The organism is Intrasporangium calvum, from assembly GCF_028446585.1.
Taxonomy (GTDB): Bacteria; Actinomycetota; Actinomycetes; order Actinomycetales; family Dermatophilaceae; genus Intrasporangium; species Intrasporangium calvum_A.
Genome location: NZ_JAPFQL010000033.1, coordinates 1 through 54,111, shown reverse-complemented (window position 1 = coordinate 54,111; position 54,111 = coordinate 1). Strand labels below are relative to the sequence as shown.

The following is a 54,111-nucleotide window of genomic DNA, read 5'->3' as shown; positions in this document are numbered from 1 at the left end:
CGACCCGCCCCACGGCCGCGGTGAGCCGCTCGCCGGCCCGGCCGTGGACGAAGGCTCCCCAGCTCGCCGCCTGCTCCGGGCTGGCGCCCCGCGCGAGGAGCCCGGCGACGGCTCCGGCCTTGACGTCGCCGGCTCCCGATGCCGCCATGCCGGGGGCGCCTGACTCGTTGCGCCAGACCGCCCCCTCAGGGGTCACGACGAACGAGGTGGCGGCCCCGCCCAGCACGACCGCCCGGCTGTCGGCCGCGAGCCGCGCCGCCATGTCGCGCAGGTCGTCGTCCCCGGGGTCGTCGTGCACCTCGCCGAGGGTCTCGGCGAGCTCGCGGGCATTGGGCGTCAACACCACCCGTCCCTCGAGGTGGCGCACTCCGTCCCGGTGCGCGGTCAGGTAGGCCATGCCGAGGGCATCGACGAGGACGGTGGTGTCGAGGTGCGGCACGACCCGTTCGAGCAAGGCCGTGGCAGCGCCCGGCCGCATGATGCCGGGACCGAGCAGCACGGCGTCCGCAGCGCCGGCCAGCTCGAGGATCCGCGGCGCCGCCTCCGGGCTGATGTCGCCGTCGCCCTCCTCGGGGAGGCCCTCGACGTAGGCCTCCGGCACAGCCGTCGACAGCAGCGGGGCCGTGCTGCGGACCGTGGCCATCTGGAGCTTGCCCGCCCCGACCCGGAGAGCGGCCTCCGCCGCGAGGAGCACCGCGCCGGGCGTCTGCACGCCCCCGCCGACGATCAGGATGTGGCCCTTGTCGTACTTGTCGCCCCCCGGGTCGGGCAGCGGCCAGTCGCGCAGCAGGCCGGGGGTGATGGTGCGGTCCGCGGCGGGGCTCTCAGGCATCGACGCCGTCCCGCTCCGAGGTGTGCGGCGGCTCGTGCGTCCTGGACACGGCCCTGGCCTCCAGGTGGTCGGTGCCGGCGAAGGCGGCGAGCTCCAGGGTGCCGTCCCGGTCGCGGTAGACCGTCATGGAGCAGTTCGCGAGCGGGACCTCGCGGTCGATCTCGAGCAGCTTCGCCTCGTCGAGGCCCTCGATGACGAGACGGAAGCTCATGATGACCGCCTGGTGGGTGAAGATCCAGACGCGCTTGCCCGCGTAGTCCTGCCGGATGTCCGACAGCACGCTGCGGATCCGCAGGGCCACGTCGGTCCAGCTCTCCCCACCCGGCGGGCGGTAGTAGAGCTTGCCCATCTGGGTGCGCCGCTGCGCCTCCTCGGGAAAGGCCTCGCGGATACCGAGCCCAGTCATCCCGTCGAACGCACCGAGGTCGCGCTCGCGCAGGCGCTCGTCACGCAGCACGTTCAGACCGTCGATCTTGGCGAGGGCGATCTCGGCCGTGGTGGCAGCCCGGGCATACGGCGAGGTCAGCACGACGTCCGGCTGCGCGCCCGACCGCAGGCCGGCCAGGTGGGCGCCCAGGGCCTCGGCCTGCTCCCGGCCGACGTCCGACAGGGGCGTGTCCGCGTCGCGCGTCGTCAGCTCGAGCCGGCTGAGGCCCTCCCTCCGGGCTGCCTCGTCAGCCAGGTTCCCGACGCTCTGGGCGTGGCGGACGAGGACGAGCTCGGCCGGCGCCGTGCCCCTCCCTGCGGCGATCGACTCGGTCGCGTTCACGTGGCCTCCCGTGACTCGGTGCGGCGGACCGGGCTCGTCTCCCGGACGCTCTCTACTCTCCTCTTCCCTGTGTCCTACCCGCGGCAGCGGCCCCCTACGCTGACGGCGTGACGTTCCTGCGGGCCCTGGTGATGCTGCTGCGCCTCGGCGGGTTCCGACGCCTGGTCGTGGCACGGGTGACCTCACAGGGCAGCGACGGCGTGTTCCAGGTCGCGTTGGCCAGTCACGTCCTGTTCAACCCGGAGCAGAACGCCGACCCGGCGGCCATCGCGTCCGCCTTCGCCGTGGTGCTCCTGCCCTACAGCTTCCTCGGTCCGTTCGTCGGGACGCTGCTCGACCGCTGGCCCCGGCGCCACGTGCTCGTCGTCGGTCAGCTGGTCCGTGCCGCGGTCATGGCCGCTGTCGCCGTGCTCGTGGTGCTCGGCGCGGCGGGAGCAGGCTTCTTCCTCGTCGTGCTGCTCGTCTTCTCGGTCAACCGCTTCGTCCTGGCCGGCTTCTCGGCCGGGCTCCCCCACGTCATCTCCCGTGAGCACCTCGTCAGCGGGAATGCCGTGGCCCCCACGTGCGGCTCGGTGGCGTACTTCCTCGGTGGGTTCGTCGGCGGCATCACCGGTGCCGTGAGCACCGACGCCGTGGTCGTCGCCGTGGCCGCCGTCGGCGTCCTCGGTGCCGCTTGGGCCGCGGCTCGGCTGCCCTTCCTCGGTCCGGACCGCACCGGCCGGGAGCTGCGGGCCGCGGAAGTGCTCGGCGAGGTCGGCCGCGGGCTCGTCGAGGCGGCCCGAGAGCTGCCCCAGCGGGCCCGCCTGCTCCTCGCCCTCGTCTTCGTCTCCCGGCTGCCCTTCGGTTTCGTGCTCCTTCAGACGCTGCTCCTCTTTCGGGGCCCGTTCGCCGACCCTGACCAGGGGGCGGGCAACGTCCTCGGCTTCGGCCTGGCTGCTGCGGCCGCCGCGGCGGGCTTCGGCCTTGCGGCGTTCATCACGCCGTGGCTGGCCCCCCGCTGGCAGCCGGTGCCGTTCGCGGCCCGGACGCTCGCGGTCTCGGCGGCGGCGACCCTTGCCCTCGCACCGTGGCTGGACCCGTGGACGATCTCGGCCGTGAACTTCGTCGTCGGCTTTGCCGCACAGGCCGTCAAGATCAGCATCGACAGCCTGTTGCAGGCCCACGTCCCGGACCTGCTGCTGGGTCGCACGTTCGCCCTGCACGACATGATGTACAACTCCGGCCTGGTCGCCGCGGCTGCCCTGGCGGCGTGGACCCTGCCGCGAAGCGGTGCCGTGACCTGGCCGGTGATCGGGGTCGCAGTGCTCTTCGCTGCCCTGGCGGCCGGGCTCCCGGCGGCGTGGCGGCGCGCCGCGCGAGCCGATCATCGCCCACTAGGCTGACCGCGTGCTGCCCCAGGTCACGGCGACTCGCTACGTCACCCCCCTCAAGGAGGGCGGCTCGCTGCCCGGCATCGTCGAGGCGAGCGACGAGGGCACCTACGTCATGAAGTTCCGCGGCGCGGGCCAGGGCCTCAAGGTTCTCGTCGCCGAGGTGGTCGTCGCCGGCCTGGCCCGGGCGATCGGCGTGCCGGTTCCCGACCTCGCCGTGATCGCCCTCGATGCGCGGATCGCGAAGTACGAGGCGGACGAGGAGGTGCAGGACCTGCTCTCCGCGTCGGTGGGCACGAACCTCGGAGTCGACTTCCTGCCCGGCTCACTCGGTTACGACGGCTCCCAGCCGCCCTCCGCCGACCTCGCGGAGCGCATCATCTGGCTTGATGCCCTGACTGCCAATGTGGACCGGACCTGGTCCAACCCGAACCTCCTCGTCTGGCACGGGCAGACCTACGCCATCGACCATGGAGCAGCGCTGTACTTCCACCACTCGTGGCCGAGTCGGGCGCCGTCGGCCGCGCGGTTCGCGGCGCAACCGTTCGATGCCGGCCGGCACGTGCTTCGCGACGTGGCGGGCGACCTCGTGCCTCGCCACGACGAGCTTCGCCGGTTGCTCACGGCCGAGGTCCTCGACGCCGCCCTCGCCGACGTGCCCGACGAGTGGCTTGAGCGGACGGACGACCTGCCAGATGTTGCCGCGGTCCGCGCGGCCTACCGGACGCTGCTCACTGCGCGCCTCGACAGCACCGCGTGGGTTCCCGGACGGGCGGCGGCATGAAGGCCTACCAGTACGTCGTGCTGCGCCTCGTCCCGCGCGTGGACCGCGAGGAGTTCCTCAACGTCGGCGTCGTGCTCTACTGCCAGGACGCCGACTTCCTCGACGCGGCTTGGGAGCTGGACGACGCGAGGGTGGGCTCGTTCGCTCCGATGTGCGACGTGGAGGGGGTCCGACGGATGCTGGAGCGGGTGCGCTCCGTGTGTCGCGGAGAGACCGGCCGCGGCCTGCCGACCCTCGACAAGCCCGGCCAGCGGTTCGGCTGGATCATCGCTCCGCGGTCGACCGTCGTCCAGCCCGGACCGGTCCACGGCGGCCTCACCGACGACCCGGCCGGCCGACTGGCCCACCTGCTCGAGCGCCTCGTGCGGGTGCAGCGCGACTGAGGCTCGGTCCGCCGGCCCACGGTGATCCGTGGGGGGCCGTCAGCGGTGCCGGTCCCGCAGCGCCCACATGGCCACGGCCGACGCTGCCGCGACGTTGAGCGAGTCCACGCCCCCCGCCATGGGAATCCGCACGACGAGGTCAGCGGCGGCGACCGTCCTCGCGCCGAGCCCGTCGCCCTCCGTGCCGAGCACGACCGCGACCTTCTCCGGCGGGTCCGCCTCGAGTGCGTCGAGAGGGACCGACTCGTCGGAGAGCGCCAGGGCGGCGACCGTGAAGCCGGCGGCCTGCAGCTGGGCGATGCCGCCGGGCCAGGGATCCATCCGCGTCCAGGGCACCTGGAAGACCGTCCCCATCGACACGCGGATCGAACGACGGTAGAGAGGATCCGCGCACCGCGGCGTCACGAGCACGGCATCCACTCCCAGGGCAGCGGCGGACCGGAAGATGGCGCCGACGTTGGTGTGGTCGACGATGTCCTCGAGGACCATGATGCGCCGCGCGTCGGCGACCAGCGACGCCACGTCCGAGAGGACCGGACGCTGCATGGACGCGAGCGCTCCGCGGTGCAGGTGGAAGCCGGTGAGCCGCTCGATGACCTGGTGGTCGCCGACGAAGACGGGCACCCCGTTGGCCTCGGCGTCCGCGACGACGTCCGCGAGGTCGGTGAGCCACCGCTCGGCCATCAGGAACGAGCGCGGGCGGTGGCCGGCGGCGAGGGCGCGCCGGATCACCTTCTCGCTCTCGGCGATGTAGAGCCCGCGTTCTGGCTCCGCGCGGCGTCGCAGCGCGACGTCGGTCAGGGCGACGAAGTCCTCGAGCCGCGGGTCGGAGTGGTCGGTGATGACAATCGGCACCGGGCAAGGGTAGAGCGATCAGACCACCAGGGCGCGCACGATCACACCGACGCCGGCGAGCACGCAGAACGTCAGCACCGCGGAGCGCAGGCGGTGGGCAGGCAGGAGACGCCGCACCGGTTGCGATGCGAGGTAGCCGAGAAGCGCGAACGGGACCCAGAGCAGCCCGACCTCCACGGCCAGGGACCGCCCCTGGCCGCCCAGCACCAGCCCGATCAGGCCCATCGCCGAGCCGACGAGGAAGAACCACGACAGGGTCGACCTGACCCGCACCGGAGTCTCGTGCTGCAGGGCCACGGCCAGGAAGGGGCCACCGATCGATGCCGCCGTGCCGGAGATCCCGGCCAGGCCGCCGGCGACCAGGGCGTTGGTGGAGGTGGCTGCCACGTGGATCCGGCTCACCGACACCCATACCGTCAGGAGCAGCAGGATGCCGACGAGAGTGGCGATCAGATCCGGGGAGAACGCGGCGACGAGCCACACCCCGACCGGAGTGAGCAACGCCCGGCCCACGAGCGCCCACGAGAGCGGCCGCCACAACACCTCACGGGGACCGTGCACCAGCTGGATGACGGGCAGCGCGAGGCTGGTGACGAGGATGGCGACGGGCATGACCTCCGGGGCCCAGACGACGACGAAGGGCGCGGCGACGACGGCGGTCCCGAAGCCGATCGACCCCTGGACCATCGCGCCGAGGGCAACGGCCAGCCCGAGGACGAGGTGGGTCGTGGTCACGGGAACCAGATCAGCTTGACGATGGCGATGACGCCGATGATCACGATCAGGGCGCGGAGCACACCGGGCGGGATGCGACGGCCGATCCGGGCGCCGAGCACGCCGCCGACGAAGCTGCCGGCCGCGATCAGCAGGACCACCAGCCAGTCGATGTGCTCCCGGGCGAAGACGACGAACAGGATCGCCGCGACGAAGTTGACGATGAGGGCGAGCACGTTCTTGTAGCCGTTGAGGCGCTGGAGCGACTCGGCGCTCAGGGCGCTGAAGAGGCCCATCAGGAGCACTCCCTGCGCAGCCCCGAAGTAGCCGCCGTACATGCCGGCCACGAGGACGCCGACCCCCATCGCCGGGCCGTGCCAGGCCGGCTGCACGTGCCGGTCCCGCGCGGCCCAGGCCTGGATCCGCGGGCCGAGCACGACGAGGATCAGGGCGAGCCCGATCAGCGCCGGCACGATGGCCCGGAAGGCACTCGGGGGCAGCACGAGGAGCAGCGCGGCACCGATCACCGACCCGACGAACGACAGCGGGATGAGCCGCCGCAGCGTGGGTGCCTGACCGGTCAGCTCGTGCCGGTAGCCCCACGCCCCGGTGACTCCCCCGGCCACGAGGCCCACGGTGTTGGACACGTTGGCCGCCAACGGGCTGACGCCGAAGAAGAGCAGGGTGGGAAAGGTGATGAGCGTGCCGGAGCCGACGATGGTGTTGATCATTCCGGCACCGGTGCCGGCCAGGGCGATGGCGACGGCTGACCAGAATGACATCCGGCCACCCTAGGGCAGGGTGGCCGGGTGTCGTGCGGTGCGTTCAGCGGGTGGTCGTGGTGTCTCCCGGGCCGCCGTCGCCGAGCGGCTCGCCCTGGTCGGCGACGGGTGCGTCCTCCTCCGTCGCCAACGGGTTCACGGGCGTCGACGGCGCCATCCCGGCCGGCGGGGTGGTCGGCGCCATCGGTGCGGCCGGCGGCACCTGGTCGGCAGGCGGCTGGATCGGCGGCTGCTGGCGCCCGACCGGAGCTGCGTGCTCGGTCGACTCCGCACTGGCCTGGGCCGCCTGCCCCCGGGCCTCGGCGAGCGCCTTGGCCGGGTCCTCGAGCACGGTCTCGGCGAAGGCGTCGTCGTCGGGCGTGCCCGGCTCGAACCAGTCCTCCTCGCCGAGGTCGGGCCGCTGGCCGTCCGCGCCACCGAGGGCGCTGCCGATCCCGCGCAGGGCATCGGTCAGCTCCGACGGGACGATCCACATCTTGTTGGAGTCGCCGCGGGCGATCTGCGGCAGAACCTGGAGGTACTGGTAGGCGAGCAGCTTCTGGGTCGGCTTGCCGCGGTGGATGGCCGAGAAGACCTGCTGGATGGCCCTGGCCTGGCCCTGCGCCTCGAGGATCCGGGCCTGAGCCGAGCCCTCGGCTCGCAGGATCTGGCTCTGCTTCTCACCCTCGGCGGTGAGGATCGCGGACTGCTTCACACCCTCGGCCGTCAGGATGGCCGCGCGACGGTTGCGCTCGGCGCGCATCTGCTGCTCCATGGAGTCCTGCACGGAGTGTGGCGGGTCGATCGCCTTGAGCTCCACGCGGTTGACGCGAATGCCCCACTTGCCGGTCGCCTCGTCGAGGACGCCACGCAGCTGGCCGTTGATCTGGTCGCGGCTGGTCAGGGTCTGCTCGAGGTCGAGCGAGCCGATGACGTTGCGCAGCGTGGTCACGGTGAGCTGCTCGATACCCTGGATGAAGTTGGCGATCTCGTAGACGGCCGCCTTGGCATCGATGACCGAGTAGTAGATGACGGTGTCGATGCTGACGACGAGGTTGTCGGAGGTGATCACCGGCTGCGGCGGGAACGTGACGACCTGCTCGCGCAGGTCGATGTTGGCGCGCACCTTGTCCACGAAGGGCACGAGGAAGTGGATCCCGGCCGTCAGTGTCTTGTTGTAGCTCCCGAGGCGCTCGACGATCTGCGCCGTCTGCTGGGGAACGATCCGCACCGTGCGCAGCACGATGACGAGTGCCACCGCGATGATCAACGCCGCGATGATGAGTACCGGCTCCACGACCTGCTCCCTGTCTCTGTGGTGAGTGTCTGCTCTGGGTTTCGAACTCTGTGGGTCGACTCAGCTGCCGAGGATGCGGGCTCGGCTGACGACGACCGTGGCGCCCTCGATGGCGTCGACGACGACCTCCTCGCCCGGCTCGATGCTGTCGCCGGTCGTGCGGGCGCTCCACGTCTCACCGGCCAGCTTGACCCGCCCGTTGGACGTGGTCACCCGGTCGAGGACGTAGGCCGACCGACCGAGGTTGGCCTCGGCGCCCATCGCCTGTCGCTGCTCGACGGTGAACCGCCGCTTCAGCCACGGCCGGACCGTGACGAGCAGGGCCACTGCGACCAGGGCGGCGACGAGCGCCTGCACGATGGGCGGGGCACCGAAGGCGGCGGCCGCGGACCCGCCGAGGGCCCCGCCGGCGAGCATCAGGAAGGTGAAGTCGACGGTGGCGGTCTCCACAGCCACGAGCACGAGCGCGGCACCGAGCCACACGATCCAGGCGTATCCCTCGAACACGTTGCACCGACCTTCTCCGGCCTCAGGCGGCCTTGCCCGGTCGCCCCCGCGGGGCGACGCCCCATACGTCACAGCTGTGACGTCTTCGATTCTGCCTCAGTTCCCTCGACCCTGCCGGTGCCGACCTAACGGATCGGTCACGACCTGGCCCGCGCCGACCAACGGTCCCCGTGCTGCTCGAGGACGAGCGGTAGCCCGAAGGTGCGCGAGAGGTTCTCCTCGGTCAGGGTGATCGGGATCGGGCCGGCCGCGACCACGCGACCGTCTCTCATCAGCAGGACGTCGGTGAACGACGGCGGGATCTCCTCGACGTGGTGGGTGACGACCACGAGAGCAGGTGCCTCCGTGTCGGCGGCGAGCTCGCCGAGGCGGCGGACGAGGTCCTCCCGCCCCCCGAGGTCGAGACCCGCGGCAGGCTCGTCGAGGAGCATCAGCTCCGGGTCGGTCATGAGGGCGCGAGCGATCTGGACCCGCTTGCGCTCGCCCTCGCTCAGGGTGCGGTAGTGCCGGTCGGCGAGGTGCTCGACCCCGAGCGTCTTGAGCAGCTCCATGGCCCGGACGTAGTCGAGGTGGTCGTAGTGCTCACGCCAGCGGCCCACGATGCCGTAGGAGGCGGTCACCACGACGTTGCCGACGAGCTCGTCGCCGGGGATGCGGTCGGCCATGGACGAGCTCGACAGGCCGATCCGAGGTCGCAGGTCGAAGACGTCGACCGCGCCGAGGACCTCGCCGAGCACGCCGGCCACGCCGCTCGTCGGGTGCATCCGGGCCGCCGCCACCTGCAGCAGGGTCGTCTTGCCGGCACCGTTGGGGCCGAGCACGACCCAGCGCTCCCCCTCCTCGACCTCCCACGTCACGTCGTCGAGGAGCGTGTTGGTGCCCCTCCTGACGGAGACGCCGGCAAAGGCGAGGACATCGCTCATGGCCCCGACCCTATGCCACCGCGCCGAGCCCCCGGCACCGGCTCGCCCGTCGAGCGGCCCGGGCGTGGCACCTACGATGGCGCCTGATGTCCGAGCTCCCCGTGTCCGTGCGCCTGGCCCTGTGGGTCACCGCAGCGTGGAACGACGAGGTCGCCCTCCGTGACGCGCTCGCCCGTTCCGTCCCAGACCTCGACCACGTCGCGGGCGACGTGGGGCGCCTCGAGCTCTGGCGCGACCTCGGCGAGCGCGCGCTCTTCGTCGCCCTCCCCCGCCCGGGAGACGTGAGCCGTATGCCGCTGACCTCGCTCCCAGCCGCAGCCCTTGCCGCCGAGGCCGGCGAGTGTGTCTTCGTGCCGTCGGTCGGCGGCCTCCTCATCCCGACGCTGGCGCGCTTCGGCCCCGAGGGCGACACCGGGTGGCGGGTCGACTGGTCCGCGCACGACGCGCAGCCCGTGCCTCGGCACCGGCTCGAGATGGTCGACCTGCGCGAGGTCGAGCGCACCCTGCTCGGTCGGCTCGCGGAGCTGACGCGAGCCTTCGAGCAGGTCGGCGGGACGCCATGGAGCGAGGAGAGCCGCGCCGAGGCGGAGTCGGCGCTGGACCGTCGCACCTGGGGACTTCCCGAATCGATCCCGGCCAAGGCGCTGCGGGTCATGTCGCTCGCGGCGACGGCCGGTGTGATCGCGGGTCAGGCCGGCCGGCTCACCGGGCTCGGGTCCGACGGCCTCGACGCCGCGACGAGCGGGCAACGCGAGTCCCTGGTGCGGTTGCTCTCGGCTCACGCGGATGACGCGCTCGCAGACGCCACCAACGTCGCGGTGATGAGCATCGCGGGCTGGCGCCCGGCATAGTTGGCCCATGCGCGAACTCCCCGAGCTGCAGATCCTCGACGAGTCCAGCTTCGAGCGCGTTCTCTGCGTCGCGGCGCATCCGGACGACCTCGAGTACGGCACGGCCGCCGCCGTCGACAAGTGGGTCAAGGCCGGCAAGACCGTGACCTATCTGCTCGTGACGCGGGGTGAGGCCGGCATCGACACCATGGCGCCCGGCGAGGCCGGTCCGGTGCGGGAGCAGGAGGAGCGAAACGGCGCCGAGGAGGTCGGCGTCTCGGTCGTCGAGTTCCTCGACGACTTCCGCGACGGCGTCGTGGAGTACGGCCTGCCCCTGCGCCGCGCCATCGCGCGGGAGATCAGGCTTCGCCGGCCGGACCTCATCGTCACCGCGACGTTCGCGCCGTACTTCGCCGGCGGCTTCGTCAACCAGGCCGATCACCGGGCCGTCGGGCTGGCCACCCTCGACGCCAGGGCGGACGCCGGCAACCGGTGGATCTTCCCCGGCCTCGTGGACGAAGGGCTGGAGCCCTGGTCGGCGAGGCAGCTGCTCTTCGTCGCGGACCCCGAGCCCACTCACGCCGTTGACGTCTCAGGGCACTTCGAGGAGGCCGTCGCGTCGCTGTCGGCCCATGACCGCTATCTCGCGGCCCTCGGCCCGGACTACCCGTCGCCGCGCGACCTGCTCCAGCAGATCCTCGGTGGCGCCGGCGAGACCCTCGGTCTCGACCACGTCCTCACCGGTCGGCTCACCGGCTGACGGGCGGCGGCTCACGGCACCGGCGCCGCGCGGGGCCGTCGCCGCCGGCGCCAGCGACGCATCACGAGCAACAGCTTGATGAGGGCACCGGCGAGCAGGACCAGGCCGACGATCACGAGCAGCGGGGCAAAGAGAGCGGCGAGGCTGAGGCCGACCGAGGCAGTGTCCTCGGCCGTCGAGACCACCGGCGTGCCGAGACCCAGGGTCCCGGCGTCGACGGCTGGGCGCGCCGTCGCCTTGCCGGCATGGACCAGTCCCGAGACGACGACCCCGAGGGCGACCCCGAGCCAGGGATTGTCGGCCATCCAGGACGACTGGTCGGCCTCCTGCGCCGCCGAGGTCGCGGCAAACATGAGACCGCCCATGCTCGGGCGGATCAGCGTCTGGACCGTGTCGTTGATGGTGTCGACCACCGCGATCTTGTCGAGGACCACCTCCGTGAGCAGCAGCACCGACCCGATGCCGATGGCCCAGCCGCTCTCGATCCAGGCCAGGCCGGCCGGCAGCGTCACGAGGTCGGTGAACCGCGCGACGAGCGCGACGAGCAGGAAGGGCACGTAGGCGTTGAGGCCCGCCGCGGCCGACAGCCCCATCCCCGTGAGCACCTCGATCATGGGTGACCTCGCTCAGCCGAGGACCGAGCGATAGACCTCGAGCGTGCGGTCGCCGATGGAGGCCCAGGAGAAGGACTCGACGGCCCGCCGACGGCCCGCGGCGCCGTAGGAGCGAGCACGCTCCGGGTCCGACACGGCGTCCGTCAGGGCCGCGGCCAGGTCGGCGACGAAGCGGTCCGGGTCGACGGGCGTGCCGGTGCCGTCCTGGACCTGGTCGATCGGGACGAGCCAGCCGGTCTCCCCGTCGACGACGACCTCGGGAATGCCTCCCGTGGCGGTGGCGACGACCGGCAGCTCGCAGGCCATCGCCTCGAGGTTGACGATCCCGAGCGGCTCATAGACCGACGGGCAGGCGAAGACCGTGCCGTGCGAGAGGAGCGCGATCACCTCTGCGCGGGGCAGCATCTCGGCGATCCAGACAACGCCTTGCCGTTGCGCCCGCAGGCCCTCCATGAGGGCCTCGACCTCGGCCAGGATCTCCGGCGTGTCGGGCGCGCCGGCGCAGAGCACGAGCTGGACGTCGGGGGGCAGGCCTGCGCAGGCGCGGAGCAGGTAGGGCAGCCCCTTCTGCCGCGTGATCCGCCCGACGAAGACGACCGAGGGACGGTCCGGGTCGACGCCGTGCCGCTCGACCACCGCCCGGGCCTCCGGCGACCGGTCGGCCTGCCACAGCTGGGCATCGATCCCGTTGTGCACCACGTGGACCCGATCGGGGTCGAGGGACGGATAGCTGCGCAGGATGTCCGCGCGCATCCCTGCACTGACGGCCACGACGCCTGCGGCGGCCTCGTAGGCCGTCCGCTCGGCCCACGACGAGACCTGGTAGCCGCCGCCCAGCTGCTCGGCCTTCCACGGCCGCATCGGCTCGAGGGAGTGCGCCGTCACGACGTGCGGCATCCCGCCGAGGAGGGAGCCGAGGTGCCCGGCGAGGTTGGCATACCAGGTGTGCGAGTGGACGAGGTCGGCCCCGACGGTGTCGCTCGCCATGGCGAGGTCCACGCCGAGCGTCTGGACCGCGGCGTTGGCGTCCGCCAGGCCGGCCAGGTCCGGGTATGCGGTCGTGCCCCGCTCGTCGCGCGGCGCACCGAAGCACCGCACCTGTACGTCGACGTCGCCGCGGGCACGCAGGGCGCGCACCAGCTCGGCGACATGGACGCCGGCGCCTCCGTAGATGGCCGGCGGGTACTCCTTGCTCAGGATGTCGACGCGCACGTGCCGACTGTAGCCCCGAACCCGTTGCTGCCGGCCGATCCTCAGCACGCACATCCCGCGAGACGGACGCGACACGCGTGGGATCTGGACAAGCCTCCCCCCGGCGGCGCCTCGCCGCCTAGGGTGTGGGCATGGCGCGACGAAGCCCGTACTCCAACCGCAAGGTCCTCGCCATCGTCCTGGCTGGGGGCGAGGGCAAGCGGCTCATGCCCCTGACCGCAGACCGTGCCAAACCCGCAGTGCCCTTTGCCGGGATCTATCGCCTCATCGACCTGGCGCTGTCCAACGTCGTCAACTCCGGCTACCTGCAGGTCGTCGTGCTGACGCAGTACAAGTCGCACAGCCTCGACGCGCACGTGACGAAGACCTGGCGCATGTCGACGCTGCTCGGCAACTACGTCACGACGGTGCCGGCCCAGCAGCGGGTCGACAAGAACTGGTACCTCGGCAGCGCGGACGCGATCTACCAGAGCCTCAACCTGATCCACGACGCCAAGCCCGACATCGTCGTCGTCGTCGGCGCCGACCACGTCTACCGCATGGACTTCAGCGCGATGGTCGAGCAGCACATCGAGTCCGGCGCCGGTGTCACGGTCGCCGCGATCCGGCAGCCGATCTCCCTCGCCGACCAGTTCGGGGTCATCGAGGTCGACAGCACGGACCCCGCCAAGATCGCCGCCTTCCGCGAGAAGCCGAAGGACGCGAAGGGCCTGCCCGACAGCCCCACCGAGGTCCTCGCCTCGATGGGCAACTACGTCTTCACCGCGGACGCCCTCATCGACGCCGTGACCCGTGACCGTGACCGTGAGGGCAGCAAGCACGACATGGGCGGCGACATCGTGCCCGACTTCGTGTCGCGCGGCGAGGCCGGCGTCTACGACTTCAAGGACAACGAGATCCCCGGGGCCACCGACCGGGACCGCGGCTACTGGCGCGACGTGGGGACCATCGAGTCCTACTACGACGCGCACATGGACCTCGTGTCGATCCACCCGATCTTCAACCTCTACAACTACGAGTGGCCGATCTACACCCAGCACTCGCCCTATCCCCCAGCGAAGTTCGTCCATGGCAGCGGCGACCGGATCGGCGAGGCGCTCAACTCGGCGGTCTCCCCCGGCGTCGTCGTGTCCGGCGCACACATCTACGCGTCCGTGCTCTCCCCCCTCGTCCACGTCCACTCCTACGCCAGCATCCAGGGCTCGGTCCTGCTCGACGGGGTCCAGGTGCAGCGCCACGCGCAGATCCGGCGGGCGATCATCGACAAGAACGTCGTGATCCCCGAGGGCTGCCAGGTGGGGCTCGACCACGAGCACGACCTGGCCCGCGGCTTCCACGTGACCGAGACCGGGATCACCGTCATCGGCAAGGGCCAGACCGTCGTCCGGTGAGCGGCTCGGACACCAACGCGAGGACGCTCGCGGCCTACGAGCAGGCCGCTGCGCTCTACCGGGAGCAGACTCTCGCGTTGCCGGAGAACGGCTGGCTCCGACAGCTTGCCGACATGGCGCCCGACGGCACGGTCCTCGAGGTCGGAAGCGCATCCGGCCGTGACGCCGACGACCTGGAGCGGCTCGGCCGGCGGGTGCACCGCACCGACGCCACGGCGGCGTTCGTCGAGATGCAGCGGGCCGAGGGGCACGCCGCAGACGTCCTCGACGTCCTGACGGACGACATCGCGGGCCCGTATGCCGCTGTGCTGGCCAACGCGGTCTTCCTGCACTTCCAGCCCGACGAGCTCCGTCACGTCCTGGCCAAGGTGCGCGCGGCGCTCGTGCCCGACGGCCTGCTCGCCTTCAGCGTCAAGGTCGGGGACGGCTCCGAGTGGAGCTCGCACAAGCTTGGCGTGCCGCGCTTCTTCCAGTACTGGCAGCCGGGCCCCTTGGGTGACCTCGTCACTGAGTGCGGCTACGAGCTGGTCCAGGTGGACCTCGACCCCGGTGAGCCGTGGGGCTGGATCCGGGTGCTCGCCCGGCCGGCGAGGCGGGACCTCGGCGCCGAGGCGGTTGCGCTGCTCGAGGAGCTGGTGGCGATCGACTCGGTCAACCCGACGTTGGCCGACGGGGCGGCCGGAGAGGCCGAGATCATCCGCTTCCTCGAGGCTCGCCTCGCCGGCGCAGGGTTCCGCACGCTCGTCGTGGTCCCCGCGGACGAGCCGAGCCGCCCGAGCCTGCTCGCCTGGCACAGCGGCTCACGGCCTGGCCCCTGCCTGCTCCTCAACGGGCACGTGGACACGGTCGGCGTCTTCGGCATGTCGGAGCCCTTCACGCCCCGGATCGACGGTGACCGGCTGCTCGGACGCGGTGCCGCCGACATGAAGGGTGGCGTCGCCGGGATCGTGGTGGCCGCCGAGGAGCTGGCCCGGCGGGACCACGGCTCGGTCGTGCTCGCCCTCGTCGCCGACGAGGAGGATCGGAGCGTGGGCACCGAGACGGTCCTCATGCACCTGGCCCGGACCGGGATGCGGCCGGACCTGGCCCTGGTCGCGGAGCCGAGCCACCTCGACCTGACCGCGAGCCTGCGCGGCTTCGCCGTCGTCGAGGTCGAGTTCGCGGGTCGCGCAGCCCACACCTCCCAGGCCGACCAGGGCGTCGATGCCGTCGCACACCTCGGCCGCTTCCTCGGAGCGGTGGCCGAGTCCCGGGGGCCGATCCGGGCCGCCGGCGGCGAGCTCCTCGTCAGCGTCGTGCGAGGAGGCCGCGCCCCCTTCACGGTGCCCGAGCGCGCGTCGGCCACCGTCGAGCGACGGACCGTGCCCGGCGATGCCGGCGTCCCTCCACTCGCGGAGGTCGAGTCGTTGCTCGCCGACCTGCGGGCCGCCGACCCGGCCGTCAGCGCGACCGCTCGCCTGGTCGTCGCCCGGGACGCCTGGCAGCTGCAGACCTCCGGAGCGGCAAGGACGTTCGCGACGCTGCTCGACGAGGAGCTGGCGGACGTCCCCGGCCGGGCCGGGGGGCCTTTCGACGCCCCCTACTGGATGGAGGCGCCCCTCTTCGAGGCGCACGGCATCCCCGCCCTGGTCTGCGGACCCTCCGGAGGAGGCCTGCACGCCGTCGACGAGTGGGTCGACCTGCGCCAGGTGCGGGCCTTCACCCAGGCCCTCGTCACCGCCTCCCAGCGCTTCCGCGAGAGCGGCGCACGTGCCGACTGACCCGTTGGGCCTCCGCGGCGACGCTCCGCTCCTCGACGCCTGGCTGCGCTTCCACGAGCAGGGCCCGACGCCCTTCACCATCCCCGGCCACAAGCAGCGGCACGACCTCGTCGGGGACGTCGTCGCCGGTGACGTGCCGCTCTACGGCGGTCTCGACACCGTCAAGCTGTCCGGCGGCGTGCTGGCGGCGGCCGAGCAGCGGGCGGCCCGGCTCTGGGGCACCGACGTCTGCCGCTTCTCGGTCGGCGGGTCCACGCACGCCAACCAGGCCGTCGCACTGGCGCTGGGCGCCGAGGGCGACCGCGTCCTCGTCGGCCGCACCCTGCATCGCTCCGTGCTGCTGGGCCTCGTCCTCGCCGGGCTCGAGCCGGTGTGGCTCCAGCCCGACCTCGACGCCACCACCGGACTGCCCATGGGGGTGTCGCCGGCGACCCTTGAAGCGGGCTTCCGCCGCGCCCCCGACGCCGTTGCCGTCCTCGTCGGTGACCCCGCCTACATCGGCACGGTGGGCGACGTGGCCGGCCTGGCCGAGGTGGCGCATCGGCACGGCCGGCCCCTCGTCGTAGACGCCGCCTGGGCCGCGCACTTCGGTTTCCATCCCGCTCTCCCTCAGCACGCCCTCGCCCTCGGGGCCGACGCCTTGGTGACCTCCGCCCACAAGACGCTGCCCGCATGGTCGCAGGCCGCCTACCTGCTTGCCCGGACCGAGCGGATCGACGCGGCTCGGCTCGACGCGGCCGTCGAGGCGACCCACACGACCAGCCCCGCCGGCGCGATCCTCGCGAGCGCGGACGCGGCTCGGGCCCTGCTGGAGCGTGCGGGGACGGAGCTGCTGGGTGCCCTGGTCGACCGCGTGGCGGCGGCGCGCCGCGCCCTCGCCGAGGTGCCCGGCCTCGGCGTCCTGGACGGACCACACGTCGACCCCGCCAAGCTGACGGTCCTGCTCGGCGGCACTGGAGCCGACGGGGTCGCCGTCGAGCGGGACCTCATCGCCGCCGGCCTGCCCGTCGAGATGGCCGACCGCGACACGGTGGTCGCCCTCGTCAGCCTCGCCGACGACGACGAGAGCGTCGGCCGGCTCGTGGCCGCCCTCGCCACCGGCGTCGAGCGCCACCGCGGCGAGCCTCGCCCAGCAGTTCCCGCTGCCGCGTGGAGCGTCGCGCCGGTCATGGAGACGACACCGCGCGCCGCCTTCTTCGCCCCCCACGAGGTGATCCCGACGGACACGGCCATCGGCCGCACCTGCGCCGAGCTCGTCGCGCCGTATCCCCCCGGAGTGCCCGTGCTCGCCCCGGGCGAGCGGGTCACCGCCGCAGCGGTCGACGCGCTCCGTGCAGCCATGGCCCACGGGACGCGCGTCGCCTACGCGGCCGACCCCACCCTCGCCACCCTGCGGGTGCTCCGGTCCGACCACCCCACGGCGGATCGGGCACCCAACCCAGCCCAGCGGCATACGACATCGTCCGTGGAGGAATCATGAGCGAGAGCGCACCGATCAGCGCGACGGATCCCAGGCCCGCCCGCGTCGCCGTCCAGATCCCGCCGCAGCACGCGACCTGGCAGCAGATCCGGTCCCTGGCGGCGACGGTCGAGGAGATGGGTGCGGACGTCATCCTCACGTGGGACCACTTCTTCCCGCTGAGCGGCGACCCCGACGGGCCGCACTTCGAGGCGTGGACCATCCTCGCCGCGTGGGCCGAGGTGACCGAGCGCGCCGAGATCGGCTGCCTCGTCTCGAGCAACTCCTATCGCAACCCCCAGCTCCTCGCCGACATGGCGCGCACCGTCGACCACATCAGCGGTGGCCGGCTCGTGCTCGGGATCGGCTCTGGATGGGCGGAGCGGGACTACGAGGAGTACGGCTACCCCTTCGGCACGGCCGGGAGCCGGCTCGACGACCTGGCCCGGGACCTGCCCGTCCTGCGCGACCGGTGGACCCGGCTCAACCCTGCGCCGACTCGACGGATCCCCATCCTCATCGGGGGCGGTGGCGAGCAGAAGACGCTGCGCATCGTCGCCGAGCACGCCGACATCTGGCACGGCTTCGGCGACGACACCGTGATCGCCCACAAGCACCGGGTCCTCGACGAGTGGTGCCGCCGACGCGGGCGCGACCCGCTCGAGATCGAGCGCTCCGCCGGAGTCTCCTTCGTGCCGGGGCGCAACCCCGACCAGCGAGCCGACTACGCCTCGAACGCCCAGCGGCTCCACGACGTGGGGACCCGGCTCTTCACGGCGAGCCTCGCGGCCGCCCACCCCGACCTGGCGCGCCTCCGGGACCTGCTGCAGTGGCGCGACGAGACGAACGCGTCCACCGGCCGTTAGCGCGAATGGGAGGATGACCCCGTGGCTTCGTGGGTACCTGGCTGGGACGACTTCCCGGCAGCGCTTCTGGAGTTCTGGAGCGAACGCCATCTGTGCACCCTGACGACGCTGCGCAGGGACGGCAGGCCGCACGTGACGCCGGTCGGCGTGGCCCTCGACGTCGAATGGCAGTGCGCCTGGGTCATCACGTCCCGGACGTCGCTCAAGGCGATCCACACCGCGGCCGACCCGCGGGTCGCGGCCTGTCAGGTGGACGGCCGCCGGTGGTCGACCCTCGAGGGGACGGCCGAGGTGAGGTCGGACGCCGAGTCGATCCGTCGGGCCGAGGAGCGCTACGCCGTGCGCTACCGGACGCCGCGGCCGAACCCGGAACGGGTGGCGCTGCGCATCGAGGTCGCGCGCTTCGTGCGCTCTCCTGCCCTGGTCCCGACCGCGTCTCCGGTGTGACCGGTCGCATGGCGGATGGGTCGCGGTGCCCGGCGCTGACCTGACTAGCCTCGTCCCGTGACGAGTGACGACGTGCGGACCCTGAGCATCACGGTGACCGGCGAGGACCGGCCCGGCATCACGAGTGCGATCGTGGGCGCCGTGAGCGGCACGGGGGCGGAGGTCCTCGACATCCAGCAGGTCGCCGTGCACGGCCACCTGACCCTCGCGCTGCTCCTCGCCCCTGGCGAGCACGCCGACGCGCTGCGCGACGCGGCAGCCGTCGTCGCCCATCGCCTCGGGCTCACCCTCTCGGTCGTGGAGGCCACGGGCGACAACGCTCGCCAGCGCCACGGGCGCGCGGCCGTCGTCGTCCTCGGAGCCCCGCTGCGGGCCGACGCCGTGGGGCTCATCACGGCTCGGATCGCCGAGCACGGCGCGAACATCGACCGGATCCGGCGCCTGTCGCGCTATCCCGTCACCACGGTCGAGTTCGACATCAGCGGCGCCGACGTCGACTCCCTGCGCGCCCAGCTCGGACTCGTCGCCGCCACGGCCGGCATCGACGTCGCCGTCGCCCCTGGTGGCCTCGCCCGGCGCGGCCGCCGCTTGGTCGTCCTCGACGTCGACTCCACGCTGATCCAGCAGGAGGTCATCGAGATGCTCGCGGCACACTGCGGCCGCGAGGCCGAGGTCGCGGCGGTGACCGAGCGGGCGATGGCCGGCGAGCTCGACTTCGAGCAGTCGCTGCGCGCCCGGGTGGCGACACTCGCGGGGCTGCCCGACTCCGTGCTGGCCGAGGTCCGCCGCGACATCGTCCTCACGCCCGGCGCGCGGACCCTGGTGCGCACGCTCAAGCGGCTCGGTTACACCGTCGGGCTGGTGAGCGGCGGCTTCATCGAGATCGTCGGCGACCTCGCCGCAGAGCTGGGCATCGACCACGCCCGCGCCAACCGCCTCGAGATCCGCGACGGCGTGCTGACGGGCCAGGTGGTCGGCGACGTCGTCGACCGGGCCGGCAAGGCGGCAGCGCTGCGGGAGTTCGCGGCGCTCGAGGGCCTGCCGCTCAGCCGCACCGTCGCGATCGGCGACGGGGCCAACGACCTCGACATGCTCGCCATCGCCGGGCTCGGCGTCGCCTTCAACGCGAAGCCGCTCGTGCGCGAGCAGGCGCACACGAGTGTCAACGTGCCCTACCTCGACTCGGTGCTCTACCTGCTCGGCATCACGCGCGAGGAGATCGAGGAGGCCGACCTCGGCGACGTCCCGGCGACGCGGCCTGAATCGATGTGATCGATCGAGAAACTGCTCGATCGATCACATCGAACGGGCTGGAGCGGGTGGGCGTCAGCTACTGACCCATCGCGTGGACGCCGCCGTCCACGTGGAGGATCTCGCCCGTCGTCGCCGGGAACCAGTCCGACAGGAGCGCAGCGCACGCCTGCGCCGCGGGCACCGGGTCGTTGACGTCCCAGCCGAGCGGCGCCCGGTCGTCCCAGACCTCCTCGAAGTGCTGGAAACCGGGGATCGACTTGGCGGCGGTGGTGCGGATCGGGCCGGCCGCGACGAGGTTGCAGCGGATGCCCTTGGGGCCGAGGTCCCGCGCCAGGTAACGGTTCGTGGCCTCGAAGGCGGCCTTGGCGACGCCCATCCAGTCATAGACCGGCCAGGCGAACTTCGCGTCGAAGGTCAGGCCGACGATGCTGCCGCCCGGCGCCATCAGCGGCAGCGCGGCCACGCCGAGGGCCTTGAGGCTGTAGGCAGAGATCTGCAGGGCCGTCGACGCGTCCTCCCAGGTGCCCTCCATGAAGTTGAAGGCGCCCTGCGGCGCGAACCCGATGGAGTGCAGCACCCCGTCGAGGTGGTCGACGTGCTCCCGGACCCGGTCGGCCAGCGAGTCGAGGTCCTCCTGGTTCGCCACGTCGAGCTCGACGATCGGCGGCGTCACGGGCAGCCGCTTCGCGATCGCCTGGGTGATCTTCATCGTCCGGCCGAACGACGTCAGGACGACCTCCGCGCCCTCCTCCTGGGCCAGCCGGGCCACGTGGAAGGCGATCGAGCTGTCCATGAGGACGCCGGTGACGAGCAGCTTCTTTCCTTCGAGCATTCCCATGTCTGTTCGTAACTTTCTCGTGTGGAAGGCAAGGGGCGAGCGGGGGCCGGCTGAGCGGCATACGGAAAAGCAGGTGCCGTATGCCGCTGGGCTGGGTCAGTGCCCCATGCCGAGTCCTCCGTCGACGGGGATCACCGCACCCGTGATGTAGCCGGCGTCGTCGCTCGCGACGAACCGCACGACCGACGCGACCTCCTCGGGGGTGGCGAAGCGGCCGGCGGGGATGTTGGCGAGGTAGGCCTTCTTCTGCTCGTCGGGCAGGACCGCGGTCATCTCCGTGTCGATGAAGCCCGGGGCGACGACGTTGGCGGTGATGCCGCGCCCGCCGAGCTCACGGCTGATCGACCGGGCGAGGCCGACGAGGCCCGCCTTGGAGGCGGCGTAGTTGGTCTGGCCCGGGGAGCCGTAGAGGCCGACGACGCTCGAGATGAGGATGATGCGGCCGCGGCGCTTGCGGATCATGCCGGTCGCCGCGCGGCGGGCGCACCGGAACGCACCCGCCAGGTTGGTGTCGATGACGGTGTCGAAGTCCTCGTCGCTCATCCGCATGAGCAGCGTGTCGCGGGTGATCCCCGCGTTGGCGACCAGGACCTCGACCGGCCCGCCGAAGATCTCCTCGGCCGCCGCGAACGCCTGGTCGACGGACGCCGTGTCGGTCACCTCGCACGTGACCGCCTGCAGACCCTCGGGGGGCTCCCCCGACCGGTGCGTGATGATGACGTGGTCGCCGCCCGCCTGGAACGCCCGGGCGATGGCCAGGCCGATCCCCCGGTTGCCGCCCGTGACGAGCACGTTGCGTGGCTGCGTGTCTGCCACCTGGTCTCCTTCGCCTGCGTTCGGGTGGACTCCGCCGCAGTCCGGCGCGTCCGGTCAAGCCCCGAACCTAGTGGACTACCCGTGGGTACGACGACGCCGTCCCAGGGGGCGGGTTCCGGCCGTGGCCGGCGGGCTTATGGTGGAGGGGTGGCAGATGACAAGCGAAAACCGGTGGTGCACACGGTCACCTCCGCGCCGTCGTCGCCCGCGGACGACCAGGACCAGCGGGTCCGGCGCTACCTGACGATGATGGGGATCCGGATCGCCTGCCTCGGCCTCATCTTCGTCACCGACGGCTGGCTGCGGTGGGCCGCGATCATCGGCGCCGTCGTGCTCCCCTACTTCGCCGTCGTCACCGCCAACGCGGTCCGCCCTCGCCAGTCCGGCGAGATCGAGCCAGTCAGCCCGCACTCGGTGACCCCACCGCCGGACCCGAACCGGCTCGGGCAGTGAGCGGGCCGTTGGGCGGGACCGAGGTCGCGGACCGGCAGTGCAGCGCGAAGGGCTGCCGTGCCGAGGCGATGCACGCCGTCATCTGGCGCAACCCCAAGATCCACGTCGAGGGCCGGCGCAAGGTCTGGCTGGCCTGCGACGCGCACGCTCAGTCGCTCGCCGACTTCGTCGGGGTCCGCGGGTTCCTGCTCGAGGTCATCCCCGTCGGCGCCCTGACGGCAGCGGACGGCTGAGGCCGCCGGGTCTTCGCCGCTCGGGGGGGCGCGTCAGCCGCCGATCGCCGACATCGGGCGGTCCGGCTGGACGAAGTCGGGGTCCCCGATGCCGTGGCCACGCCGCTTGCGCCACATCTCGCCGCGCATCAGGTCGAGCAGCTCGTCGTCCGTGGCCCCGTCGCGCAGGGGGGTCCGCAGGTCCGTCTCGGTGCGGGAGAAGAGGCAGTTTCGGACCTGGCCGTCTGCGGTGAGGCGGGTCCGGTCGCAGGCACCACAGAACGGCGCCGTCACGCTCGCGATGATCCCGACGGTCTCGGGGCCACCGTCCACGAGGAACCGCTCGGCCGGGGCGCTGCCGCGCTCGGCCACGGGCAACGGCGTCAGCGAGTAGCGCTGGGACAGCGTCGCGCGGATCTCGTCGGCCGTGACCATGTCACCGCGGTCCCAGGCGTGCTGGGCGTCGAGCGGCATCTGCTCGATGAAGCGCAGCTCGTAGCCCCGCTCGAGGCACCACTGGAGCACATCGGCGACGGCGCTGTCATTGACCCCGCGCATCGTGACGGCGTTGACCTTGACCGGAGTCAGGCCGGCGTCGGCCGCGGCCTTGAGACCGAGCTCGACGTCGCCGAGGCGGTCGCGGCGGGTCAGCCGGGTGAAGGTCTCGGAGTCGATGGTGTCGAGGCTGACGTTGACCCGGTCGAGGCCCGCGGCCGCGAGCCGGTGGGCGACCCGGTCGAGGCCCACCCCGTTGGTCGTCATGGCGATCCGCGGGCGCGGCTCGAGCGCGGCGATGCCCTCGACGAGCTCGACGAGGGAGCGCCGCAGGAGCGGCTCTCCACCGGTGAGACGCACCTGGGTCACCCCGTCACGAACGAAGAGCCCGATGAGCCGCAGCATCTCCCCGTCTGTCAGCATCTCGGCCTTGGGCATCCAGGGCAGGCCCTCGGCCGGCATGCAGTAGGTGCAACGCAGGTTGCAGCGGTCGGTCACGGAGACGCGAAGGTCCCGGGCCACGCGACCGAACTGGTCACGCAAGCCGGTCTGGCCAGCCGGCCTGCCGATCCCCTCGGCAGGCCGGACGGTGGGATCCGGAAGGCGCGTCATGACCACCACTCTAAGGCGGGTAGCGTCGTGCCGTGCTCCGGCTCTGGCTTACTTCTCGATGGCTTCTCTCGACGGTGGTCGCCATCCTCTTCGGCGTCGCCTGCTGGACGCTCGGGTCGTGGCAGTGGAGCCGGCACGTCGAGCAGCGCACCAAGGTGACCGCGATCGAGCAGAACTACGACGCTGCCGCGGTGTCGCTGGGCACGGTGCTGCCGGCCCCTGGAGGCGGTCGTCTCGCCCCGGAGGACCAGTGGACGAGAGTTCGCCTCACGGGCACCTACCTGCCGCAGGGTGAGCAGCTGGTGCGCAACCGCACCCGCGAGCGCACCGTGGGCTTCGAGGTGCTGACCCCCTTCGTGACCGACGGCGGCACCGTGCTCGTCGACCGGGGCTGGGTGCCCAACGCCCAGAACGCCGAGACGACCCCCGAGGCAGACCCGCCCCCCTCGGGTGAGGTGGAGGTCGTCGGCTGGTTGCGCACCGGCGAGCCGGACCTCGGGCGCGACGTTCCCGCCCCGCAGCTGGCCAGCATCAGCATCGCCGACGTCCGGGCCCGGGTGCCTGCCGTCAGCCCTGTCGACGTCTACGTCGTGCTCGGCGACCAGGCCCCGGCGGCTCCCGCTGGGGAGCACCCGGTGTCGCCGCTCCCCCGCCCGGACGAGGGGCTCGGCCCGCATCAGGCCTACGCGATCCAGTGGTGGATCACGATGCCGGCCGGGCTGGTCTTCGTCTTCTTCGCCATCCGGCGGCAGGTGGTCCAGTCCGGCGAGGGCGCGACCGCTGCCGCCCCGAAGCCGAAGAAGGTGCGGATCTGGGACGAGGAGGACGCCTGAAGGCCGCTCGGTCTTCCGGCCTCGGGGGACCGTCCTGCTGTCAGGTGAGGGCCGGTCCAGCGGGCACGACGACCGCGTCGCCGGGCGCGTCCGCTGGCCGCGGCGAGTCGGCGAACTGCGTCGCGTGCAGGTCGGCGTAGAGGCCACCGGCAGCGAGCAGCTCGAGGTGGCGGCCCGTCTCGACGACCCGTCCGTGGTCGAGCACCACGATGAGGTCGGCCTGGCGGATGGTCGAGAGCCGGTGTGCGATGACGATGGAGGTGCGACCGGTCAGGGCCGCGTCGAGGGCGCGTTGGACCGCCACCTCGGACTCGGAGTCCAGGTGGGCGGTGGCCTCGTCGAGCACGACGACGTCGGGGGCCTTGAGCAGCAGGCGGGCGATCGCCAGGCGCTGCTTCTCGCCGCCGCTGAGTCGGTGTCCACGATCGCCCACGACGGTGTCGAGGCCCTCGGGGAGGTCGTCGACGAGGTCGCTGATCTGGGCGGCGCGCAGTGCCTGGGCCATCTCCTCCTCGGTCGCGTCGGGACGGGCATAGAGCAGGTTGGCCCGGATGGTGTCGTGGAAGAGGTGCGCCTCCTGGGTCACCATGCCGAGCCGGCCGCGCAGCGACGAGAGTGTGACGGCGCGCAGGTCGAGGCCGCCCACCCGCACGACGCCGCTGGACGGGTCGTAGAGGCGGCTCACGAGGGCGGTCAGCGTCGTCTTGCCGGCTCCGGACGGACCGACGAGGGCCACCAGCTGGCCGGGCTCGATGGACAGGCTGATGTCGTGCAGCACCGGCCCCCCGGCGCGGCGGTCCCCGCTGGCGGTCGCCTCGAGCGACGCGAGGGAGACCTCGTCGGCGGAGGGGTAGCGGAAGGAGACGTGGTCCAGCTCGACCCGGAGCGCGCCCTGCGGGAGCGGTCGGGCGCCGGGCTCCTCGTCGACCAGCGGCTTGAGGTCGAGCACCTCGAAGACACGCTCGAACGAGATGAGGGCGGTCATGATGTCGACCCGCACGTTGGACAGCGACGTCAGGGGCCCGTAGAGCCGCGCGAGCAGAGCGGCCAGGGCGAGGAGGGTGCCGACGGAGAGGCTGCCGCTGACGGCCATCAGGCCGCCGAAACCGTAGACCATGGCCGTCGCGAGGGCCGCGACCAGCGTCAGGGCCGCCATGAAGATCGTGCGGTTGATGGCGATCTGGATGCCGACGTCACGGACGCGGCTCGCCCGCTCGTCGTACTCCGCCGCCTCGCGCACCGGGTCACCGAAGAGCTTGACGAGCAGCGCTCCGGCGACGTTGAACCGCTCCGTCATCCGCGTGCCCATGTCGGCGTTGAGCGTCATCTGCCGCGCGGCGAGGGCGGCGAGTCGGCGGCCCATCAGCTTGGCGGGGATCAGGAAGAGCGGGACCAGCAGCAGGGAGCCGAGGGTCAGCTGCCAGGACAGGGCAAGCATGGCGCCGATCACGAGGACGACGGAGACGATGTTGCTGACGACGTTGGACAGGACCGAGGTGAAGGCCTGCTGCGCGCCGATGACGTCGCTGTTGAGCCGCGAGACGAGGGAGCCGGTCTGCGCCCGGGTGAAGAACGCGATCGGCTGCCGCAGCACGTGGGCGAAGACCTCGGTGCGCAGGTCCTTGATCAGCCCCTCACCGATCCGTGACGAGAACCAGCGCTGGACGATGCTGAGCAGGGCGTCGAAGACCGCGATGGCCGCCACGACGAGGGCGAGCCGGACGACGACGTCGGAGTCCTTCGGGATGACGCCGTCGTCGACGAGCGCCTTGAGCAGGAGGGGCACGGTGACGACGAGGATCGAGTTGACGATGACGATGCCGAGGAAGGCGACGATCGTGGGCCGGTACGGCGTGGCGTATGAGAGGACGCGGCGCCACGTGCCGGGGGCCAAGGTGTGCTCGGCCACGCTGCGGTCGCGCGACAGCGACCGCATCATCATCCACGGCTGCATCCCCAAGGCGGGTCCTCCTTCGTCCTCCGATCCAACCGCAAGCCGGTGACAACGATTCCCCGGGGTGGCGGCGACCAGGTCGTATGCCGCTGGGCTCGATGGGCGGGAGGCCGCCCTTGGGTGCCCGGACGGTCCTCAGGCCGCCGCGGTGGCGCCGGGCTGGACCGCGCGGAGGACGCCCCAGCCCGACACCGTGGCCGGCTGGGCGAGCTCGACGCGCAGGATCCGGAGGCAGTCGAGACAGGACCACGCCGACATGGGGTCCGGGAAGGGACTCAGGTCGTCCCCGCCGCAGTACGGGCACGCGAGGTGGTAGGTCGGCATGCCTTGAAGTGTCGTGGGATGCCCCGCCAGATACAATAACCATCCATTATCTGGATGATCACTTTCTATTATGTTCAGGCGAGGGCGATGAGGTCCTTGTAGTCCGGCCCCCAGAGATCTTCCACCCCATCGGGCAGGAGGAGGATCCGCTCGGGCTCGAGGGCGTCGACGGCGCCCTCGTCGTGCGTGACCAGGACCACGGCACCCTCGTACGTCGAAAGCGCTCCCAGGATCTCCGCTCTGGAGGCGGGGTCGAGGTTGTTGGTCGGCTCGTCGAGGAGGAGCACGTTGGCCGCCGACACGACGAGCATGGCCAGGGACAGGCGCGTCTTCTCGCCGCCGGAGAGCACTCCGGCCGGCTTCTCGACGTCGTCGCCGGAGAAGAGGAAGGAGCCGAGCACCTTGCGCACGTCCGTCTCGCCGAGGTCGGGCGCGGCCGACTTCATGTTCTGCAGCACGGTGCGGTCGACGTCGAGGTTCTCGTGCTCCTGCGCGTAGTAGCCGAGCTTGAGCCCGTGCCCGGGTTCCACCTCGCCGGTGTCGGGCTCGTCCACCCCGGCCAGCATCCGCAGCAACGTCGTCTTGCCGGCACCGTTGAGGCCCAGCACGACGACCTTGCTCCCCCTGTCGATGGCGAGGTCGACGTCGGTGAAGACCTCGAGTGAGCCGTACGACCGCGACAGCCCCGACGCACGCAGCGGCGTCTTGCCGCACGGCGCCGGCTTCGGGAAGCGCAGCTTGGCGACCTTGTCCTGCACCCGCTCACCCTCGACCCCCGCGAGGAGCCGCTCGGCCCGCTTGGCCATGTTCTGTGCGGCAGTTGCCTTGGTCGCCTTGGCGCGCATCTTGTCGGCCTGGGCCAGCAGGGCGCTCGCCTTCTTGTGGGCGTTGGCCAGCTCGCGCTTGCGGCGCCGTTCATCCGTCTCGCGCTGCTGGAGGTAGGTCTTCCAGCCCATGTTGTAGACGTCGAGCGCGGATCGGTTGGCGTCCAGGTGGTAGACCTTGTTGACCACCGCGTCGAGCATCTCCACGTCGTGGCTGATGACGATCAGTCCGCCCTTGTAGCCGCGCAGGTACTCGCGCAGCCAGACGATCGAGTCCGCGTCGAGGTGGTTGGTCGGCTCGTCCAGCAGCAGGGTCTCGTTGCCGGAGAAGAGGATTCGCGAGAGCTCGACGCGGCGTCGCTGACCTCCCGACAGAGTCCTGAGGGGCTGGGTCAGGATCCGCTCGTCGAGCCCGAGGGCGCTGGCGATGGCCGCTGCCTCCGACTCGGCTGCATAGCCGCCGGCTGCCTCGAACTCGACCTCGAGCCGGGTGTACTGCCGCATCGCCTTCTCGCGCAGCTTGTCGTCCTCGCTCGCCATCCGCTCCTCGGCGGCCGCTCGGCGGCGGACGATCTCGTCCAGCCCGCGGGCTGACAGGATCCGGTCGCGCGCGAGGATCTCGAGGTCTCCCGTGCGCGGGTCCTGGGGCAGGTAGCCGACGGCCCCGGTGCGGGTCACCGTCCCTGCGGCCGGCTGCCCCTCCCCCGCCAGCACCTTGGTCAAGGTGGTCTTCCCCGCGCCGTTGCGCCCGACCAGACCGATCCGGTCCCCGGCGTCGATGCGGAAGCTGGCGTCCTCGAGCAGCAGGCGCGCGCCCGCGCGCAGCTCGATCCCGGTGGCGACGATCACGGCGAATCCTCTCTGGTGCCGCAATGCGTCAGCGGCTTGGCAACCCCTCCATTCTGCCAGCGTGGGCGGCGTGCTCTCGACGGACTAGCGCGCGCAGGACGCGCAGGAGCTGACGGCTGAGGTGGGCCCGGGTCGCTACGAGGGCCGGGCGGAGACGCGGCGGCACCTGCCGCCCGATCTGCTCGCCTCCGGTAGCGTGACGCTCCGTGAGCGCCCCGATAACCGTCCGCGACATCAGCGCCGACGAGCACCTCGCCTGGCTGCAGACGCAGCCGTCGGCAAGCTTCCTGCAGACACCCGCCTGGGGGGACGTCAAGACCGACTGGCGGCACGAGTCGATCGGCTGGTTCGACGGGGAGACGATGGTCGGGGCTGCCCTCGTCCTGCACCGGAGCCTGCCGAAGGTCGGCCGTTCGCTCGCCTACCTTCCCGAGGGTCCGTGCATCGCCTGGGACTCGCCTCGGCTCGTGGAGCTGCTCCGGGCGCTCCGGGACCATCTCAAGGCCAAGGGCGCCTTCGCCCTTCGGATCGGTCCCCCGGTCCCGACCCACCGCTGGCAGGCCCCCACGATCAAGGCAGCGATCAGCGACCCCGCGACGACCCGCTACGACCAGGCCACTCCAGACGTCGTCGAGCCGGTGGGCACCTCTGTCGTCGAGACGCTCCGCCGACTCGGGTTCAAGCACCTCTCGCCGGAGGACGGCTTCTCCGCCGGCCAGCCGGAGTACGTCTTCCAGGTCCCCCTCGCGGGTCGCTCGGAGGCCGACCTGCTCGCGGGGATGAACCAGCTGTGGCGGCGCAACATCAAGAAGACCCAGAAGAACGGCGTCACCGTCCGGATCGGGGACGCGAGCGACATCGGGACCTTCCACCGGGTCTACCTCGAGACTGCGGAGCGGGACCGGTTCACCCCTCGCGGGGTCGAGTACTTCGAGCGGATGTACCGCGTCATGTCGAGCGAGGACCCGGACCGGATCCGCGTCTACCTCGCCGAGCACGAGGGCGACGTCCTTGCGGCCACGGTCTTCATCCGCGTCGGCGAGCATGCCTGGTACTCCTACGGCGCGTCCACGGCTGCCAAACGCGAGCTGCAGGGCTCCACGGCGATCCAGTGGCAGATGATGCGGGACGCCCTGGCCGCGGGCGCCACCACCTACGACCTGCGGGGCATCACCAACACCGTCGCGGAGGACAACCCGCACATCGGCCTCATCCGGTTCAAGGTCGGGACCGGCGGCGAGGCGGTGCGGCTCGCCGGTGAGTGGGACCTCCCCCTCAACCGGGTCCTCTACGCAGCCTTCGACCTCTACATGAAGCGCAGGTGACGCCGTGGCCCTGACACTGCACGTCGACGGCGCCAAGTGGCGCGCCGCCCAGGACGCTGCGCTCGCTGCAAACCCTGGCCTCGTCCCGGTGATCAAGGGAAACGGCTACGGGTTCGGGCCGGCGACGCTCTACGCAGAGGCCAGCCGGCTGCGCGTCCCCATGGTGGCGGTGGGAACGTATGCCGAGGTGCCCGGTGCGCTCGCTGGTTTCCCTGGTGACGTCCTGGTCATGGAGCCGTTCCGAGCCGCCATCCATGCCGGTCTCCCTCAGGTCGGCGAGGGCCGCCTCGTGCACACCATCACTGCGCGCGTGGACCTCGATGCGCTGCTGGTCGCCAACGCCGCTGCGCGCGTCGTCGTCGAGGGCCTGACCTCGATGGGTCGCTTCGGCGCCCCGGTCGAGAAGGTGGGCGACCTCATGGCGGCCGGGCACGGGGAGGGCGTGACGCTCCACCTGCCACTCGGCTCGGGCCACATCGACGAGATCAGTCGCTTCGTCGAGGCGGTCGGCGGCATCCGGCCCTTCTTCGTCTCGCACACGACCTCCGACGAGGTGGCAGCGCTCCGGCATCGCTTCCCGGAGCACCGCTTCGCCGCGCGGGTCGGCACCGACCTGTGGCTCGCGGACCGTTCGGCCTATGAGGTCAGGGCCCACGTCCTCGACGTGCGCCCCCTGTCCAAGGGCGACCGGGTGGGCTACCGTCAGCGGCCCCAGCCGGCCGGTCATCTCGTCGTCGTCAGCGGGGGCACCTCCCACGGGGTGGCCATGGAGTCTCCTGCCTCTGCGGCGACGGCCCGGAGCCGCGCCATCGCCGTCGCCGAGGGCATGCTCGAGGCCGCGCACCGGGTCCGGTCTCCCTTCACGGTGAGTGGCACCATGCCGCGGTTCGCCGAGCCGCCGCACATGCAGTGCAGCCTCCTCACGCTCCCTGCAGGAGTCACTCCCCCGTTGGTCGGCGACATCGTCCCGGTGCGCATGCGCCTGACCACCGCCTACCCCGATGCTGTCGTCATCGAGTGACGACATGCGATCGCCGGGTGCTCACTCTGGGTACGTGGCGGTGACTAGGGTTGACGCAGCGACGGTCCGGGACGTCTCGGACCCAATCTCCATCAGGAGCGTGACATGAGCTTCAACGAGAACGCCCAGCTCGACACCTCGCAGGTCCAGAGCGGCGGTGGCGGCGGCTTCGGGCGTGGCGGCGGTGGCGGCGGCAACTTCCCCGGCGGCATCCAGGTCGGGGGCGGCATCGGCGGCCTCATCCTGCTCGTGCTCATGCTCATCTTCGGCGGAGGCAACATCCTCGGGGGCGACTCGGGGGGCAGCGGCTCAGGCGGCGGCCTGCCCTCGCAGCAGCTCCAGCCGGAGCAGGTGGGGGCGGCCGGGCAGGTCTCCGAGTCCGAGTTCTCCCAGTGCAAGACCGGTGCGGACGCCAACAAGGACGACGTCTGCCTCATCATCGCGACGGTCAACAGCGCCAACGACTACTGGACCAAGACGCTCCCGAAGTACCAGGTCAACTACGAGATGGCGCGGACCGTCATCTACGAGGGCCAGGTCCAGTCCGGCTGTGGGACGGCCAGCTCGCAGGTCGGTCCGTTCTACTGCCCGCTCGACTCGAAGGTCTACGTCGACGCCAGCTTCTTCCAGGAGCTGGAGAGCAAGTTCGGGGCCGACGGTGGGCAGCTCGCCAAGGAGTACGTCATCGCGCACGAGTACGGCCACCATGTCCAGAACCTCCTCGGCATCCTCAACCGCGCCCAGCAGGACCCGCAGGGCCCGAACTCCGGCGCGGTGCGGATCGAGCTGATGGCCGACTGCCTCGCAGGCACGTGGGTCAAGCACGCCACCGAGACGACGGACGCGAACGGCACGCCGCTGCTCAAGCCGATCACCCAGGACGACATCCGGTCGGCCATGTCCGCTGCCGCCGCCGTCGGTGACGACCGCATCCAGGAGAAGATGCAGGGCCGCGTCACCCCCGAGAACTGGACCCACGGTTCCGCCGAGGCCCGGATGAGCTGGTTCAACCAGGGCTGGGAGACGGGCGACATCAACCAGTGCAACACGTTCGGAGTCGAGTCCGTCAGCTGAGGCGCCCTCAGGCCGCAGGCGGGTCGGTGATGGCGATCCGGTAGCTCCGGCCGCGCCGCAGGGCCGTCTCGAGGACGTCCCGGCGCGGATCGGGAAGGTCGTAGAGCTCGCGCACCGGCAGGCCCTGCAACGACCGCAGCGCGGGGGCCTCGAGCACCTGCTGGACCAGGGCTCGGTCGCCGCCGATGACCAGGGCACGAGGCAACCCCGCCGCCCCCGCAGCGGGAGATTCGTCATCACCGAGCAGGATCCGCCGTGCGTGTCCCACGACGGCGACGACGAGCTCGTCGGCCTGCTTGCCGCGCCGCCTGGCGAACCGCTGCTGGGACCAGCCGCCCGCTGCCGTCCGGGACTGGACGTGTCGCCTGCCGACCTTGCTCTCCCCCAGGCGCCCGCCTGCCGCGAGCGCCACGGCATAGCCACCGCGGCGGACCAGGACGATCCCCAGCGGGTCGTGGGCGAACGGCGTCGCGACGGCGGTCGCACCGTCGGGCGCCTCGGCGCGGACGACGACGCCACCCGCGGTGTCCTCGCGGGTGGCGTCAAAGGGTCCGTGGCGCTCCGCGAACCCGGCGAGCCACCGGTCGAGCCGCTCGGGCTCGACCTCGACGACACGGGTCACGGTCGGCGAGGTATCGGGCCGACGATCAGAGGTTGAAGCCGAGGGCGCGCAGCTGCTCGCGGCCGTCCTCGGTGATCTTGTCCGGACCCCATGGCGGCATCCAGACCCAGTTGATCCGGTGGGAGGCCACGAGCCCCTCGAGCGCCTGGGCCGTCTGGTCCTCGATGACGTCGGTCAGCGGGCACGCGGCCGAGGTCAGGGTCATGTCGATGACGGCGTGCGACTGCGAGTCGACGGTGATGCCGTAGACGAGGCCGAGGTCGACGACGTTGATGCCGAGCTCGGGGTCGACGACGTCGCGCATCGCCTCCTCGACGTCCGCGACGTTCGCAGGGGTGGTCTGGGCGGTCATGACGTGGCTCCCGTGGTCGTGGGCTTGGCTGAGCTGGATAGCGGGCTGGTCGTCGTGCGCGGCCGCGCGATGTCCTGGCCGGATCGGGCGAGGGCGTCGGTGAAGGCGGTCCAGCCGAGCAGGGCGCACTTGACCCGGGCGGGGTACTTGGCGACGCCGGCGAAGGCGACACCGTCGCCGATGACCTCTTCGTCGCCGGCGACCTTGCCCTTGGAGGTGAGCATGGTGCGCATCGCCTCGACGGTCTCGAGGGCCTCGGACACGGGACGGCCGATCACCTCGTCAGCCAGGACGGACGACGAGGCCACCGAGATGGAGCAGCCCTTGGCGTCGTAGGAGAGGTCCTGGACGACCGCCTCACCGCCGTCCTCCGAGACCGCGACCCGCAGAGTCACCTCGTCACCGCAGGTGGGGTTGATGTGGTGCACCTCGGCGGTGAAGGGCTCGCGCAGGCCGGCGTGGTGCGGGCGCTTGGAGTGCTCGAGGATGAGCTCCTGGTAGAGGTCCATCTCAGGCCACCCCCGCCGGAGTGGCGACGTCGAGACCGAAGATGACCGGCACGCGGTCGAGCGCCTCGAGCAGGGCGGCGACCTCCTCGCGGGTGCTGTGCACGGCGAAGGAGGCGCGCGTCGTCGCAGCGGCGTCGAGGGCGCGGTGGAGCGGCCAGGCGCAGTGGTGACCGACGCGCACCGCGACTCCCGCGTCGTCGAGCACCTGCCCGACGTCGTGTGCGTGCACGCCCTCGACGACGAAGGCGACCGCCCCGCCTCGGGGCACGCCCCGCGGTGGGCCGACGACCCTCACCCACGGGCGCTCCTCGAGGCCGGCGAGCAGCTCGTCGACCAGGGCGCCCTCGTGCTCCTGGATCCGCGCCAGTCCGATCGCCTCGATCCAGCGGACCGCTGCGGCGAGCCCGACGGCCTGGGCGGCATTCGGGACGCCGGCCTCGAACTTCTGCGGCGCCGGCGCCCACGTCGAGCGCTCCATCGTGACGAGCTCGATCATCGAGCCGCCGGTGAGGAAGGGCGGCATGACGTCGAGCAGCTCGGCCCGACCCCAGAGGACGCCGATCCCCATCGGACCGTAGAGCTTGTGGCCGCTGAAGGCGATGAAGTCGGCGCCGAGCGTCGCGACGTCGACCGGCAGGTGTGGCACCGACTGGCAGGCGTCGACCACGACGAGCGCTCCCACCGCGTGGGCGCGCTCGGCGAGCTCGGACACGGGGTTGATCGTGCCCAGCACGTTGGAGACATGGGCCAGGGCGGAGACCTTGGTCCGCTCGGTCAGCAGCGAGTCCAGGTCGGACAGATCGAGCGCCCCGTCCGCCCCGACCGGGATCCACCGGAGCGTCGCCCCGGTCCGTCGCGCCAGCTCCTGCCACGGCACGAGGTTGGCGTGGTGCTCCATCTCGGTGACGAGGATCTCGTCACCGACCCCGAGGACGAACCGGTCGTCCTTCGGGTCGTCGGTCGGGGCCGCGTTGGAGAACGCGTAGGCGACGAGGTTGAGCGCCTCGGTGGCGTTCTTCGTGAAGACGACCTCGTCGGAGGGCGCACCGATGAAGCGGGCGATGGTCTCCCGGGCCGCCTCGAAGTCGTCCGTGGCCTCCTCCGCGAGCTGGTGTGCACCGCGGTGGACCGCCGCGTTGTGCTGCTCGTAGAAGGCCCGCTCGGCATCGAGGACCGCAGTCGGCTTGTGCGACGTGGCCCCGGAGTCGAGGTAGACGAGGGGCCTGCCGTCGCGCACGGTGCGCGACAGGATGGGGAAGTCAGCTCGGATCGCGGCGACCTCCTCGTCCGTGAAGGCGCCGACGTGCGGCGTTGCGGCAGAGCTCATCTCGATCGGACCTCTCAGACGCCCTCGACGGCGGCAGCCGTCGCGTAGCGGTCGTAGCCCTCTTCCTCGAGGCGGTCGGCCAGCTCGGGACCGCCCTCCTCGACGATCCGGCCGTCGACGAACACGTGGACGAAGTCGGGCTTGATGTAGCGCAGGATGCGCGTGTAGTGCGTGATCAGCAGGACGCCGAGGTCGTTGTCCACCTTGGCGCGGTTGACACCCTCGGAGACGACCTTCAGCGCGTCGACGTCGAGGCCGGAGTCGGTCTCGTCGAGGATGGCCATCTTGGGTCGGAGCAGCTCGAGCTGGAGGATCTCGTGGCGCTTCTTCTCACCACCGGAGAAGCCCTCGTTGACGTTGCGCTCGGCGAAGGCCGGGTCCATGCGCAGGTTGGCCATGGCACCCTTCATGTCCTTGACCCAGGTGCGCAGCTTGGGGGCCTCGCCGTCGATGGCGGTCTTGGCGGTGCGCAGGAAGTTGCTCACCGTGACGCCGGGCACCTCGACCGGGTACTGCATGGCGAGGAAGAGCCCCGCCCGGGCGCGCTCGTCGACGCTCATGGACAGGACGTCCTCGCCGTCGAGCGTCACCGTGCCGCCGGTGACGGTGTACTTCGGGTGGCCGGCGACGCTGTAGGCGAGCGTCGACTTGCCGGAGCCGTTGGGCCCCATGATGGCGTGGGTCTCCCCCGACTTCACGGTGAGGTCGACCCCGCGCAGGATCTCCTTGGGGCCGTCCTCGGTCTCCACCGAGACGGTGAGTCCCTTGATCTCGAGCGTGCTCATGTGGGTCAGTTCTCCTTGGTGCTGTCGAGCGAGTGGTCGGTGGCCGCACCGGTGGGCGCGGCGTAGGCGGTCGTGGCGAGCTCCTCCTCGATGGCGGCGCTCACCTCGTCCCGGAGGTCGGCGAGGGGGATCTCGCGGACGATGTCGGCGAAGAAGCCCCGCACGACGAGGCGCTTGGCCTCTTCCTCTGGGATACCGCGGGCCTGCAGGTAGAAGAGCTGCAGGTCGTCGAAGCGGCCCGTCGCCGAGGCGTGTCCGGCGCCCTCGATCTCGCCCGTCTCGATCTCGAGGTTGGGCACCGAGTCGGCGCGGGCGCCGTCGGTGAGGATGAGGTTGCGGTTGAGCTCGTAGGTGTCGGTGCCCTCGGCCGCCGCGCGGATCAGCGCGTCGCCGACCCACACGGTGCGGGCCGTCTCGCCCTGGAGCGCACCCTTGTAGGTGACGTGGCTCTTGCAGTGCGCGGCGTTGTGGTCGACGAAGGACCGGTGCTCCAGGTGCTGGCCCGAGTCGGCGAAGTAGACGCCGAGGAGCGTCGCGTCGCCGCCCGGACCGGCGTAGCGGACGTTGGCGTTGAGGCGGACGATCGCGCCACCGAGCGTCACGGAGATGTGCCGGTAGGTCGAGTCGCGGCCCACCAGGGCGTCGTGCTGGGCGAGGTGGATCGCGTCGTCGTCCCACCGCTGGCCGGCGACGACCGTCAGGTCGGACGCGTCCTCGGTGAGCACGGACACGAGCTCGGTCAGCTGCCCGGAGCCCTGGTGGTCGATGACGACCGTGGCCCGGGAGTGGTGGCCGGCGCGGATGACGACGTGGGCGTGGGCCGCCCCGTCGACTCCCGTCCCGTCGAGGCGCAGGCGGACCGGCGCGTCGAGCTCAGCCTCGGCGGCGACCTCGACGAGGAGCACCGAGGGCGCCCCGGCCGCGGCCACGGCGGCGGCGCGGTCCTGCGGGGGCAGGATGCCGAGCCCCCGCGCCTCGTCCGCGGAGATGGTGGTCGTGGTGACGCCGTCGGTGAGGTCGACGGCCCAGTCGAGGGCGGGGCTGGTGCCCTCGGCGAGCAGGGCGGCGAGCTTCTTCACCGGGGTGAAGCGCCACTCCTCCTCGCGGCCCTTGGGCACGGCGAAGTCGGCGAGGTCGAACGACGCGGTGCGCTCGGCGCGGGACTGCTCGGGCACGAAACCGCGCGCGACAGCAGGGTCGACGTGGGTCTTTCCCGTGCCCTGCGCGATCGCGTCGGCGGACTCGGCAAGCGTGTCGGCAACGGACATCAGCCGACGGCTCCTTCCATCTGGAGTTCGATGAGGCGGTTGAGCTCGAGGGCGTACTCCATCGGCAGCTCGCGCGCGATGGGCTCGATGAACCCGCGCACGATCATGGCCATGGCCTCGTCCTCGGCCATGCCGCGGGACATGAGGTAGAACAGCTGGTCCTCGGAGACCTTCGAGACGGTCGCCTCGTGGCCCATCGAGACGTCGTCCTCGCGGATGTCGACGTAGGGGTAGGTGTCGGACCGGCTGATCGTGTCGACGAGCAGCGCGTCACAGCGCACGGTCGACGCGGAGTGAGAGGCGCCCTCGAGCACCTGCACGAGCCCGCGGTAGGACGCGCGGCCACCGCCTCGGGCGACGGACTTGCTGATGATCGAGCTCTTCGTGTTGGGAGCGGCGTGCACCATCTTGGAACCGGTGTCCTGGTGCTGGCCCTCGCCGGCGAAGGCGATCGAGAGCGTCTCGCCCTTGGCGTGCTCACCCATGAGGAAGACGGCCGGGTACTTCATCGTCACCTTGGAGCCGATGTTGCCGTCGACCCACTCCATCGTCGCCCCGGCCTCGCACGTGGCGCGCTTGGTGACGAGGTTGTAGACGTTGTTGGACCAGTTCTGGATGGTCGTGTAGCGCACGCGGGCGTTCTTCTTGACGATGATCTCGACGACCGCGGAGTGCAGCGAGTCGGACTTGTAGATCGGCGCGGTGCAGCCCTCGACGTAGTGCACGTAGGAGCCCTCGTCGGCGATGATCAGGGTCCGCTCGAACTGGCCCATGTTTTCCGTGTTGATCCGGAAGTAGGCCTGCAGCGGGATGTCGACGTGGACGCCCGGCGGGACGTAGATGAAGGAACCGCCGGACCAGACCGCCGTGTTGAGCGAGGCGAACTTGTTGTCGCCGGCCGGGATCACCGTGGCGAAGTGCTCGCGGAAGAGGTCCTCGTGCTCCTTCAGCGCCGTGTCGGTGTCGAGGAAGATGACGCCCTGCGCCTCGAGGTCCTCACGGATCTGGTGGTAGACGACCTCGGACTCGTACTGCGCGGCCACCCCGGCGACGAGGCGCTGCTTCTCGGCCTCGGGGATGCCGAGCCGGTCGTACGTGGTCTTGATGTCCTCCGGGAGCTCGTCCCAGGTGGTCGCCTGCTTCTCGGTGGACTTCACGAAGTACTTGATGTTCTGGAAGTCGATCCCGGTGAGGTCCGAACCCCAGGCCGGCATCGGCTTCTTCTCGAACAGGGACAGGCCCTTGAGCCGCAGCTTCGTCATCCACTCGGGCTCGCTCTTGCGGGCGGAGATGTCGCGGACGACCTCCTCGTTGAGCCCACGCCGGGCAGACGAGCCGGCGGCGTCCGAGTCGGCCCAGCCGTACTCGTAGCGCCCGATGTCCTTCAGGCCCGGGTTCAGCTCTTCGATGTGGGTGGTCATGAACGGGACCTTTCCTTGGTTGGTTCGTTCGAGATGGTCGTATGCCGCTGGGCTTGCCCCGCGACGCCCGTCTCGTCCGCGCGGGACACCCTTGGGTCAACAGCCGGGACGTCGTGGGTCTTCCGTCCCACGGCCGTTGCGGGCACGAAGGTGGTGCACACGTGGTCGCCGCCGGCGAGGGTGGCGAGCCGCTGGACGTGCACGCCGAGCAGGCGGGAGAAGGCGTCGGTCTCGGCCTCGCAGAAGGCCGGGAACTGCTCGGCCGCGTGCTGGACCGGGCAGTGTCCCTGGCACAGCTGGACCCCGGCGAGGGCTCCGGCCTGCACCGGCCGCGCCGACGCGGCGAAGCCGTCGCGCGAGAGCAGGTCGACGAGGGTCGCAGCACGAGCGCTCGGGTCGCTGCCCGTGGCAGCGAGCTCAGCGGCATACCTCTCCTCGAGGGCGGCGACGCGGCTCCGCGCGAAGTCCGCGACCGCCTGGGGCCCCGCGTGCTCGGAGAGGTAGCGCAGCACTTCGACGGCGAGCGAGTCGTAGTCGGCCTCGAGGGCCCGGTGACCCTGCTCGGAGATGACGTAGGCGCGCGCCGGTCGGCCACGCCCGCGCCGGGCTCCCGAGGGCTCGTGCTCCACGACGGCACCCTGCTCCACGAGGGCGTCGAGGTGGCGCCGCACCGCCGCAGGCGTCAGGTCGAGGTGGCGACCCAGCTCGGCAGCGGTGATCGGGCCCTCGGCCGAGACCATGTGCAGGACACGGGAGCGAGTGCGCGACTCGAGAGGCGACCCATGCTCGCCATGGTCGCCGCCCTTCGCCTCGATCGGCGGGTGCTCACCGAAAAACACCACACCATTGTGACGTAATTGGGGAAAGGTCGGCTAGTAAGGCCCCCCTTACCTCAGGATGCGCGGGGACCCTCCCCCGGCTCGTCCCCGCCGTCGTCGCTGGACGACGGCTCGCAGGGCAGGTCGGGGTCCGCGTCGAGCGCCGCTTCGCCGTCGATCACCGGGTCGGGCTGCACCGGCATGATCACGGACGGCATCCGTACTCGGGGGGGCGCCACGCTGTCGGCGCCGAACCACCGACGTCGCAGGGGTGCGGTCACCCAGCCGAGCGGGGACGTGAGCACGTAGCCGTAGGCGATGGCCACGCCGGTCGTCCGGGGCACGAGGACGAGCCCGACGACGACCACAGCCAGCAGCCCGAGCGTCAGGGGCGGGTTCTTCGTCGACAGCAGCCCACGGAAGGAACGGAACCGGTAGGACGTCGCCATGAGCGCCGCGGGCAGGACGCCGGCGGCGATGGGGAGCAGCGGACCCTGAAGCGGCTGGTCAACGGCGAAGACGGTCGCGATCACGACACCGGCCGCACCGGGGCTGGGCAGGCCGATGAAGTAGCGCTTGTCGGCCATCGGGTCGATCGTCACGTTGAACCGGGCGAGGCGGTAGGCGGCGCAGGCGAGCCAGAACATGGCGCCGGCCCAGGCCCACTGAGGGTAGGACGGCAGCGCCCACGTGTAGACCAGCACGGCCGGCGCGATCCCGAAGGAGACAAGATCGGCGAGCGAGTCGAACTGCAGCCCGAACGGGGTGATCGCCCCGACCGCCCGAGCCACGGCGCCGTCGAGGATGTCGAGGACGATCGAGACGGCGATCAGCACGGCCGCCACCCCGAACCGGTCCTGGAACGCCATGAGGACGGCCGAGAAGCCGCAGACCATGTTGCCGAGCGTGAAGAGGCTCGGCAGCATCACCTTGGCGCGGACCTTCGGGTTGACCCGGTTGAGCGGGACGACCCTCGCTCCGGTCTGCGAGACGAGACGCCAGCCCCGGACGACTCGCTGCCGAGCGCGGCGGGCGCGGGGCCGGGTGGGTTCCTCGCTCACTGGAAGCGCCCCAGGACGGTCTCGCCGGCGACGGCGCGCTGGCCCTTGCTCACCTCGAGCGCCACGTCCGCCGGGAGGAAGACGTCCATCCGTGAGCCGAACTTCATCAGGCCCATCCGCTCACCGGTGCCCACCTCGTCGCCTGCCTTGATGCGCGTGACGATGCGGCGGGCGAGCTGCCCGACGAGCTGCCGGTAGACGACCCGGCGGGTCTGGCCGTCCACGACCCGCTCGACCACGATCTCGCTGCGCTCGTTCTTCGTCGCGCTGGCGGCGCGGTAGGCGGCGAGGAACCGCCCTGGAACGTGCGTCACGCTGAGCACCCGGCCGCCGTACGGGGACCGGTTGATGTGGACGTCGAGCAACGACAGGAAGATGCTGACCTGCTGCCACTCCCCCTCCGGTGCCACACCCTCCTGAGCGGGCCCGGCGTGGACGATCATCCCGTCGGCCGGGGCCAGCACGACGTCCGGGTCCGCGACCGGGGTGCGGTCCGGCGTCCGGTCGGGGTCCCGGAAGAAGAGCGTGACGCCCGCCGTGAGCAGGCCGAGGGCGAGGGTCGCACGCGGCCGGCGGGCGGCGGCGGCCAGGACGGTGGGCACGGCCGCCATCGCGGTGAACGGTTTGGCGGCGGGGTCGATCTTCACGGGGGCTGCTCCGGACGGTGGGGGAATCGTTGCGTGACGGGACCCGAGCCTAGACTCATCGACCATGACAGATGCCGGGCACGACGGGTCAACACCAGATTTCGCGGTGACCCTGACGGCGCTGCACCGCAGCTACGGCCCCGTCCACGCGCTCGACGGGCTGTCGTGGCACGCCGCGACGGGACGCATCACGGCCGTTCTCGGCCCCAACGGAGCCGGCAAGACGACAGCGATCGAGTGCGCCGTCGGACTCGGCCGACCCGACCGGGGCGAGGTCCGGGTGCTCGGGGTTGACCCGGCCGTCGCCGACGCCGACCATCGCGCCCGAGTGGGCGTCATGCTGCAGACCGGTGGTCTGCCGGGCGGGAGCAAGCCACTCCGGCTGCTCGACCACCTGAGCCGCCTCTATGCCGCACCTGCCGACGTCGCGGCGACCGCTCGCCGGCTGGGGGTCTCGGACTTCGCCGGCACGACGATCCGCCGTCTCTCGGGCGGGCAGAAGCAGCGGTTGGCGCTCGCGGCCGCGCTGCTCGGGCGGCCCGAGGTCCTCTTCCTCGACGAGCCCGCCGCGGGCCTCGACCCCCACGGCCGGCTGGAGGTGTGGGACATCATCCGGGGCCTGCGGGACGAGGGCACGACCGTCGTGGTGACGACGCACTCCTTCGAGGAGGCGGAGCGGCTCGCCGACCACCTCGTCATCATGAACGCGGGACGAACCGTGGCCGAGGGCACTCTGGAGTCCGTGACCGCAGGACGGCCGCTCGAGGAGATCTACTTCGGGCTGACCACGAGAGGCCGGGCATGACCGCGCACGACATCCGACCGGCCACGCCCGGTTCCCCCTCTGGTCCCCTCCGGGCCGCGCCGGCCTCCCAGCGGGTGCTCGCCCAGGCGCGCTTCGAGGTCGGCACGCTGCTGCGCAACGGTGAGCAGCTGCTCGTCTCGCTGGTCATCCCGGCCATGGTCCTCGTCGGGTTGCGCGCCACGAGCAGCCCCTCGCTGGGCTCGGGCGAGCGGATCGACCTCGCAGTGCCGGGCGTGCTGGCACTCTCGGTCATCTCGTCCGCCTTCACGTCCCAGGCCATCGCCACCGGCTTCGACCGCCGCTACGGCGTCCTGCGCTATCTCGGGGTGACACCGCTGGGACGCTCCGGGCTGATCTCCGCCAAGGTGCTCGCCACCCTCACGGTGCTCGCCATCCAGGTCGTCGTGCTCGGCGCGCTCGGCCTCGCCCTCGGTTGGCGGCCATCACTCGTCGGCGTGCTGCCGGCCCTCGTGTTCGTCGTGGTGGGCACGTGGGCCTTCGTCGCCCTGGCCCTCCTCGTCGGGGGAACCCTGCGTGCCGAGGCCGTCCTGGCCCTGGCCAACCTCCTCTGGGTCCTCTTCCTCACGGTCGGCGGTGTCGTCGTGCCTCGCACGCAGCTGCCGGACGTCCTGGCCGGACCTGCTGCGTTCCTCCCCTCCGCGGCGCTCGGCGACGGCCTGCGGGCCGCGTTCGTCGACGGCGCCCTGAACGGCCCGGCGTTCCTCGTCGTCCTCGGGTGGGCAGGCGCAGCGAGCCTCCTCGCGGCGCGGCTCTTCACCTTCGACGACTGACGGCACGAGACTGCGACTCGTCGCGCGGCGACCAGCTGACCTGGAGGGACAGTGTTCGACTTCATCCTCGGCCTTCCGATGCACGCGCTCGTCATCCACGGCCTCGTCGTCCTCGTGCCGCTCCTCGCCGTCCTCGCCACGCTCTTCGCCGTCCTGCCGAGGTGGCGCGATCCGCTGCGCTGGCCCGCCGCTGTGGGCGCCGTGGTTTCCGGTGCGCTGGCGTGGGTCGGCGCGGCCAGCGGTGAGGCCCTGCTCGTCCGGGTGTCCCAGGTCCGGGCCGCCACGACCGACTTCGACCTCGTCCAGACCCACGTCGACGCCGGCTACCGGGTCCGCCTGGCGGCCACGGTCTTCATGGTGGTCGTCCTCGCCGCCACCTGGCTCCTCCGGCCCGCGTCCGACCAGGACAGCACCACTCGTCCGCTCCAGACCCTCGTCGTCATCCTGGTGGTCCTGTCCAGCCTGGTCCTCGTGGTGACCATCGTGCTCGCCGGGCACGCCGGCAGCGCGGCCGTGTGGTCCGACGTCGGCTGAACGACACCGCACGCCCGCGTGGCCACTCGCGTCTGTGGGGCGGGCCCAGCGGCCACGAGCGGTGCGCCTCTGGTCCGCGGTCTGGTCGAGGCGGTCTCCCGCAGGGCGGTGCGTCGTGGGACCCCGGGCGGGCATACGCTCTCAGTCGTGTCAACGCCTACGTCCGCGCCGCCGCAACCGGCCTCGACCTCGATCCTGGGTCGCTGGGTGCGTCCCATCCTCGTCGCCAACCTCGTCGCCGAGGTCGGCATCGTCGTCACCGGCGGGGTCGTCCGGCTCACCGGGAGCGGCCTCGGCTGCTCGACCTGGCCCGAGTGCCAGCCCGGCTCGTTCACGCCCGTCCGCACCCCCGAGAGCCAGTACCACGACCTCATCGAGTTCGGGAACCGCACCCTGACCGGCGTGTTGGCCGTCCTCGCAGTCCTCTCCGTGTGGGCCGTCGTGTCGACCTGGCCGGACCGCCGTCGGATGCACTTCGTCGCCTACGGCGTCGCCATCGGAGTCGTCGCGCAGGCCGTGGTCGGCGGGATCACGGTGCGCACCGGGCTCAACCCGTGGACCGTGATGTTCCACTTCCTCATGTCGATGGTCCTCATCAGCCTGTCCACCGCGCTCGTGCGCGGCGCACACGACGGCGAGTCCGGTCCCGGGGAGCTCACCGTCCACCCCCTGACCCACCGTCTCGCGTGGGCCACCGCGGCCGTCGGCGTCGTCGTCCTCCTCCTCGGTGTCGTCGTGACCGGCTCCGGTCCCCACTCGGGCGATGCGGACACGCCGGCCCGCACCGGCTTCGACCCCCGCTTCGTGTCGTGGATGCATGCAGATGCAGTGATGCTCTTCGTCGGGCTGGTGATCGCCACGATCGTCGCGGTGCGGCTCACCGCGACCGAGGCCCGGACGAAGCGGGCCTGGGACCTTGTCCTCTACGTCACGGTCCTGCAGGGCTTCATCGGCTACGTGCAGTACTTCACCGGCCTGCCCGAGCTGCTCGTGCTGCTCCACATGCTCGGTGCCAGCCTGCTCGTCGTCGTGCTGACGAACGGGCTGCTCGAGACCCGCCGACTCCCGGTCTAGCCGGGCCACCAGCCCCCTCCCCCGGCTACGTTGGCCCCGTGGACCACCCACAACCGACCCTGCGCGACGGCGACCTCGTGCTGCGCCCCTGGGACCCCGCGGACGCAGCGGAGTCGGTAGGGCTGCAGGACCCCGAGCTGAGCCGGTGGCCCGACCTGCCGGCGCCGGGCGCCACCGTCCAGGAGCACTCGGCCTGGGTGCGTGAGAAGCACGCCGAGTGGGCTGACTCCCGGTCCACCGCGACCTTCCTCGTGGAGTGGCAGGGCCAGGTTGCCGGATCCGTCGAGGTGCGCCGGGTGCGTGAGGGAGTGGGCTCGCTGTCCTGGCTCGTCTACGCCCCCTACCGCCGCCGAGGCATCGCCAGCCGCGCCGTGCGGCTGCTCGTGGAGTTCGCCTTCGGCGACCTCGGCCTCGGCCGCGTCGAGGCCCGCGTCAACCCGCTCAACCGCCCGGCCCTCGGCGTCGCACTGCGCGCCGGTCTGCGTCGCGAGGGACTCCTCCGCTCCGACGTGCAGGTCGGGGATGAGACGCACGACACCGTGCTGTTGGGACGGCTCACGGACGACCCCGCCCCCGGCAGCCGCGAGGGCTTCACCGCCATGCTCGACTCGGCCCTGCCGGTCAAGCGGGCCATCGCCCAGGGCGTCCTGCGCAACGAGACCGGCGACGTCCTGCTCTGCGAGCTGGCCTACAAGTCCGAGTGGGACCTCCCCGGTGGCGTCGTCGACCCGGGCGAGTCACCCGCCACCTGTGTCGTCCGCGAGGTGCAGGAGGAGCTCGGCCTCGTCGTCACGCCGCAGCGGCTCCTGGCCGTGAACTGGATGCCACCATGGCTCGGCTGGCGCGACGCGGTCCTGCTCGTCTTCGACCTCGGAACCGTCAGGTCCGACATCGTCGACGAGCTCGTCCTCGAGGACCGGGAGATCCGTGCCGTGCACTGGGCGCCCGAGTCGGTCTGGACGGCGAAGGTTGCGCCCTACACGGTCCGCATGCTCCGGTCGCTCGCCAGCCGGAGCGACGAGGCCGGCGCGATCCCCTACCTCGAGGACGGACTGCCGAGGCTCGAGGGCCACGGCGAGACGTGACTGCCACGCCCGTGCGGGACCGAGCCCAGCGGCATACGTCCGCTGTCGACCGAGTGGCTCAGTCGACCGGGTGGCTCAGGAGAGCCCGGGCAGGGCCAGGTGCCAGATGGGGTCGAGTGCCACCCCGACGAAGAGGATCGTCAAGTAGGTGATCGAGAAGTGGAAGAGCCGCATCGGGCGGAGCTTGGACTCGGGAGCGCCGGCGCGGGCCGAGGAGAGCAGCCGGTGGGCCTCCGCCAGGAAGAGCACCCCGGCGCCGACCGCCGTCAGCGTGTAGATCCAGCCCATCGCCCCGACCGGGACCAGCGCGAGGGACGTGAGGACCATCGCCCACGCGTAGAGGACGATCTGCCGCGCGACGACCACCATCTCCTCCAGGACCGGCAGCATCGGGACATCCGCCTTGGCGTAGTCCTGCTTGAAGCGCATCGACAGCGGCCAGTAGTGCGGAGGCGTCCAGAAGAAGATCACCATGAAGAGGATGAAGGCCGACCAGCTGATCGAGTTGGTCACGGCCGACCAGCCGATCAGGACCGGCATGCAGCCGGCCGCGCCGCCCCAGACGATGTTCTGTGCCGTGCGTCGCTTGAGCAGCAGCGTGTAGCCGAAGACGTAGAACAGCAGGGCGGCGAGCGACAGCCAGGCGCTCAGCCAGTTGACGAGCAGGCCCAGCCACAGCGTGGAGACGACGGTGAGGACGGCCCCGAAGACGAGCGCGCCGCGCGGGCTGATCGTGCCGGTGACCAGCGGCCGCTTGCTCGTGCGGTGCATCACCGCGTCGATGTCGCGGTCGATGTAGCAGTTGAGTGTGTTGGCCGCTCCGGCCGACAGCGTGCCGCCGACGAGGGTCGCCAGAACGAGCAGGAGGTTGGGAACACCTCCTGCGGCGAGGAACATGACGGGGATCGTGGTGATGAGCAGCAGCTCGATGATCCGCGGCTTCATCAGTGAGACGTACTGGCCGACCAGGAACCGCAGGCCGCTGCCGTCCGGGCCCGAGAGCGCCGACAGCTCGGCGCGGGCGTCCACCGTAGTCATGCAGTCCTTGTCTTCCGTCGCTGATCCGTCGCGCCCGACAGTCCGGTGCTCCGGTGACAGGCAAGTCTGGCCCGAAGTCTAGCCCGTACTTTGGCGGATAACGGCGAGAGGTCCTGCCGGTGGGGAAGGACCGTGGGTATGGGAGCCCCGAGCAGTCCCCGGCAACTCCCTGCACGTCGTGCCCCGCCTCACAGCCCACGCACTAGGCTCGTCCCCGTACGTGCCGCCCCGCACCCGGCCCAGAAGGAGACCGCCCCCGTGCCTACCCCGACCAGTGCAACCGCCACTGCACCTGCCACGGAGAGCAAGCCCAGTCGATCGAGGTCGGCGACCAAGGACCCCTTGGCCGGACGGGACCCGCGCCTCCCCCGGCCGGTCTGTGAGGGGGCCGGCTGGTCCGACCTCGACGTGCGAGCCGTCGACAGCGCGCGGCTGCTCGCGGCCGACGCGGTGCAGAAGGTGGGCAACGGCCACCCCGGGACGGCCATGTCACTGGCCCCGCTCGCGTACCTGCTCTACCAGAACGTCATGCGCCACGACCCGGCCGACCCGGCCTGGCTCGGTCGCGACCGGTTCGTGCTGTCAGCGGGGCACTCGAGCCTGACTCAGTACGTCCAGCTCTACCTCAGCGGCTACGGCCTCGAGCTCGACGACCTCAAGGCGCTGCGCACGTGGGGCTCGAAGACGCCCGGTCACCCCGAGGTCCACCACACGGCCGGGGTGGAGATCACGACCGGACCGCTCGGCTCAGGTCTGGCCTCCGCCGTCGGGATGGCGATGGCCCAGCGCCGCCAGCGCGGCCTCTTCGACCCCGATGCCGACCCGGGGACCAGCCCGTTCGACCACCACGTCTACGTCATCGCGTCCGACGGGGACCTGCAGGAGGGTGTGACGCACGAGGCCTGCGCGCTCGCCGGCCACCAGGAGCTCGGCAACCTCACCGTCGTCTACGACGCCAACCAGATCTCGATCGAGGACGACACCGACATCGCCTTCAGCGAGGACGTCGCCAAGCGCTACGAGGCCTACGGCTGGCACGTCGTCACCGTCGACTGGCGGGGCGACGGCGACGGCGACCGCTACGTCGAGGACGTCGACGCGCTCCTCGCCGCCATCCGCTCCGGCGACGCCGAGCCGAACCGGCCGACGCTCGTCATCCTGCGCACGATCATCGCCTGGCCCGCCCCGACCAAGCAGGACACGGGCAAGTCCCACGGGTCCGCGCTCGGCGCCGAGGAGGTCGCCGCGACGAAGGAGCTGCTCGGCTTCGACCCCGAGAAGTCGTTCGTCGTGGAGCCCGCCGTCCTCAAGCGGGCCCGCGAGGTCGTCAAGCGCGGCAAGGCCGCCCACCGGGAGTGGGACAAGTCCTACAAGGCGTGGCGCAAGGCGAACCCCGACCGCGCTGCCCTGCTCGACCGGGTCGTGGCCGGGAAGGCACCCGAGGGACTGACCAAGGCGCTGCCCACGTTCCCTGCCGACGCCAAGGGCGTGGCGACCCGGGCCGCCTCGGGCAAGGTGCTGACCGCCCTCGCCTCCGTCATGCCCGAGTTGTGGGGCGGCTCGGCCGACCTCGCCGAGTCCAACAACACGACGATGGAGGGCGAGCCGTCCTTCATCCCCACCTCCAGGCAGACCGACGCGTGGCAGGGCCACCCCTACGGGCGGACTCTCCACTTCGGCATCCGCGAGCACGGGATGGGGATGATCCTCAACGGCATCGCTCTCGAGGGCCTGACCCGGCCCTACGGTGGCACGTTCCTCGTCTTCTCCGACTACATGCGTCCCGCGGTCCGGCTCGCCGCCCTTCAGCAGCTGCCGGTCACCTACGTGTGGACGCACGACTCGATCGGCCTCGGCGAGGACGGCCCGACCCACCAGCCGGTCGAGCACCTCGCCGCGCTGCGCGCCATCCCCGGGCTCGACGTCGTGCGACCCGCCGACGCCAACGAGACCGCGGCCGCGTGGGCCCACATCCTCACCAACGCGACCGGGCCGACGGCCCTCGCCCTGACCCGCCAGGCCGTCCCCACGTGGGACCGGCGGATCCACGGCAAGGCGAGCGGCACGGCCAAGGGTGCCTACGTCCTCGTCGAGGAGTCCCGCCCCGGCGACCCCGACGTCGTCCTCGTCGCGACCGGATCGGAGGTGCAGCTCGCCGTGGAGGCCGCGGAGCGCCTCGAGAAGGCCCGGATCGCCACCCGCGTGGTGTCGATGCCCTGCCGTGAGTGGTTCGAGAAGCAGTCGAAGAGCTACCAGAACAAGGTGCTCCCCCCGTCCGTGCGAGCTCGCGTCAGCGTCGAGGCCGGTGTCTCGATGGGCTGGCACGACATCGTCGGCGACGCCGGTCGCACCATCAGCCTCGAGCACTTCGGCGCCTCGGCCGACTACCAGACCGTCTTCCGGGAGTTCGGCATCACCTCCGACGCCGTCGTCAAGGCCGCCAAGGAGTCGATCAAGGCCGCCCGCGAGGCGGTCCACGCGCCCGGCATCACCGAGACCAACCCGCGCAAGCGCTCGGGGAGCGGCGACACCGACGTGTCGAGCAAGACCCCCCGGGCCGCCGCCAAGAAGTCCGCGACCGCGCACACCTCGAACTCGAAGAGGAAGTGACCACCATGACGAACCCCAACACCAAGGCCCTGTCCGACGCCGGTGTCTCCATCTGGCTGGACGACCTGTCCCGGGAGCTGCTCGAGACCGGGAAGATCGCGGAGCTCATGGAGGAGCGCAACGTGGTCGGCCTGACCTCCAACCCGTCGATCTTCCAGGCCGCCCTGTCCAAGGGCGACCGCTACAACGAGGACCTCGGCGCGCTGACGGCCGCAGGCAAGAACGTCGACGAGGTCGTCCACGAGCTGACGACCGCGGACGTGCGGGAGGCCTGCGACCTCTTCCGCCCCCTCTACGACCGGACGGGCGGGGTCGACGGACGCGCCTCGATCGAGGTGGACCCCCGCCTCGCCCACGACACCGAGGCGACGATCGCCCAGGCCAAGCAGATGTACGCCGACGTCGACCGGCCCAACGTCCTCATCAAGATCCCGGCGACCAAGGCGGGGCTGCCGGCGATCACGGCCGTGATCGCCGAGGGCATCAGCGTCAACGTCACCCTGATCTTCTCGCTCGACCGCTACCGCGCGGTGATGAACGCCTACCTCGAGGGCCTCGAGAAGGCCCACGCTGCCGGCACGGACCTCTCGACCATCCACTCCGTGGCCTCGTTCTTCGTCTCCCGCGTGGACACCGAGATCGACAGGCGGCTCGACGAGATCGGGACGGACGAGGCGAAGGCTCTGCGTGGCCAGGCCGGCGTCGCCAACGCCCGGCTGGCCTACCAGGCCTTCGAGGAGGTCTTCAGCACACCGAGGTGGCGCAGCCTGGCCGACGAGGGGGCCAACCCCCAGCGCCCGCTGTGGGCCTCGACCGGGGTCAAGGACCCCGCCTACTCGGACACCCTCTACGTCACCGAGCTCGTGGCCCCAGGAGTGGTCAACACCATGCCGGGCAAGACCCTCGAGGCGACCGCCGACCACGGCGAGGTCCGCGGCGACACGATCACCGGCTCCTACGCCGAGGCCGCAGCCGTCCTCGACGCCTTGGCGGCCCAGGGCGTGTCCTACACCGAGGTGGTGGCCCTGCTCGAGGACGAAGGCGTCGACAAGTTCGAGAAGTCCTGGGGCGAGCTGCTCGACGGCGTCGCCGCGGAGATGGAGAAGGTGCGGGCATGAGCTCCCTCTCCGTGAGCGCCTCAGGGGCGGCCGCGGACGCCATCGAGCAGCACGTGCCCGACCTCGTGCGCGACGCGGTGGCCAGTCGTCTCTTCGCCCAGGACGCCGGACTCTGGGGTCCGGAGGCCGAGCCAGAGGCGGGCGAGCGGCTCTCCTGGGTCGGCCTGGCCCGGTCGTCCCGACCGCTCGTCGGTGAGATCGCCGCGCTGCGGGACGCGTTGGCGCAGCAGGGCCTCGATCACGTGGTCCTCTGCGGCATGGGCGGGTCGTCGCTCGCTCCCGAGGTCATCTGCGCCACTGCCGGCCGTCCCCTCGTCGTGCTCGACTCCTCCGACCCCGACTACGTGCGCCGCGCGATCTCCGACGACCTCGAGCACACCGTGGTCGTCGTCTCGAGCAAGTCGGGCTCCACGGTCGAGACGGACTCCCAGCGCCGCGCCTACGAGCAGGCCTTCACGGACGCCGGCATCGACCCCGCCGAGCGCATCGTCGTCGTGACCGACCCGGGCAGCCCCCTGGACCAGGAGGCGCGGGCCAAGGGCTACCGCGTCGTCAACGCCGACCCCGACGTGGGCGGGCGCTACTCGGCGCTCACCGCCTTCGGGCTCGTGCCGAGCGGGCTCGCCGGCGTCGACGTCGCCGCCCTGCTCGACGAGGCAGAGTCGGTCGCCGACCTGCTCGCCGCGGACGACGACGCCAACCCGGCGCTTCGACTCGGCGCCGCAATGGGCGGCACCACCCCGCTGCGCGACAAGCTCGTCCTCGTCGAGGACGGGTCGGGCATCCACGGTTTCGCCGACTGGGCGGAGCAGCTCATCGCGGAGTCGACCGGCAAGGACGGCACGGGCGTGCTGCCCGTCGTGGTCGAGTCGGACGACGCCCCCGAGCTGGCCTGGGCGGCACCGGACGTGCTCGTGGCCCGACTCGTGGCCACCGACGACGACACCCGACCCGAGGGCGACGCGGTCCGCATCGGCGGGACGCTGGGCGCCCAGCTCCTCCTGTGGGAGGCGGCCACCGCCGTGGCCGGCCGGCTGCTCGGCATCAACCCCTTCGACCAGCCCGACGTCGAGTCGGCCAAGCAGGCAGCCCGAGGGCTCCTCGAGCAGGGGGCCCGGGAAGCCAGCCCGGCGGCATACGTCGACGGAGCCGTGGAGGTCCGCTCTCTCGGCGGGGACTGGCTCCCCACGGGCTCAGGTTCGTCGGCGCCGGCGGCGCGCACCGTCTCGGACGCCGTGGAGGCACTGCTCGGCCAGGTCGGCGAGCGGGGTTACGTCGCGGTGATGGCCTACCTCGACCGGCTCGGCGACGCCGAGCTGGCCGACTGCCGCAGCGCGCTGGCGGCCCGGACGCAGCGCCCCACGACCTTCGGCTGGGGGCCGCGGTTCCTCCACTCCACCGGCCAGTTCCACAAGGGGGGCCCGGCCGTCGGCGTCTACGTCCAGATCACCTCGGCCCCACGCGAGGACCTCGCGGTCCCCGGTCGCGACTTCACGTTCGGCCAGTTCATCGCCGCCCAGGCGGGTGGGGACGCGCAGGTCCTCGCGGACCATGGTCGCCCGGTGCTCCAGCTGCACCTGACCGACCACGACGCCGGTCTGGCGCAGGTGCTGGCAGCGCTGCGCTCGGGTGACCACGGATGAGCCCAGCGCGAGTCGCGCCGGGCGTCAACCCGCTTCGCGATCCCGAGGACAAACGACTCCCCCGGATCGCTGGCCCGTGCGGGCTGGTGCTCTTCGGGGTCACCGGAGACCTGGCCCGCAAGAAGCTCATGCCGGCCGTCTACGACCTGGCCAACCGTGGCCTGCTCCCACCCGGCTTCTCGCTCGTGGGCTTCGCCCGGCGCGACTGGGCTACCCAGGACTTCGGCAAGGTCGTCCACGACGCGGTCCGGCAGTACGCCCGCACGCCGTTCAGCGACGACGTGTGGCGCAACCTGTCCGAGGGGTTCCGGTTCGTCCCCGGGACCTTCGACGACCCGGCCGCCTTCGACCTGCTCACCCAGACGGTCCACGAGCTCGACGCCGAGCGCGGCACCGGGGGCAACCACGCCTTCTACCTGTCGGTGCCGCCGGCGTTCTTCGCGCCGGTGTGCGAGCAGCTCGAGCGCTGCGGCCTGACCACCTCCACCGGTGACTCCTGGCGCCGCGTCGTCATCGAGAAGCCCTTCGGCCACGACCTGCGGTCCGCCCAGGAGCTCAACCGGATCGTCGAGAAGGTCTTCCCGCCGGACAGCGTCTTCCGGATCGACCACTACCTCGGCAAGGAGACGGTCCAGAACCTGCTCGCGCTGCGCTTCGCCAACCAGCTGTTCGAGCCGGTCTGGAACTCCCACTACGTCGACCACGTGCAGATCACGATGGCCGAGGACATCGGCATCGCGGGACGGGCCGGCTACTACGACGGGATCGGCGCGGCCCGCGACGTCATCCAGAACCACCTCCTCCAGCTGCTCGCACTGACGGCGATGGAGGAGCCCGTGTCCTTCGATGCGACCGACCTGCGTGCCGAGAAGGAGAAGGTTCTCTCCGCGGTGCGGCTGCCCGACGACCTCGACGCCCACGCCGCACGAGGCCAGTACGCCGCCGGCTGGCAGGGTGCCACAGAGGTCCCCGGCTATCTCGAGGAGGATGGCGTCGACACGAACTCCAAGACGGAGACGTTCGCTGCCGTCACCCTGGAGGTGGACACGCGACGCTGGGCCGGCGTGCCCTTCTACCTGCGCGCCGGCAAGCGCCTCGGCAAGCGGGTCACCGAGATCGCCGTCGTCTTCAAGCGGGCGCCCCACCTGCCGTTCGCGCACACCGCGACGGAGGAGCTGGGCCAGAACGCCATCGTGATCCGCGTCCAGCCGGACGAGGGCGTCACGATCCGCTTCGGCTCGAAGGTCCCCGGGGCCCAGATGGACATCCGGGACGTGACGATGGACTTCGGCTACGGCTCGTCCTTCACGGAGGCTTCGCCCGAGGCCTATGAGCGCCTCATCCTCGACGTGCTGCTCGGGGACCCGCCCCTCTTCCCGCGCCACGAGGAGGTCGAGCTGTCCTGGCGGATCCTCGACCCCCTGATCAAGCACTGGGCGCGGAGCGGCAAGCCGGAGCAGTACCCTGCCGGGACCTGGGGCCCGGCATCCGCCCACGCCATGCTCGCCCGAGACGGCCGGACCTGGAGGATGCCGTGATCAGGGACCTGACCGACACGACGACGAAGGAAATCAGCAAGACCCTGGTGCGCACCCGCAACGAGGTCGGCGCCATGGCGCTCGGCCGGGTGCTCACGCTCGTCATCGTCGTGGACGACATCGATGCCTCCGAGGCGATCGACGTGGCCAACCACGCCAGCCGCCAGCACCCTTGTCGCATCATCGTCGTCATCGCCGGGGACCGGCGCGGGCGCCAGCGGCTCGACGCGCAGATCCGGCTCGGGGGCGACGCAGGGGCGAGCGAGATCGTCGTGCTGCGCCTCTACGGTCCGCTCGCGAAGCACGGCCCCAGTGTCGTCGTCCCGCTGTTGCTGCCGGACTCCCCCATCGTCGCCTGGTGGCCCGGCGAGGCCCCGAGTGACGTGGCGAGCGACCCGATCGGGGCGATGGCGCAGCGGCGGATCACGGACGCGGCGCAGCACCGCAACTCGCGGCTGATGCTCAAGAAGCGGGCCCAGACCTACCAGCCCGGCGACACGGACCTCTCGTGGACCCGGATCACTCGCTGGCGCGGCCTCCTCGCCGCCGCCCTCGACCAGCCGCCGCACGAGCCGGTGACCAGGGCGGTGGTCTCCGGCGCGCCGGACTCGCCGTCCACGGACCTGCTCGCGGCCTGGCTGGCCTATCGCCTCAAGGTGCCGGTCCAGCGGGTCGCGACGCCGCGCGGCTCCGGCATCAGCGCCGTGCGACTCGAGCGCAAGAGTGGCCCGATCGATCTCGTCCGGCCCGGCGACACGGTCGCGACCCTCTCCCAGCCGGGGCAGCCGGACCGTCGGATCACGTTGCCGCGTCGCGAGGCCCGCGAGATCCTCGCCGACGAGCTGCGCCGTCTCGACCCCGACAACACCTACGAGGACGCGCTGCTGCACGGACTCTCCAAGCTCAAGCCGGTCCGCCAGTCGGCAGCCGCTGCGGCCAAGGCGGGCACGGCGCCCGACCCCGAGCGAGCCCGACGCCTCGCCGACCGGTTGGGGCGCGACGACTCGGCGAAGGAGGCGATGGCGATGATCACGGCGCCGCCTGCGCCGGATCGCTCCAAGACCGAGCAGGTCCACTCGGCCACGGTCCGCAAGCTGGCCGGCAAGAAGACGCCGCGTGAGAAGGAGACCGCGGCGAAGCCCCCCGCGAGAAAGAAGCCGTCGTCATGACCGCGGCGCCACACCCGGCCGTCGTCGTCCACCCGGACAAGCAGTCGCTCGCCGACGCTGCCGCCGCCCGCCTCGTGCCCGCGCTGCTCGACGCGCAGGGACGCTCAGGCGAGGCTCAGGTCGTCCTGACCGGTGGCTCGCTCGGCTCTGAGATCATCCGGTCGTTGACCCGGGTGCCCGGCCGCACGGCGGTCGACTGGAGCCGCGTGCGGGTCTGGTGGGGCGACGAGCGCTTCCTCCCCCGTGGACATGCCGACCGCAACGACACGCAGAACGACGAGGCGGGGCTCAGCACCCTGGGCCTCGACCCGGCCAAGGTGCACCGGGTGCCGGGCCCGGACGAGGTCGCCAGCGCCGAGGCGGGTGCAGCCGCCTACGCCGACACGCTCGCGCAGCACGGGACCGAGCCCTTCGACGTCCTCATCCTCGGGGTCGGACCGGACGGGCACGTCGCCTCACTCTTCCCGCACCACGACGC

Annotated in this window: 55 protein-coding genes; 28 read left to right on the top strand and 27 right to left on the bottom strand. The window is 71.6% G+C overall.

Annotated features, from left to right (window positions below; all coding sequences use genetic code 11):
- A partial coding sequence (locus tag OO014_RS09235; RefSeq protein WP_272462013.1) for an NAD(P)H-hydrate dehydratase occupies positions 1–832 on the bottom strand: 832 nt, incomplete at its 3' end.
- Positions 825–1,601: a histidine phosphatase family protein gene (locus OO014_RS09230; RefSeq protein ID WP_272462012.1), complete on the bottom strand. Its 777-nt coding sequence runs from the start codon at positions 1,599–1,601 to the stop codon at positions 825–827. The genes OO014_RS09235 and OO014_RS09230, both read right to left, overlap by 8 nt.
- Before the next feature lie 107 nt (positions 1,602–1,708).
- On the opposite strand from OO014_RS09230, the gene OO014_RS09225 reads away from it, so the two are divergent.
- Genes OO014_RS09225 through OO014_RS09215 form a run of 3 tightly spaced genes read left to right on the top strand, consistent with a single transcriptional unit; the run spans position 1,709 to position 4,138 of the window.
- Positions 1,709–2,983: an MFS transporter gene (locus tag OO014_RS09225; protein WP_272462011.1), complete on the top strand. Its 1,275-nt coding sequence runs from the start codon at positions 1,709–1,711 to the stop codon at positions 2,981–2,983.
- Between the two features lie 4 nt (positions 2,984–2,987).
- Complete coding sequence (locus OO014_RS09220; RefSeq protein ID WP_272462010.1) at positions 2,988–3,755, top strand: HipA family kinase; 768 nt, start codon at positions 2,988–2,990, stop codon at positions 3,753–3,755.
- Complete coding sequence (locus OO014_RS09215; RefSeq protein WP_272462009.1) at positions 3,752–4,138, top strand: DUF3037 domain-containing protein; 387 nt, start codon at positions 3,752–3,754, stop codon at positions 4,136–4,138. The genes OO014_RS09220 and OO014_RS09215 overlap by 4 nt, the downstream gene beginning before the upstream one ends.
- A gap of 39 nt (positions 4,139–4,177) precedes the next feature.
- Here the strand turns inward: OO014_RS09215 and OO014_RS09210 are convergent, their stop codons facing one another.
- The 6 genes from OO014_RS09210 to OO014_RS09185 form a co-directional block, all read right to left on the bottom strand.
- Complete coding sequence (locus tag OO014_RS09210) at positions 4,178–4,993, bottom strand: TrmH family RNA methyltransferase (RefSeq protein WP_272462008.1); 816 nt, start codon at positions 4,991–4,993, stop codon at positions 4,178–4,180.
- An 18-nt stretch (positions 4,994–5,011) separates the two neighbouring features.
- Entirely contained in the window at positions 5,012–5,728 is a 717-nt protein-coding gene (locus tag OO014_RS09205) for a sulfite exporter TauE/SafE family protein (RefSeq protein ID WP_272462007.1), read from the bottom strand.
- Positions 5,725–6,489 carry a sulfite exporter TauE/SafE family protein gene (locus OO014_RS09200; RefSeq protein ID WP_272462006.1) on the bottom strand — a complete coding sequence of 255 codons (765 nt, stop codon included), beginning with the start codon at positions 6,487–6,489 and terminating at the stop codon, positions 5,725–5,727. The genes OO014_RS09205 and OO014_RS09200 overlap by 4 nt, the downstream gene beginning before the upstream one ends.
- A 43-nt stretch (positions 6,490–6,532) precedes the next feature.
- Positions 6,533–7,765 carry an SPFH domain-containing protein gene (locus OO014_RS09195; protein WP_272462005.1) on the bottom strand — a complete coding sequence of 411 codons (1,233 nt, stop codon included), beginning with the start codon at positions 7,763–7,765 and terminating at the stop codon, positions 6,533–6,535.
- 60 nt (positions 7,766–7,825) lie between these two features.
- A complete protein-coding gene (locus OO014_RS09190; RefSeq protein WP_272462004.1) occupies positions 7,826–8,272 on the bottom strand; it encodes an NfeD family protein in 447 nt (148 codons plus the stop codon).
- 137 nt (positions 8,273–8,409) lie between these two features.
- Positions 8,410–9,195 carry an ABC transporter ATP-binding protein gene (locus OO014_RS09185; protein ID WP_272462003.1) on the bottom strand — a complete coding sequence of 262 codons (786 nt, stop codon included), beginning with the start codon at positions 9,193–9,195 and terminating at the stop codon, positions 8,410–8,412.
- A gap of 86 nt (positions 9,196–9,281) precedes the next feature.
- On the opposite strand from OO014_RS09185, the gene OO014_RS09180 reads away from it, so the two are divergent.
- Positions 9,282–10,046, top strand: coding sequence for a hypothetical protein (locus OO014_RS09180; RefSeq protein WP_272462002.1), 765 nt, complete (start codon positions 9,282–9,284; stop codon positions 10,044–10,046).
- A gap of 7 nt (positions 10,047–10,053) precedes the next feature.
- Complete coding sequence (locus tag OO014_RS09175) at positions 10,054–10,785, top strand: PIG-L deacetylase family protein (RefSeq protein ID WP_272462001.1); 732 nt, start codon at positions 10,054–10,056, stop codon at positions 10,783–10,785.
- A gap of 11 nt (positions 10,786–10,796) precedes the next feature.
- Here the strand turns inward: OO014_RS09175 and OO014_RS09170 are convergent, their stop codons facing one another.
- Together OO014_RS09170 and glgA are read right to left on the bottom strand one after the other, a co-directional pair.
- The gene (locus tag OO014_RS09170) at positions 10,797–11,399 is read right to left on the bottom strand and encodes a DUF4126 domain-containing protein (protein WP_272462000.1); all 603 of its coding nucleotides are present in this window, start codon (positions 11,397–11,399) and stop codon (positions 10,797–10,799) included.
- Between the two features lie 12 nt (positions 11,400–11,411).
- Complete coding sequence (glgA, locus tag OO014_RS09165) at positions 11,412–12,611, bottom strand: glycogen synthase (RefSeq protein ID WP_272461999.1); 1,200 nt, start codon at positions 12,609–12,611, stop codon at positions 11,412–11,414.
- A gap of 131 nt (positions 12,612–12,742) precedes the next feature.
- Between glgA and glgC the strand changes: the two genes are divergently transcribed.
- From glgC to serB, 6 genes are read left to right on the top strand one after another with little or no spacing between them, the layout of a single operon-like run.
- Positions 12,743–14,002: a glucose-1-phosphate adenylyltransferase gene (gene glgC, locus OO014_RS09160; RefSeq protein WP_272461998.1), complete on the top strand. Its 1,260-nt coding sequence runs from the start codon at positions 12,743–12,745 to the stop codon at positions 14,000–14,002.
- Complete coding sequence (locus OO014_RS09155; protein ID WP_272461997.1) at positions 13,999–15,762, top strand: M20/M25/M40 family metallo-hydrolase; 1,764 nt, start codon at positions 13,999–14,001, stop codon at positions 15,760–15,762. Before glgC ends, OO014_RS09155 begins: the two co-directional genes overlap by 4 nt.
- Positions 15,752–17,242, top strand: a complete 1,491-nt coding sequence (locus OO014_RS09150; protein WP_272461996.1) for an aminotransferase class I/II-fold pyridoxal phosphate-dependent enzyme — start codon at positions 15,752–15,754, stop codon at positions 17,240–17,242. The genes OO014_RS09155 and OO014_RS09150 overlap by 11 nt, the downstream gene beginning before the upstream one ends.
- Complete coding sequence (locus OO014_RS09145; protein ID WP_272461995.1) at positions 17,239–18,087, top strand: LLM class F420-dependent oxidoreductase; 849 nt, start codon at positions 17,239–17,241, stop codon at positions 18,085–18,087. Before OO014_RS09150 ends, OO014_RS09145 begins: the two co-directional genes overlap by 4 nt.
- 21 nt (positions 18,088–18,108) lie before the next feature.
- Positions 18,109–18,534, top strand: coding sequence for a pyridoxamine 5'-phosphate oxidase family protein (locus OO014_RS09140; RefSeq protein ID WP_272461994.1), 426 nt, complete (start codon positions 18,109–18,111; stop codon positions 18,532–18,534).
- Positions 18,535–18,591: 57 nt separating this feature from the next.
- Positions 18,592–19,806: a phosphoserine phosphatase SerB gene (gene serB, locus OO014_RS09135; protein ID WP_272461993.1), complete on the top strand. Its 1,215-nt coding sequence runs from the start codon at positions 18,592–18,594 to the stop codon at positions 19,804–19,806.
- 58 nt (positions 19,807–19,864) lie between these two features.
- Here serB and fabI read toward each other — a convergent pair whose 3' ends face one another.
- Together fabI and OO014_RS09125 are read right to left on the bottom strand one after the other, a co-directional pair.
- Positions 19,865–20,626, bottom strand: a complete 762-nt coding sequence (fabI, locus tag OO014_RS09130) for an enoyl-ACP reductase FabI (protein ID WP_272461992.1) — start codon at positions 20,624–20,626, stop codon at positions 19,865–19,867.
- A 96-nt stretch (positions 20,627–20,722) separates the two neighbouring features.
- Positions 20,723–21,442, bottom strand: a complete 720-nt coding sequence (locus OO014_RS09125; protein ID WP_272461991.1) for a beta-ketoacyl-ACP reductase — start codon at positions 21,440–21,442, stop codon at positions 20,723–20,725.
- Between the two features lie 147 nt (positions 21,443–21,589).
- Here OO014_RS09125 and OO014_RS09120 point away from each other — a divergent pair, with 147 nt between their 5' ends.
- Together OO014_RS09120 and OO014_RS09115 are read left to right on the top strand one after the other, a co-directional pair.
- On the top strand, positions 21,590–21,895 hold the full coding sequence (locus OO014_RS09120) for a DUF3099 domain-containing protein (RefSeq protein ID WP_272461990.1): 306 nt from the start codon (positions 21,590–21,592) through the stop codon (positions 21,893–21,895).
- Positions 21,892–22,128, top strand: coding sequence for a hypothetical protein (locus OO014_RS09115; RefSeq protein WP_272461989.1), 237 nt, complete (start codon positions 21,892–21,894; stop codon positions 22,126–22,128). Before OO014_RS09120 ends, OO014_RS09115 begins: the two co-directional genes overlap by 4 nt.
- Positions 22,129–22,161: 33 nt before the next feature.
- On the opposite strand, the gene moaA is transcribed toward OO014_RS09115, so the two are convergent.
- Positions 22,162–23,214, bottom strand: a complete 1,053-nt coding sequence (gene moaA / locus OO014_RS09110; RefSeq protein WP_272461988.1) for a GTP 3',8-cyclase MoaA — start codon at positions 23,212–23,214, stop codon at positions 22,162–22,164.
- Positions 23,215–23,246: 32 nt separating this feature from the next.
- Between moaA and OO014_RS09105 the strand changes: the two genes are divergently transcribed.
- A complete protein-coding gene (locus OO014_RS09105; RefSeq protein ID WP_272461987.1) occupies positions 23,247–24,047 on the top strand; it encodes an SURF1 family protein in 801 nt (266 codons plus the stop codon).
- Between the two features lie 40 nt (positions 24,048–24,087).
- Here the strand turns inward: OO014_RS09105 and OO014_RS09100 are convergent, their stop codons facing one another.
- The 3 genes from OO014_RS09100 to OO014_RS09090 all read right to left on the bottom strand — a co-directional run bounded on the left by OO014_RS09100 (position 24,088) and on the right by OO014_RS09090 (position 27,998).
- Positions 24,088–26,001 (bottom strand): ABC transporter ATP-binding protein, encoded by a 1,914-nt coding sequence (locus OO014_RS09100; RefSeq protein WP_272462014.1) that lies wholly within the window; start codon positions 25,999–26,001, stop codon positions 24,088–24,090.
- Between the two features lie 135 nt (positions 26,002–26,136).
- Entirely contained in the window at positions 26,137–26,325 is a 189-nt protein-coding gene (locus OO014_RS09095; RefSeq protein ID WP_272461986.1) for a hypothetical protein, read from the bottom strand.
- A gap of 74 nt (positions 26,326–26,399) precedes the next feature.
- Positions 26,400–27,998, bottom strand: coding sequence for an ABC-F family ATP-binding cassette domain-containing protein (locus tag OO014_RS09090; protein WP_272461985.1), 1,599 nt, complete (start codon positions 27,996–27,998; stop codon positions 26,400–26,402).
- A gap of 206 nt (positions 27,999–28,204) precedes the next feature.
- On the opposite strand from OO014_RS09090, the gene OO014_RS09085 reads away from it, so the two are divergent.
- The 3 genes from OO014_RS09085 (at position 28,205) to OO014_RS09075 (ending at position 31,418) form a co-directional block, all read left to right on the top strand.
- Positions 28,205–29,323, top strand: a complete 1,119-nt coding sequence (locus OO014_RS09085) for a lipid II:glycine glycyltransferase FemX (RefSeq protein ID WP_272461984.1) — start codon at positions 28,205–28,207, stop codon at positions 29,321–29,323.
- 4 nt (positions 29,324–29,327) lie between these two features.
- Entirely contained in the window at positions 29,328–30,344 is a 1,017-nt protein-coding gene (locus OO014_RS09080; RefSeq protein WP_272461983.1) for an alanine racemase, read from the top strand.
- Between the two features lie 105 nt (positions 30,345–30,449).
- Complete coding sequence (locus OO014_RS09075) at positions 30,450–31,418, top strand: neutral zinc metallopeptidase (protein WP_272461982.1); 969 nt, start codon at positions 30,450–30,452, stop codon at positions 31,416–31,418.
- A 7-nt stretch (positions 31,419–31,425) separates the two neighbouring features.
- Here the strand turns inward: OO014_RS09075 and OO014_RS09070 are convergent, their stop codons facing one another.
- The 10 genes from OO014_RS09070 to OO014_RS09025 are packed head-to-tail and all read right to left on the bottom strand — an operon-like array spanning position 31,426 to position 40,228.
- Positions 31,426–32,040 (bottom strand): acVLRF1 family peptidyl-tRNA hydrolase, encoded by a 615-nt coding sequence (locus OO014_RS09070; protein WP_272461981.1) that lies wholly within the window; start codon positions 32,038–32,040, stop codon positions 31,426–31,428.
- Positions 32,041–32,065: 25 nt separating this feature from the next.
- Positions 32,066–32,392, bottom strand: a complete 327-nt coding sequence (locus OO014_RS09065; protein WP_013492537.1) for a metal-sulfur cluster assembly factor — start codon at positions 32,390–32,392, stop codon at positions 32,066–32,068.
- Entirely contained in the window at positions 32,389–32,901 is a 513-nt protein-coding gene (sufU, locus tag OO014_RS09060) for a Fe-S cluster assembly sulfur transfer protein SufU (protein WP_272461980.1), read from the bottom strand. The genes OO014_RS09065 and sufU overlap by 4 nt, the downstream gene beginning before the upstream one ends.
- A 1-nt stretch (position 32,902) precedes the next feature.
- On the bottom strand, positions 32,903–34,228 hold the full coding sequence (locus tag OO014_RS09055; RefSeq protein ID WP_272461979.1) for a SufS family cysteine desulfurase: 1,326 nt from the start codon (positions 34,226–34,228) through the stop codon (positions 32,903–32,905).
- Positions 34,229–34,242: 14 nt separating this feature from the next.
- A complete protein-coding gene (sufC, locus tag OO014_RS09050; RefSeq protein WP_272461978.1) occupies positions 34,243–35,013 on the bottom strand; it encodes a Fe-S cluster assembly ATPase SufC in 771 nt (256 codons plus the stop codon).
- A gap of 5 nt (positions 35,014–35,018) precedes the next feature.
- Positions 35,019–36,281 carry a Fe-S cluster assembly protein SufD gene (sufD, locus tag OO014_RS09045; protein WP_272461977.1) on the bottom strand — a complete coding sequence of 421 codons (1,263 nt, stop codon included), beginning with the start codon at positions 36,279–36,281 and terminating at the stop codon, positions 35,019–35,021.
- Entirely contained in the window at positions 36,281–37,702 is a 1,422-nt protein-coding gene (gene sufB, locus OO014_RS09040; RefSeq protein WP_272461976.1) for a Fe-S cluster assembly protein SufB, read from the bottom strand. Before sufB ends, sufD begins: the two co-directional genes overlap by 1 nt.
- Positions 37,699–38,541, bottom strand: coding sequence for a helix-turn-helix transcriptional regulator (locus tag OO014_RS09035; RefSeq protein ID WP_272461975.1), 843 nt, complete (start codon positions 38,539–38,541; stop codon positions 37,699–37,701). Before OO014_RS09035 ends, sufB begins: the two co-directional genes overlap by 4 nt.
- 53 nt (positions 38,542–38,594) lie before the next feature.
- The gene (gene pssA / locus OO014_RS09030) at positions 38,595–39,581 is read right to left on the bottom strand and encodes a CDP-diacylglycerol--serine O-phosphatidyltransferase (RefSeq protein ID WP_272461974.1); all 987 of its coding nucleotides are present in this window, start codon (positions 39,579–39,581) and stop codon (positions 38,595–38,597) included.
- Complete coding sequence (locus OO014_RS09025; RefSeq protein ID WP_272461973.1) at positions 39,578–40,228, bottom strand: phosphatidylserine decarboxylase; 651 nt, start codon at positions 40,226–40,228, stop codon at positions 39,578–39,580. Before OO014_RS09025 ends, pssA begins: the two co-directional genes overlap by 4 nt.
- A gap of 64 nt (positions 40,229–40,292) precedes the next feature.
- Here OO014_RS09025 and OO014_RS09020 point away from each other — a divergent pair, with 64 nt between their 5' ends.
- The 5 genes from OO014_RS09020 (at position 40,293) to OO014_RS09000 (ending at position 44,517) form a co-directional block, all read left to right on the top strand.
- Positions 40,293–41,033 (top strand): ABC transporter ATP-binding protein, encoded by a 741-nt coding sequence (locus OO014_RS09020; protein WP_272461972.1) that lies wholly within the window; start codon positions 40,293–40,295, stop codon positions 41,031–41,033.
- Positions 41,030–41,824, top strand: a complete 795-nt coding sequence (locus tag OO014_RS09015; protein WP_272461971.1) for an ABC transporter permease — start codon at positions 41,030–41,032, stop codon at positions 41,822–41,824. The genes OO014_RS09020 and OO014_RS09015 overlap by 4 nt, the downstream gene beginning before the upstream one ends.
- Before the next feature lie 51 nt (positions 41,825–41,875).
- Positions 41,876–42,358, top strand: a complete 483-nt coding sequence (locus tag OO014_RS09010; RefSeq protein WP_272461970.1) for a DUF2231 domain-containing protein — start codon at positions 41,876–41,878, stop codon at positions 42,356–42,358.
- 147 nt (positions 42,359–42,505) lie between these two features.
- On the top strand, positions 42,506–43,432 hold the full coding sequence (locus OO014_RS09005; protein WP_272461969.1) for a COX15/CtaA family protein: 927 nt from the start codon (positions 42,506–42,508) through the stop codon (positions 43,430–43,432).
- A 38-nt stretch (positions 43,433–43,470) separates the two neighbouring features.
- Positions 43,471–44,517: an NUDIX hydrolase gene (locus tag OO014_RS09000; protein ID WP_272461968.1), complete on the top strand. Its 1,047-nt coding sequence runs from the start codon at positions 43,471–43,473 to the stop codon at positions 44,515–44,517.
- Between the two features lie 75 nt (positions 44,518–44,592).
- On the opposite strand, the gene OO014_RS08995 is transcribed toward OO014_RS09000, so the two are convergent.
- The gene (locus OO014_RS08995; RefSeq protein WP_272461967.1) at positions 44,593–45,555 is read right to left on the bottom strand and encodes a heme o synthase; all 963 of its coding nucleotides are present in this window, start codon (positions 45,553–45,555) and stop codon (positions 44,593–44,595) included.
- A 258-nt stretch (positions 45,556–45,813) separates the two neighbouring features.
- On the opposite strand from OO014_RS08995, the gene tkt reads away from it, so the two are divergent.
- From tkt to pgl, 6 genes are all read left to right on the top strand, one after another.
- Positions 45,814–48,165, top strand: a complete 2,352-nt coding sequence (gene tkt / locus OO014_RS08990) for a transketolase (RefSeq protein WP_272461966.1) — start codon at positions 45,814–45,816, stop codon at positions 48,163–48,165.
- Between the two features lie 5 nt (positions 48,166–48,170).
- Entirely contained in the window at positions 48,171–49,283 is a 1,113-nt protein-coding gene (gene tal / locus OO014_RS08985; RefSeq protein WP_272461965.1) for a transaldolase, read from the top strand.
- On the top strand, positions 49,280–50,926 hold the full coding sequence (locus OO014_RS08980) for a glucose-6-phosphate isomerase (RefSeq protein WP_272461964.1): 1,647 nt from the start codon (positions 49,280–49,282) through the stop codon (positions 50,924–50,926). The genes tal and OO014_RS08980 overlap by 4 nt, the downstream gene beginning before the upstream one ends.
- A complete protein-coding gene (gene zwf, locus OO014_RS08975) occupies positions 50,923–52,464 on the top strand; it encodes a glucose-6-phosphate dehydrogenase (protein WP_272461963.1) in 1,542 nt (513 codons plus the stop codon). The genes OO014_RS08980 and zwf overlap by 4 nt, the downstream gene beginning before the upstream one ends.
- Positions 52,461–53,633: a glucose-6-phosphate dehydrogenase assembly protein OpcA gene (opcA, locus tag OO014_RS08970; RefSeq protein WP_272461962.1), complete on the top strand. Its 1,173-nt coding sequence runs from the start codon at positions 52,461–52,463 to the stop codon at positions 53,631–53,633. The genes zwf and opcA overlap by 4 nt, the downstream gene beginning before the upstream one ends.
- Positions 53,630–54,111 (top strand): 6-phosphogluconolactonase (pgl, locus tag OO014_RS08965; RefSeq protein WP_272461961.1); only part of this gene is annotated, 482 nt, incomplete at its 3' end. The genes opcA and pgl, both read left to right, overlap by 4 nt.

Bases quoted from the DNA above. Each gene is read 5' to 3' on its own strand.
- glgC (WP_272461998.1), top strand. From the start codon at position 12,743: ATGGCGCGACGAAGCCCGTACTCCAACCGCAAGGTCCTCGCCATCGTC.
- OO014_RS09200 (WP_272462006.1), bottom strand. From the start codon at position 6,489: ATGTCATTCTGGTCAGCCGTCGCCATCGCCCTGGCCGGCACCGGTGCC.
- OO014_RS09075 (WP_272461982.1), top strand. From the start codon at position 30,450: ATGAGCTTCAACGAGAACGCCCAGCTCGACACCTCGCAGGTCCAGAGC.
- OO014_RS09015 (WP_272461971.1), top strand. From the start codon at position 41,030: ATGACCGCGCACGACATCCGACCGGCCACGCCCGGTTCCCCCTCTGGT.
- OO014_RS09185 (WP_272462003.1), bottom strand. From the start codon at position 9,195: ATGAGCGATGTCCTCGCCTTTGCCGGCGTCTCCGTCAGGAGGGGCACC.
- OO014_RS09055 (WP_272461979.1), bottom strand. From the start codon at position 34,228: ATGAGCTCTGCCGCAACGCCGCACGTCGGCGCCTTCACGGACGAGGAG.
- moaA (WP_272461988.1), bottom strand. From the start codon at position 23,214: ATGACGCGCCTTCCGGATCCCACCGTCCGGCCTGCCGAGGGGATCGGC.
- sufD (WP_272461977.1), bottom strand. From the start codon at position 36,281: ATGTCCGTTGCCGACACGCTTGCCGAGTCCGCCGACGCGATCGCGCAG.
- OO014_RS09175 (WP_272462001.1), top strand. From the start codon at position 10,054: ATGCGCGAACTCCCCGAGCTGCAGATCCTCGACGAGTCCAGCTTCGAG.
- sufB (WP_272461976.1), bottom strand. From the start codon at position 37,702: ATGACCACCCACATCGAAGAGCTGAACCCGGGCCTGAAGGACATCGGG.
- sufC (WP_272461978.1), bottom strand. From the start codon at position 35,013: ATGAGCACGCTCGAGATCAAGGGACTCACCGTCTCGGTGGAGACCGAG.
- zwf (WP_272461963.1), top strand. From the start codon at position 50,923: ATGAGCCCAGCGCGAGTCGCGCCGGGCGTCAACCCGCTTCGCGATCCC.
- fabI (WP_272461992.1), bottom strand. From the start codon at position 20,626: ATGGGAATGCTCGAAGGAAAGAAGCTGCTCGTCACCGGCGTCCTCATG.
- OO014_RS09145 (WP_272461995.1), top strand. From the start codon at position 17,239: ATGAGCGAGAGCGCACCGATCAGCGCGACGGATCCCAGGCCCGCCCGC.
- OO014_RS09095 (WP_272461986.1), bottom strand. From the start codon at position 26,325: ATGCCGACCTACCACCTCGCGTGCCCGTACTGCGGCGGGGACGACCTG.
- OO014_RS09100 (WP_272462014.1), bottom strand. From the start codon at position 26,001: ATGCAGCCGTGGATGATGATGCGGTCGCTGTCGCGCGACCGCAGCGTG.
- OO014_RS08980 (WP_272461964.1), top strand. From the start codon at position 49,280: ATGAGCTCCCTCTCCGTGAGCGCCTCAGGGGCGGCCGCGGACGCCATC.
- tal (WP_272461965.1), top strand. From the start codon at position 48,171: ATGACGAACCCCAACACCAAGGCCCTGTCCGACGCCGGTGTCTCCATC.
- OO014_RS09180 (WP_272462002.1), top strand. From the start codon at position 9,282: ATGTCCGAGCTCCCCGTGTCCGTGCGCCTGGCCCTGTGGGTCACCGCA.
- OO014_RS09020 (WP_272461972.1), top strand. From the start codon at position 40,293: ATGACAGATGCCGGGCACGACGGGTCAACACCAGATTTCGCGGTGACC.
- OO014_RS09170 (WP_272462000.1), bottom strand. From the start codon at position 11,399: ATGATCGAGGTGCTCACGGGGATGGGGCTGTCGGCCGCGGCGGGCCTC.
- sufU (WP_272461980.1), bottom strand. From the start codon at position 32,901: ATGGACCTCTACCAGGAGCTCATCCTCGAGCACTCCAAGCGCCCGCAC.
- OO014_RS09215 (WP_272462009.1), top strand. From the start codon at position 3,752: ATGAAGGCCTACCAGTACGTCGTGCTGCGCCTCGTCCCGCGCGTGGAC.
- OO014_RS08995 (WP_272461967.1), bottom strand. From the start codon at position 45,555: ATGACTACGGTGGACGCCCGCGCCGAGCTGTCGGCGCTCTCGGGCCCG.
- OO014_RS09065 (WP_013492537.1), bottom strand. From the start codon at position 32,392: ATGACCGCCCAGACCACCCCTGCGAACGTCGCGGACGTCGAGGAGGCG.